52 protein-coding genes and 1 tRNA gene are annotated in these 57671 nt (G+C 64.1%); 32 read left to right on the plus strand and 21 right to left on the minus strand.

Features of this window, described 5'->3' with window-relative positions; translation table 11 throughout:
- Positions 1–121 precede the first annotated feature (121 nt).
- Entirely contained in the window at positions 122–1123 is a 1002-nt protein-coding gene (locus tag K8I04_13895) for a zinc-dependent alcohol dehydrogenase family protein (protein MBZ0072805.1), read from the plus strand.
- Positions 1124–1448: 325 nt separating this feature from the next.
- Here the strand turns inward: K8I04_13895 and K8I04_13900 are convergent, their stop codons facing one another.
- Complete coding sequence (locus K8I04_13900; protein MBZ0072806.1) at positions 1449–4079, minus strand: glycosyltransferase; 2631 nt, start codon at positions 4077–4079, stop codon at positions 1449–1451.
- A gap of 184 nt (positions 4080–4263) precedes the next feature.
- Positions 4264–5091 (minus strand): zinc-dependent peptidase, encoded by an 828-nt coding sequence (locus K8I04_13905; GenBank protein ID MBZ0072807.1) that lies wholly within the window; start codon positions 5089–5091, stop codon positions 4264–4266.
- A 106-nt stretch (positions 5092–5197) separates the two neighbouring features.
- On the opposite strand from K8I04_13905, the gene K8I04_13910 reads away from it, so the two are divergent.
- Positions 5198–5899: a rhomboid family intramembrane serine protease gene (locus K8I04_13910; protein MBZ0072808.1), complete on the plus strand. Its 702-nt coding sequence runs from the start codon at positions 5198–5200 to the stop codon at positions 5897–5899.
- 226 nt (positions 5900–6125) lie between these two features.
- On the opposite strand, the gene K8I04_13915 is transcribed toward K8I04_13910, so the two are convergent.
- The 5 genes from K8I04_13915 to K8I04_13935 form a co-directional block, all read right to left on the minus strand.
- A complete protein-coding gene (locus K8I04_13915; GenBank protein ID MBZ0072809.1) occupies positions 6126–6614 on the minus strand; it encodes a CDP-archaeol synthase in 489 nt (162 codons plus the stop codon).
- Between the two features lie 89 nt (positions 6615–6703).
- Positions 6704–7468 (minus strand): DUF4197 domain-containing protein, encoded by a 765-nt coding sequence (locus tag K8I04_13920; protein ID MBZ0072810.1) that lies wholly within the window; start codon positions 7466–7468, stop codon positions 6704–6706.
- A 64-nt stretch (positions 7469–7532) separates the two neighbouring features.
- Positions 7533–8753, minus strand: a complete 1221-nt coding sequence (locus K8I04_13925) for an NnrS family protein (protein ID MBZ0072811.1) — start codon at positions 8751–8753, stop codon at positions 7533–7535.
- Positions 8754–8873: 120 nt separating this feature from the next.
- A complete protein-coding gene (locus K8I04_13930; protein MBZ0072812.1) occupies positions 8874–10706 on the minus strand; it encodes a VWA domain-containing protein in 1833 nt (610 codons plus the stop codon).
- A gap of 1 nt (position 10707) precedes the next feature.
- The gene (locus K8I04_13935; protein ID MBZ0072813.1) at positions 10708–11724 is read right to left on the minus strand and encodes a 4Fe-4S binding protein; all 1017 of its coding nucleotides are present in this window, start codon (positions 11722–11724) and stop codon (positions 10708–10710) included.
- Between the two features lie 322 nt (positions 11725–12046).
- Here K8I04_13935 and K8I04_13940 point away from each other — a divergent pair, with 322 nt between their 5' ends.
- From K8I04_13940 to relA, 8 genes are all read left to right on the plus strand, one after another.
- The gene (locus K8I04_13940; GenBank protein ID MBZ0072814.1) at positions 12047–13747 is read left to right on the plus strand and encodes an HDOD domain-containing protein; all 1701 of its coding nucleotides are present in this window, start codon (positions 12047–12049) and stop codon (positions 13745–13747) included.
- Positions 13737–14168, plus strand: coding sequence for an ATP-binding protein (locus K8I04_13945; protein MBZ0072815.1), 432 nt, complete (start codon positions 13737–13739; stop codon positions 14166–14168). Before K8I04_13940 ends, K8I04_13945 begins: the two co-directional genes overlap by 11 nt.
- Positions 14165–14506 carry an STAS domain-containing protein gene (locus K8I04_13950; protein MBZ0072816.1) on the plus strand — a complete coding sequence of 114 codons (342 nt, stop codon included), beginning with the start codon at positions 14165–14167 and terminating at the stop codon, positions 14504–14506. Before K8I04_13945 ends, K8I04_13950 begins: the two co-directional genes overlap by 4 nt.
- 53 nt (positions 14507–14559) lie before the next feature.
- Positions 14560–15351 carry an ABC transporter permease gene (locus tag K8I04_13955; protein ID MBZ0072817.1) on the plus strand — a complete coding sequence of 264 codons (792 nt, stop codon included), beginning with the start codon at positions 14560–14562 and terminating at the stop codon, positions 15349–15351.
- A gap of 15 nt (positions 15352–15366) precedes the next feature.
- A complete protein-coding gene (locus K8I04_13960; GenBank protein MBZ0072818.1) occupies positions 15367–16185 on the plus strand; it encodes an ABC transporter ATP-binding protein in 819 nt (272 codons plus the stop codon).
- Positions 16186–16190: 5 nt separating this feature from the next.
- The gene (locus K8I04_13965; protein MBZ0072819.1) at positions 16191–17138 is read left to right on the plus strand and encodes an MlaD family protein; all 948 of its coding nucleotides are present in this window, start codon (positions 16191–16193) and stop codon (positions 17136–17138) included.
- A 10-nt stretch (positions 17139–17148) separates the two neighbouring features.
- Positions 17149–17742, plus strand: a complete 594-nt coding sequence (locus K8I04_13970) for a PqiC family protein (protein ID MBZ0072820.1) — start codon at positions 17149–17151, stop codon at positions 17740–17742.
- A gap of 129 nt (positions 17743–17871) precedes the next feature.
- Positions 17872–20094 carry a GTP diphosphokinase gene (relA, locus tag K8I04_13975; protein MBZ0072821.1) on the plus strand — a complete coding sequence of 741 codons (2223 nt, stop codon included), beginning with the start codon at positions 17872–17874 and terminating at the stop codon, positions 20092–20094.
- Position 20095: 1 nt separating this feature from the next.
- On the opposite strand, the gene K8I04_13980 is transcribed toward relA, so the two are convergent.
- The 4 genes from K8I04_13980 to K8I04_13995 form a co-directional block, all read right to left on the minus strand.
- Positions 20096–20171, minus strand: a tRNA-Arg gene (locus tag K8I04_13980).
- Positions 20172–20443: 272 nt separating this feature from the next.
- Complete coding sequence (locus tag K8I04_13985) at positions 20444–22024, minus strand: general secretion pathway protein GspF (protein ID MBZ0072822.1); 1581 nt, start codon at positions 22022–22024, stop codon at positions 20444–20446.
- A 21-nt stretch (positions 22025–22045) separates the two neighbouring features.
- A complete protein-coding gene (locus K8I04_13990) occupies positions 22046–24544 on the minus strand; it encodes a LamG domain-containing protein (protein ID MBZ0072823.1) in 2499 nt (832 codons plus the stop codon).
- A gap of 53 nt (positions 24545–24597) precedes the next feature.
- Positions 24598–25767, minus strand: coding sequence for a hypothetical protein (locus tag K8I04_13995; protein MBZ0072824.1), 1170 nt, complete (start codon positions 25765–25767; stop codon positions 24598–24600).
- Between the two features lie 333 nt (positions 25768–26100).
- Between K8I04_13995 and K8I04_14000 the strand changes: the two genes are divergently transcribed.
- The 15 genes from K8I04_14000 (at position 26101) to K8I04_14070 (ending at position 40963) form a co-directional block, all read left to right on the plus strand.
- Positions 26101–28683: a hypothetical protein gene (locus K8I04_14000; protein MBZ0072825.1), complete on the plus strand. Its 2583-nt coding sequence runs from the start codon at positions 26101–26103 to the stop codon at positions 28681–28683.
- 30 nt (positions 28684–28713) lie between these two features.
- A complete protein-coding gene (locus tag K8I04_14005; GenBank protein MBZ0072826.1) occupies positions 28714–29451 on the plus strand; it encodes an SH3 domain-containing protein in 738 nt (245 codons plus the stop codon).
- Positions 29421–30074, plus strand: coding sequence for an outer membrane beta-barrel domain-containing protein (locus tag K8I04_14010; GenBank protein ID MBZ0072827.1), 654 nt, complete (start codon positions 29421–29423; stop codon positions 30072–30074). Before K8I04_14005 ends, K8I04_14010 begins: the two co-directional genes overlap by 31 nt.
- Before the next feature lie 13 nt (positions 30075–30087).
- Complete coding sequence (locus K8I04_14015; GenBank protein MBZ0072828.1) at positions 30088–30600, plus strand: TlpA family protein disulfide reductase; 513 nt, start codon at positions 30088–30090, stop codon at positions 30598–30600.
- 2 nt (positions 30601–30602) lie between these two features.
- A complete protein-coding gene (locus K8I04_14020; GenBank protein ID MBZ0072829.1) occupies positions 30603–30827 on the plus strand; it encodes a DUF4266 domain-containing protein in 225 nt (74 codons plus the stop codon).
- Positions 30828–30885: 58 nt separating this feature from the next.
- Positions 30886–32004 (plus strand): DUF3570 domain-containing protein, encoded by a 1119-nt coding sequence (locus K8I04_14025; protein ID MBZ0072830.1) that lies wholly within the window; start codon positions 30886–30888, stop codon positions 32002–32004.
- Between the two features lie 184 nt (positions 32005–32188).
- On the plus strand, positions 32189–32746 hold the full coding sequence (locus K8I04_14030) for an AraC family transcriptional regulator (GenBank protein ID MBZ0072831.1): 558 nt from the start codon (positions 32189–32191) through the stop codon (positions 32744–32746).
- A gap of 12 nt (positions 32747–32758) precedes the next feature.
- Complete coding sequence (locus tag K8I04_14035; protein ID MBZ0072832.1) at positions 32759–34690, plus strand: tetratricopeptide repeat protein; 1932 nt, start codon at positions 32759–32761, stop codon at positions 34688–34690.
- Complete coding sequence (locus K8I04_14040) at positions 34687–37485, plus strand: tetratricopeptide repeat protein (protein ID MBZ0072833.1); 2799 nt, start codon at positions 34687–34689, stop codon at positions 37483–37485. Before K8I04_14035 ends, K8I04_14040 begins: the two co-directional genes overlap by 4 nt.
- Positions 37466–37948: a tetratricopeptide repeat protein gene (locus tag K8I04_14045; protein ID MBZ0072834.1), complete on the plus strand. Its 483-nt coding sequence runs from the start codon at positions 37466–37468 to the stop codon at positions 37946–37948. The genes K8I04_14040 and K8I04_14045 overlap by 20 nt, the downstream gene beginning before the upstream one ends.
- An 18-nt stretch (positions 37949–37966) precedes the next feature.
- Positions 37967–38236 (plus strand): hypothetical protein, encoded by a 270-nt coding sequence (locus K8I04_14050; protein MBZ0072835.1) that lies wholly within the window; start codon positions 37967–37969, stop codon positions 38234–38236.
- A 49-nt stretch (positions 38237–38285) separates the two neighbouring features.
- Positions 38286–38939 carry a MotA/TolQ/ExbB proton channel family protein gene (locus K8I04_14055; protein MBZ0072836.1) on the plus strand — a complete coding sequence of 218 codons (654 nt, stop codon included), beginning with the start codon at positions 38286–38288 and terminating at the stop codon, positions 38937–38939.
- On the plus strand, positions 38939–39466 hold the full coding sequence (locus tag K8I04_14060) for a biopolymer transporter ExbD (GenBank protein ID MBZ0072837.1): 528 nt from the start codon (positions 38939–38941) through the stop codon (positions 39464–39466). The genes K8I04_14055 and K8I04_14060 overlap by 1 nt, the downstream gene beginning before the upstream one ends.
- A gap of 2 nt (positions 39467–39468) precedes the next feature.
- A complete protein-coding gene (locus K8I04_14065) occupies positions 39469–39975 on the plus strand; it encodes a biopolymer transporter ExbD (protein ID MBZ0072838.1) in 507 nt (168 codons plus the stop codon).
- Positions 39976–39979: 4 nt separating this feature from the next.
- On the plus strand, positions 39980–40963 hold the full coding sequence (locus K8I04_14070) for an AgmX/PglI C-terminal domain-containing protein (protein ID MBZ0072839.1): 984 nt from the start codon (positions 39980–39982) through the stop codon (positions 40961–40963).
- Positions 40964–41008: 45 nt separating this feature from the next.
- Here K8I04_14070 and K8I04_14075 read toward each other — a convergent pair whose 3' ends face one another.
- On the minus strand, positions 41009–41329 hold the full coding sequence (locus K8I04_14075; protein MBZ0072840.1) for a hypothetical protein: 321 nt from the start codon (positions 41327–41329) through the stop codon (positions 41009–41011).
- A gap of 235 nt (positions 41330–41564) precedes the next feature.
- On the opposite strand from K8I04_14075, the gene K8I04_14080 reads away from it, so the two are divergent.
- Complete coding sequence (locus K8I04_14080; protein MBZ0072841.1) at positions 41565–42218, plus strand: glutathione S-transferase family protein; 654 nt, start codon at positions 41565–41567, stop codon at positions 42216–42218.
- 68 nt (positions 42219–42286) lie between these two features.
- Here the strand turns inward: K8I04_14080 and K8I04_14085 are convergent, their stop codons facing one another.
- The 4 genes from K8I04_14085 to K8I04_14100 are packed head-to-tail and all read right to left on the minus strand — an operon-like array spanning position 42287 to position 45486.
- Positions 42287–43171, minus strand: coding sequence for a cytochrome c (locus tag K8I04_14085; GenBank protein MBZ0072842.1), 885 nt, complete (start codon positions 43169–43171; stop codon positions 42287–42289).
- 22 nt (positions 43172–43193) lie between these two features.
- A complete protein-coding gene (locus K8I04_14090; GenBank protein ID MBZ0072843.1) occupies positions 43194–43433 on the minus strand; it encodes a hypothetical protein in 240 nt (79 codons plus the stop codon).
- Positions 43430–44047 (minus strand): cbb3-type cytochrome c oxidase subunit II, encoded by a 618-nt coding sequence (locus K8I04_14095; GenBank protein ID MBZ0072844.1) that lies wholly within the window; start codon positions 44045–44047, stop codon positions 43430–43432. The genes K8I04_14090 and K8I04_14095 overlap by 4 nt, the downstream gene beginning before the upstream one ends.
- A complete protein-coding gene (locus K8I04_14100; GenBank protein MBZ0072845.1) occupies positions 44044–45486 on the minus strand; it encodes a cbb3-type cytochrome c oxidase subunit I in 1443 nt (480 codons plus the stop codon). The genes K8I04_14095 and K8I04_14100 overlap by 4 nt, the downstream gene beginning before the upstream one ends.
- Positions 45487–45811: 325 nt before the next feature.
- Here K8I04_14100 and K8I04_14105 point away from each other — a divergent pair, with 325 nt between their 5' ends.
- The 6 genes from K8I04_14105 (at position 45812) to K8I04_14130 (ending at position 52608) form a co-directional block, all read left to right on the plus strand.
- On the plus strand, positions 45812–46228 hold the full coding sequence (locus K8I04_14105) for an Hsp20/alpha crystallin family protein (GenBank protein ID MBZ0072846.1): 417 nt from the start codon (positions 45812–45814) through the stop codon (positions 46226–46228).
- 125 nt (positions 46229–46353) lie between these two features.
- Positions 46354–48696 carry an endopeptidase La gene (lon, locus tag K8I04_14110; GenBank protein ID MBZ0072847.1) on the plus strand — a complete coding sequence of 781 codons (2343 nt, stop codon included), beginning with the start codon at positions 46354–46356 and terminating at the stop codon, positions 48694–48696.
- A gap of 285 nt (positions 48697–48981) precedes the next feature.
- Positions 48982–50784: a chloride channel protein gene (locus tag K8I04_14115; protein MBZ0072848.1), complete on the plus strand. Its 1803-nt coding sequence runs from the start codon at positions 48982–48984 to the stop codon at positions 50782–50784.
- Between the two features lie 67 nt (positions 50785–50851).
- A complete protein-coding gene (locus tag K8I04_14120) occupies positions 50852–51340 on the plus strand; it encodes a DsrE family protein (GenBank protein MBZ0072849.1) in 489 nt (162 codons plus the stop codon).
- Entirely contained in the window at positions 51324–52340 is a 1017-nt protein-coding gene (locus tag K8I04_14125; protein MBZ0072850.1) for an MBL fold metallo-hydrolase, read from the plus strand. Before K8I04_14120 ends, K8I04_14125 begins: the two co-directional genes overlap by 17 nt.
- 58 nt (positions 52341–52398) lie before the next feature.
- A complete protein-coding gene (locus K8I04_14130) occupies positions 52399–52608 on the plus strand; it encodes an NAD(P)-binding protein (protein ID MBZ0072851.1) in 210 nt (69 codons plus the stop codon).
- Here the strand turns inward: K8I04_14130 and K8I04_14135 are convergent.
- From K8I04_14135 to K8I04_14155, 5 genes are all read right to left on the minus strand, one after another.
- Entirely contained in the window at positions 52566–53216 is a 651-nt protein-coding gene (locus K8I04_14135; protein MBZ0072852.1) for a class I SAM-dependent methyltransferase, read from the minus strand. The genes K8I04_14130 and K8I04_14135 overlap by 43 nt on opposite strands.
- A 98-nt stretch (positions 53217–53314) precedes the next feature.
- Entirely contained in the window at positions 53315–54994 is a 1680-nt protein-coding gene (locus K8I04_14140; protein ID MBZ0072853.1) for a GMC family oxidoreductase, read from the minus strand.
- Positions 54995–55121: 127 nt separating this feature from the next.
- Positions 55122–55730 (minus strand): gluconate 2-dehydrogenase subunit 3 family protein, encoded by a 609-nt coding sequence (locus K8I04_14145; protein MBZ0072854.1) that lies wholly within the window; start codon positions 55728–55730, stop codon positions 55122–55124.
- Positions 55731–55753: 23 nt separating this feature from the next.
- Positions 55754–57004 (minus strand): NAD(P)/FAD-dependent oxidoreductase, encoded by a 1251-nt coding sequence (locus tag K8I04_14150; protein MBZ0072855.1) that lies wholly within the window; start codon positions 57002–57004, stop codon positions 55754–55756.
- 12 nt (positions 57005–57016) lie between these two features.
- Entirely contained in the window at positions 57017–57334 is a 318-nt protein-coding gene (locus K8I04_14155) for a cytochrome C (protein ID MBZ0072856.1), read from the minus strand.
- Positions 57335–57671: the final 337 nt, after the last annotated feature.

The raw sequence follows: 57671 nt of genomic DNA on the forward strand, positions 1-57671 counted from the left end.
GGGGCAGGCCGCTATTATGGTGGGTGTAGGCGGTGATGCGCTAGAGTGAGTGAGGCGTGAGGCGTGAGGCGTGAGGCGTGAGGAACGAGGAACGAGGAACGAGGAACGAGGAGGTGAGGATATGAAGGCAATGTTGATGACGGCGGTGGGCGGGCCGGAGGTGCTGGTGTTCGCGGACGTGCCGGAGCCGGCGCTGACGGCGCCGGACCAGGTCAAGGTGCGGCTGCGGGCCGCCGGGGTCAATCCCGTCGACACCAAGCTGCGCGCACATGGCCTGCTGGTGCCCGATGCACTGCCGCACATCCTTGGCTGCGACGGTGCCGGCGAGGTGGTCGAGGTCGGCACGGAGGTGCACGGGCTGCAGGTGGGTGATGCCGTCTGGTACTGTCACGGCGGCCTCGGTCGCGAACCCGGCAGTTACGCGGAATACAGCGTCGTGCCGGCGGCGGTGGCGCGGCGCGCGCCGGCCGGTATCGACGCCTGCCACGCGGCCGCGGGGCCACTGGTGCTGATCACCGCCTGGGAGGCACTGTTCGACCGCGCCCGGCTGCAGGCGGATCAGACAGTGCTGATCCATGCCGGCGCCGGTGGCGTCGGCCATGTCGCCATCCAGTTGGCGCGCTGGACCGGTGCACGGGTGTGCACCACCGTCAGTTCCGCGGGCAATGCCGAGTTCGTCCGCGGCCTCGGCGCCGAGCGGGTGATCGATTATCGCCGGGAGGATTTCGTGGCCGCGGTGAACGACTGGACCGACGGCCGCGGCGTGGACGTGGTGCTCGACTGCGTCGGCGGCGAGACCTTCCACCGCAGCCTGGAGGCGGCCGCGTACTACGGCGATGTCGTCACACTGCTGGAACCGGGGGCCGACATCGACTGGACGGCGGCACGCAGCCGCAATCTGTGCATCGGTTTCGTACTCATGCTCACGCCGATGCTGCACGATCTGCCGCAGGCACGCGCCCACCAGGGCGAGATCCTGGACCGCTGCGCGGTACTGCTCGACAGCGGCGAGCTGAGTCTGCAGGTCGCCGCGCAGTTGCCACTGAGCGCGGCGGCCGAGGCGCATGCACGCATCCAGGAGGGACATGTCCAGGGCAAGCTGGTCCTGGATCCACAGGCCTGAGACACCCCGGGTACCCAAGACCGCAGCCAACCTGTGCCTGCGAGCCGCCCGCAACGGCGCGGCCCGGCGCTTACGTACGCCGATATCCTGGGGAAATGGCCACGGAAGCACACGGAATGACACGGAAACGGTGGAAGGGGGATCGATTTGAATTTTGCCCCGGGTGCTTATGTAAACCGTAGGAACTATCACCCGTGGTCATCAGTCGCAGCTTGGTTTCCGGACTTTATAGAACGAATTTTTTCCGTGTTTTTCCGTGTGCTTCCGTGGCCAAAAAGGGGTTTACTCATACATAAACGCCAGCAGCCGCAGACCGCGTGAACCGTCAGGTCTCCGGCTCGGCCGGGTCGAGCACGGCGCGGGCCATCTGCTGCATGCTGTGGGTCTCACCGATCCGACCGGCGGACAGCCTGGGGAAGGCGCTGATGATCGACACGAGCAGCGCGGCGGCATACGGCACCGATTGCAACAGCAGCATCACCGCCCACATCAGCAGGTCCAGCGTCTCGGTACCGAAGCGATAGATGATGGACCCGGCGGCCAGCCACAACGCGATGCACATCAGCGTCTCCTCGCGCGCCGCGCCCAGCGCCTGCAGCAGGGCCTGCTTGTGTGCCTGCTTCGGAGTGCGGAAGAAGGGTTTGCTGCGCACGAAGAAGCCGGTGAGTATGGCCAGGCCGATGGTGTGGGTGAGTGCCAGGCCCGCCAGGGCCGCGGCCAGGGTCTGCACGGTGGTGGCGCCGACGCGGGTACGGTACAGATACACCAGCTTGCCGATCTTGAACACGAACAGCGCCAGCGGCAGGATGGAGAACATCAGCAGTGGTGGATCGATATGCTCGGGGGCCGCGAGCATGGCGAACGACCAGGCCAGTGCCGCCATGTTGAAGACGAGATTGACGCCATCGGCGAGCCACGGCAGCCAGCCGGCCAGGAAGTGATAGCGCTGACCGGCGGTGAGCCGGCCCTGGCCGCGACGCAGCAGCTGGCCGGCGTGCCGGCGCAGGATCTGTACCGAGCCGAAGGCCCAGCGGAAGCGCTGCTTCTTGAAGTCTATGAAGGTATCCGGCATCAAGCCGCGACCGTAGCTCCGCGGGATGTAGGACGCCTCCAGACCATGGGCGAAGATGCGCAGTCCCAGCTCCGCGTCTTCGGTGATGCACCATTCCGCCCAGCCACCGATCGCTTCCAGCGCCGCTTTGCGCACCATGGTCATGGTGCCGTGCTGGATGATGGCGTTGCGCTCGTTGCGCGTGATCATGCCGATATAGAAGAAGCCGCGGTATTCGGCATAGCACATGGCCTTGAAGGCGTTCTCGCGGGCGTCGCGATAATCCTGAGGCGCCTGCACGATGCCGATACGCTCGTCGGTGAACCGTGGCGTGAGATCGCGCAGCCAGCGCGGATGGACGATGTAATCGCTGTCGATGACGGCGACGATCTGCGCATCGGCGACGGTGTGGCGCAGGGCGAAATTGAGGGCACCGGCCTTGAATCCGTCCAGCGGGTCCTGGTGGAAGAAGCGGAAACGCGGCCCCAGCGTCATGCAGTGGTCGCGCACCGGTTCCCAGACGGCCGGATCCCGGGTGTTGTTGTCGATGACGATGACCTCGAAATCGGGATAGTCGAGCGCCGCCAGGGCGTTCAGCGTCTCGATCATCATCTCCGGTGGTTCGTTGTAGGCCGGGACATGCACCGACACCTTCGGTAATTGCTCGTCGGGCACCGCCACGGGGCGGAACAGCCGGCGGTGTTCGCGTGTCCACAGGGCCTCGGCCCACTCATGCGCCTCGGCGAGCAGTACGGCGATGACACCGATCATGCCGACCATCAGCAGCAGCCCCACCACCACACTGGTGATGGTCAGGTACTGGTTCAGATAATCGTAGATGATCCACACGGCGGCGGTCGCGGCGACATAGGTGATCAGCGCCAGGAAGCTGCGGCCGCGGTTTGCGAGGCGCGTACTGTCGATCAGCAGCAGCGCGAAGGTCACGAAGGCCACGAACACCGAGATGCCAGCGAGGATCGGCCAATTGGGAATCCGCACGATGGGTTTGGAGAACTGGAATTTGGGCCGGCGTTCGACATCGTAGACGCCCCAGTAGGCACCGACCGCGCCCTCGGTCTCGCGCTTCCAGGTCTGGTCGAACGCCTCCATGATGTAGTAGATATATTTTTCCCGCGCGGCAACGTCCAGAAAGCGCCGCAGGAACACCGCCTCGTTGGCGGCGGAGGCCACGGCACCACCGCGGGTGCGGCCGTTACTGGGCCAGCCCACCTCACCGATGACGATCGGCTTGCCGGGATACAGCGTCTTGAGTTCGTTGATGCTGTTGATGGCGTAGGTCACGCCCTCGTTGACCGGAATGCCTTCCCAGTAGGGCAGCAGATGGACGGTGATGTAGTCGACATGTTCGACCAGCTCGGGATGGTCCTTCCAGATATAGGGCGGTTCGGCGGTACTGACCGGGATGTCGATGTTTGCGCGGGCGTAGTCCAGGTAGTTGATGAGCTCCGCCACCGGTATGTCCTTGCGCAGCAGCACCTCGTTACCGACGAGGATACGCACCACGTTGCGCGAGCGGGCCGCGATGTGCAGCATGCGGTCGAGTTCAACCCGGGTCTTCTTGGCATTGGGTCCCACCCAGGCACCGAGTGCGACATTGATGCCGTGCCGCTCCGCCAGCTTCGGTATCTCGCCCAGTGTGTTCTCCACGGTGTAGGTGCGCACCGCATAGGTCTCGCCCGACAGCAGCGCGAGATCGGCATCGATCTGCGCTTCACTCGGATACTTGCTCCAGATCGGGGCCTGATTGGCGTGATAGGGCGAGAAGGCGAAGCCCTGGATGCGCTCCGGCCACGGCGGTTCGGAATCCGGATTGTTGTAGAGCGCCCAACCCAGGATGGTCAGCGTGGCGATCGCGATGGCGATGAGGAAGCTGGACTTGTGCATGGACCTGGGGTCGTGGCCCCTTATGCCGGTAGGCAGCGGCTGGGGTTGAATATTCCACCGGTGATGGTGCTGGACCCTGTGTACGGTCGGCAGGCCGGCCCGGCGGCGAGGCTGCGGAGGACCGTCGCGGCGCTCAGTATACGGGCCGTCACGGGGAAATCCAGGGCACCGGTCCCGACCTGGATCAGGCGGCCGGCCAGCGGGCCGGATCGACCCGGTAATAGTCCTGCAGCCGGGCATAGATGGCCGGATACTCCACCCGCAGCTCACGCGGCAGTTCGAAGAAGTACTCGGTAAGCACCGCAAAGAATTCTGCAGGGCTTTCCGCGGCATAGGGGTCCAGCCAGGTGTCCTCGCCGGCTGCGACGTGGCGGCGGTGATGTTCGTAGGCCGGCAGGAAGGCGGCCGACCAGGCGGCGCGGCCCCGCCGCCCCAGGCCGGCAGGCACGCCATTGGTGCTGCCGGAGCGATGATCGAGCTGATGGGCGAATTCGTGCAGCACGACATTGTAGCCGTCGCCACTGTCCATACCGCCCATCAGGGTATCGTCCCAGGACAGTACCAGCTGGCCCTTCTCCCAGGACTCGCCGCTCAGCACCCGGCGCTCGCGGCGTTGCACCCCGGCCTCGTCCCAGACCTCGCGGTCGACGATGAAGCGCGCCGGGTACAAGACGATGCTGTGCAACTCGGGGTAATAGTCCGGCGTGCGGTTGAACAGCAGCAGGGCCGCCTGGGCGGCGACGATGACACGCATCGTATCCGTGACCTGCAGGCCGTGCGTACCGTGGAAATCCTTCTCGGCCAGCAGTACCTGGACGTGGCCGTGCAGCTGTGTGCGCAGCGCCGGCGGCAGCCGTCGATAGAGTGGCAGGTGCGTCTCCAGCACGGTGCTCCAGGCCGGCGGGAAGGCCTGCGCGCGCAGGGCCGCGCGCCGCCGTGCGCGCAGGCGCGCACGCGCCACCGGCCAGGCCAGCAGCGTCAGGGTGAGACCGAGAATGAGCAGTACGGGCAGCATGGGGCTGGTGCGATCCCGGGAGTCGTGGACCGCCGTAGTGTACCCTGTGTCCTTCCTGGTTAAATGCCGTGTGCGCGCCGGCACCGGCCGATGGCGGAGCCCTATGATTCCCCTGCGTGACGACAACCCGACTTCCATCACGCCGGTACTGACCGTCGGGTTGATCGTGGTCTGTGTCCTGGCGTTCTTCTGGCAGCTGTCCTTCGGTATGCAGCAGGAACGTGTGGTCTACGCGCTCGGGCTGATCCCGGCCGTGCTGTTCGGACACGCCCAGCTGCCGGATGGGATCGCGTGGGTCGCGCCCCAGGCCACCTTGTTCACCTCCATGTTCCTGCATGGTGGCTGGATGCACCTGATCGGCAACATGCTCTATCTGTGGATCTTCGGCGATAACGTCGAGGAGGCCATGGGGCATGCGCGCTTCCTCATGTTCTACCTCGTCTGCGGGCTGGCCGCCGCCTTGGCCCAGGCCCTGCCGGACCCGCAGTCCGTCATCCCCATGATCGGCGCCAGCGGTGCGATCTCCGGTGTACTCGGCGCCTACCTGCTGCTGTTTCCGCATGCCCGGGTGCTGGTGGTCATCCCCTTCGGCTTTTATCTGCACAGCATGTCGATCAAGGCCGGCTGGGTACTGGGCTTCTGGTTCGTGATCCAGCTGGTCAGCTCGATACCCGCCGCCGGGCAGCAGGGTGGCGTCGCCTTCGGTGCGCATATCGGCGGTTTCATCGCCGGCCTGCTGCTGGTGCCGCTGTTCAAGCGGCGCGGTGTGCGGCTGTTCCAGCCGGGGCGTTTCGGCCGACGCTGAGGATGAGGTCCGCAGGCTGCGCCTCGGCGGGTCTTATTTAAAGATCGATGGCCACGGAACCACACGGAACAACACGGAAAAAGTTCAAGAGTCGAAGGGAACAGATCTCAAATCCATCGTCATTCCACCATCGAATTCTTTCCGTGGTGTTCCGTGGCCAAGAGCGGTTTGAATTCTCTCGCCGTGCACTACAGTGCCGCCGTATCCTGCCGGGTGTGCCTCGCCGTCAATACGGTCGCCGGCGGATGTTGAGGCGATACAAGGCCTGCGACAGCAACAGCTCGATGATCAGGAAGACGGCGGTCAGTTGCAGCGCATCCGCGAACGTCAGGCCGAGGCGCGGTGCGACCACCAGCAGCGGCAGCAGCGACTCCGGCACCTGATCCAGTCCGAAGGCCATGCCGCTGGGCGCGATGCTGAGGCGGCGTTTGATGAAGCTCGACAGCAGGTCGCCGGCCATGGCGGCGGCGGCCACGGTCAAGCCGAGGGTGCAGGGCAGGGCGAGCAGGGGTGCGAGGATGGTGCCGGTCAGCAGGGCCGCGAACAGACCGCGCCAGGTCTTGGACGTGCCCAACAGTGGCTGGTCGTCGTGCAGCCGCCGATTGCCATCGATCGGTGCCGCACCATGCCGTCCGAACAGCTTGCGCGCGACGATGGGCGCGCCGTTCGCGGCCACCAGCAGCACGAGCAGCCTGGCTGCGATCCAAAGGTCCATGTCCGACGGTTCTCCGGCCTGCCTTTCTTATTGTCGGACGTATAATGCGGTATCCCTGCGCAGCGGACCACTGTGCCGACCGCAGGTCGTCAGCGACCGACGCTGCCGAAGACCTTCTTCAGCAGGTCGGTCGAGCGCGCCACCGGATTCTCGCGGATGTGCTTTTCCTCCTCGGCCATCGTCAGGAACAGGCCATCGAGCGCCTTGTCGGTGACGTAGCTGTCGAGATCGAGGCTGCGGGTGTCGACCAGGGCGCTGGCACCACCGGCCTGGTCGAGCAGGTTCTTGTACGATGCCGTTACGCCGGTGCGCGCAGTTGCGGCGCTGACGATGGGGCGGAACTTCTCCCGCAGGCTGTCGCTGCGTTGGGTGCGGAAATACTGGGTCGCGGCATCGTCCGGTCCCGTGAGGATGGTCTTGGCATCGGCCAGGGTCATGGCACGGATCGCGCCACGGAACTCATCCAGCGCCACCGGCACGGCCTGCTCCGCCGCGTGGTTCATGGTGCCTTCGAACTCATCGACCATGGCGCCCTGGCCGACGGCGCGCAGGCCCTTTTCGACCCAGCTCAGACGTTCGGGTAGCGGGATGCGTACGGCGGGGTTATTGAGATAGCCGCCGTCCTGCCCCAGTTGTTTGACAGCGATCTGTGCGGCCTGGTCCAGGGCCTCTTTGAGACCCGCGGACATCTCGCTGTCGGTGAGCGATTGGACGCCGGCAGTCGATGTGGATTTCGATGGCAACGGCAGCTTGTTCAGCAGATCCTGCCAGGCCGTGTGACCCGACAGGGGCAGGCTCGACAGGGCGATGATGGCGGCGACGAAACGGGTGGTTTTTGGGCGGATGGTTTTCATGGCGGTCCCTCCGTTGGACGAGGGGTCCATGGTAACGCGAGTCCGTACCCGCCGATAGCGGCCCTCAGCCCGGCTTGCCGTCGATGCGCGGCCGCAGATAGAGCGGTGCGAAGCGGCTCGCCCACACCAGCATGACGATGAGCCACAACACCGCCGCCCACAGCATCGTGGGTATACCGAACAGCCGGGCGGTGAACGGCAGGTCACCGGCAATACGCACTATGGCGGTGGCCTGCAGGCCCCAGCAGCACCACCAGACGAGGTTGTCGGCGACCAGTGGCCGGCCGGAATGGCCCAGGGTGACGCGGCTGGCCATGGCCAGCGTCATGCCACCCACCAACCCGATGCCGAGCGCGTGCAGCGGTGCACGGCCCAGCGACAGCCCACTGTCGGTGAGCAGCAGCAGGCTTTCGAGCGCATACAACGCCATGCCGATGCCGAACCAGGCGAAGGCCATGTGCAGGATGGCGAGCAGACGCACCTCGAAACTGCGCCGCAGACCCCAGCGCGCCGTGAGATAGAAACCGATGCCAGCCAGTGACAGGTCGAACAGGAGACGCCACCCCCACAGGCCCAACTGCTCGCTCGCGACATGTGCGGCGAACAACAGTGGCAGCGCGGCGAGGACCCACATCGGCTGCACGACCGTATAGGGTTTGAGCACGGTGCTGCTGAAAAACGGCAGCATACGATGCGCCACGGTGAGCAGTACCGGCAGCACGAAGCCCCACTGACCGAGCGTCAGGGCCCCCTGCACCCAGTGCGGGTCGTTCCACAGTACGCCGAGCCCGAAGACGACCATACCGGTCCCGCCGAGGAACAGATAGACATTCAGATAGGATTCGTGTGTCTTGTCGCGTGCCGACGCTGCGCGAAACACGCGGTACATATCGGTCAGTCCGATCGCCCAGCCGACCGCCTGCAGCAGCGCACCGACGCCCAGCAGCGCCGCGTGCGTGAACAGCCCGACATAGACCAGCGTCGTGCCCGTCGCCATCACCAGGCAGCTCGCCACATAACGCGACCGTGCGATCTCGGGGCCACTCATCCAGCGCGGATACGTGACCATGAGGAAGCCGAAAAAGAAGTAGGGAAACAGGCTGTAGAGCATGAGGTAGCCGTGTCCCCAGAACGGCGGCACCGTCATCCCCGGCAAAGACGTGCCGCCGAAATGGCGCAGCGCGAGTTCGGCGCACCAGTACAGCAGGGTCAGTACCAGCTGCAGGCTGCCCACGAACATCATTACGCGGTGGGGGGCGGCGGTGAAGATTTTCCAGTGCGACATGCGGTTCGTCTCTTGTTGTTGGCGGTTCATGCCGGGTCGGTCTGCGGCTGTGCAACACGCCGTACGATACCAGATCGTGGTTCGGCGTCGATCGAGACCCCAGTGGCTGTCAGGGTAATCTCAATGGGTGAGCTGCACGTACAGCAGCGGCAGCCTCCGCGGCAGGTCTGCCGGCTTGCGGATGACGATGTAGCCGTTGCTGCCGAACAGGTACGGCAGGTAGTCGCCGGCACGCTGGTCGATGGTGACGCAGAATGGCTGCAGGCCGGCGCGGCGTGCCTCGGCGATGGCGTGGCGGGTGTCCTCGACGCCGTAGCGGCCCTCGTAGTGGTCGAGATCGTTGGGCTTGCCGTCGGTGAGGATCAGCAGCAGCCGCCGCTTGTTGCCCTGTGTCGCCAGCAGTGTGTTGGCATGGCGGATAGCGGCACCCATGCGCGTGTAGAAGCCCGGTTTGAGTACGTCGATACGGCCGCGGATACGGCCGTCGTAGCGTTCGTCGAAACCTTTTATATGATGGAAGCGCACATGCTCGCGGCGGCGCGAGGAAAAGCCGTACATAGCGAAGCGATCACCCGTACCGGTGAGGCTCTCGGCAAACAGGTACAGGCTGTCACGGATCACGTCGATGATGCGCTGTTCGTTGCTGATCCAGGCGTCGGTGGAGAGCGACAGATCGGCGAGCAGCAGGCAGGCGAGGTCGCGGTCGCCGACGCGCAGGTCGCGATACAGGCCGGGGTCGGTCTGGCGCCCGCCGCTGTGGCGCTCCGTGGTGAAACGCAGATAGGCGTCCAGATCCAGTTCACTGCCGTCGGCCTGGGCGCGCCGCCATATCCGCGCGGGTGCCAGTGCCTGGAACTGGTTGCGCAGGCGCCGCGCCGTGGGCGCGAGGCGTGCGGGCAGTTCGGCCGGCACGGCGTCGGCGGCCAGCAGCGGTTGCAGCCGGCAGTAGTCCTGCAGCAGCGTCTGTTTGCGGTAATCCCATTCGGGCAGGGCGATACCCGGGCCGAGCGGCAGGTCATCCTGGGCCGCGGCCGGCAGGTCCAGATCGAAGCGGATGTGGGAGGCGGAGCGGTGCTGCTCGCGCGCGACGCTGAGCTCGTCCAGATCCTCGGCCTCGCGGCGGGCCTGCTCCATGTCGTCGTTGTCCTCGGTGCCGCGATCGACGTTGATGTGTTCGGCCCAGCCGAACATGGCTTCGAAGCGCAGCGCCAGCAGGCCGCGCTCACGTTTCGGCGCGGCCACGCGCCGGGCGCTGCGGCGGCGATCGTCGCCGGCATGGCTCTCGCCCCCACCCTGCTCGTCGCCGTCCTGCGCGTCGCCGGACGGTGTCGCCGCGGCGGCGTGTGGTGGAAAGGGGTGCAGCCACAGGTGTACCGGCTGCGGCGGGCGGCGCGCGTGCGGCAGTTGCGCCACGCCGCCGGGCGTCTGCAGGGCAGCGCGGATCGCGAGTTCCTGGGCGACCTCGTCCGGCGCCAGCCGCGCACTGTCGGGGCGTTGCGCGAGCTGCGCCTCGACCAGGCGCCGGTAACGCGGCCGCAGACCGGGATAGCGTTCCAGCGCAGCCAATGTCAGCGCCTGGTTGCGTGCGAGCCAGGGCAGATCGGCGGCCGCATCCTGGGCGGCGAGTGCGGCCAGCCACAGGTAGAGTTCGCGGTTCAGCCCCGCCTCGGGAAATACTGCCAGCTGCCGCGGCAGGCACAGTGCCTGTGCGTCGCGCCAGGCGAGTTCGATCTGCGCGCCGGCACCGGCGATGCGTGCCAGCAGGCCGCGTCGCGCCGCGTAGTCGGTGGCGGTGGTGGACTGGATGCGTAAGCCGCCGTCGCCGCCGAGGGCGCGGAACAACACGCCGACCGGCCGGCGCACGTCCTCGAGCGCGACGGCCGCCTGTGGAAAATCGTCGCGTGCGGCGCGCGTGATCAGGCGATGCCAGAGTTGTCCGACCTGTTCTTCCATGTCAGTGTGAGTCCCGCAGTCCCTCCGAGGTGTCGATGCGCGACCCCGGGTATTTTTCCACCTTGAACTGGAAGCAGGTGCCGCCGTCCGGCAGTGGCCGGCCGTGCTCACGGTCGGAGACCAGCCGTGCGCATTCCTCTTCGACCCACTGCAACAACGGCGGCTGACCGTGTGGCGCCTGCACCTGGGTGCAGGCGCTGATGCATTCTGTGCACTGGGTGCAGGTGAACATCTTACGCTTGATGCTGCGCGGCTTCAGCCGCATCGGGCAGGCGTTGTCGCAGGCGGCGTTGCAGTCCGCACAGGCCGCGGCGCGCGCGCCGTCGAAGCCGACCACCAGGGCACGTTTATTGGCCATCCACACCAGGCTCTGAAACAGGCCGATGGCGCAACCGAAGCGGCAGAACAGGTGGCGCGCCAACAGAAACTCGGCCATGAAGGCCAGGGTCCCGGCGAGCAGAAACACGGACTGGTTACGCGTCAGCGTGCCGGCGAACAGGTTGGCGTAGATGACGTCGGGCGGCAGCAGATAGGTCAGCAGGGCGAGCGCCCAGAGGAAGGAAAATGCCACGACGGCGAGCAGCGTCAGCGGCCACCAGCGCCGGTCGGGTCGCAGTTCGCGGCCGTCGGGGAGGCGCTCGGGCAGCGGTTTTTTCTCCCACAGCGTCGGCTTGCCGCTGGCGCGGCGCATCAGACCGTTGATGGTCTCCACCACCGAGAAGTGCGGACACAGCCAGCCGCAGTAGAGGCGGCCATAACGCCAGGATACCCAGAACAGCCCGCCGCCGACGGCGAGGATGGGCAGCAGGCCGCGCCAGAACAGGTTCCAGGCCGCGACGCCCGGGCCGACCTCGCCGCGCAGGAAGGGGTCTAGGCCCAGCGTCCAGGGCTGGCCGAAGACGATGAAATGGCCCAGGTACAGATCCAGGCGAAACACGTCGAGCGGCGGCGCCAGGAGGAACACCACGAAGAAAGCCAGTCGTGTAATCAGTCGCTTGTCTTGCAGAGAGGGCGGCATGGCAGCGCAATCCGGCAGTAGTACCTGAGCGCGACTGTAAAGTATTCACAAGCGGTCAACCTTGCCCTAAGTCAATTTTACACGGGCCGCAGTCGCTGCAGATGGACGTGCCAGGTAGCTCTAAACGATTGTTAAAATTGGAAAAGTAAAGTTTTACCGGATTTCGCCGCTGTGTTGACCGGTGTGACGCTTCAATCGTTTCAGAGGCATCACGGGGCTCGCCGAGGCGCCCCTTCTGCCGACGGTGCTGAAGCTGCGAGCAGCTGACGCCTGCGAGCACACCCACCGCGTGTTGGCGGAAGATTCACTGCAGGGATGCCCGATGCCTGACCAGAATACCTGGACCCATCTCAAGCCCACCGACCTCCCGGCGCCGCCGCAGGAGGCGATCGGCATTGTGCGCGCCTGCGCCAGGCCCGACATCACCAGTCGGCGCCTGGCCGAAATCGTCACCCACAACGCGGTGCTCACGGCGGAATTGCTGCGTATCGTCAATTCCGCGTTCTTCGGTTTCCGTGCCAAGGCCACCTCGGCCGCACATGCGGTGACGCTGCTCGGTCAACGCGCCCTGCGCAACCTCGCCTTGTGCGTGACGATGCGCGATGCACTGCGCGCGGATGCGATCCCGGGCCTCGACATGTCTGCGTACTGGGAACAGGCGCTGCGCCGCGCGGTGGCGGCACGCTGTCTGGCCGGGGTCGCACGTCTCAATGGGGAAGAGTGCTTCACGGCCGGCCTGCTCCAGGATTTCGGGCTGCTGGTGATGTTCTATGTTGCCCCGGACCGGGCCAGTGAATGGGGTGCCCTGGCCGTCGCCGACCCCGAGGTGCGGTACGTGCTGGAACAGGATCTGTTCGGCGTCACCCACGACCGCATCGGTGAGCAGTTGGCCGCGGCCTGGGAACTGCCACCGGAGTTGTGCCGCGTGATGGGGGGCCACCATGCGCCGCTGGCGGCGGGGGACGCGCAACCGGACGATCTGTGCCGGGTGGCACAGTGTGCGGACTGGATGGCCGCGGTCTTCACCGCCGCCGATAAGCGTCCCGTGGTCCATCGCTGCCGGGAACTGCTCGCCAGCTCCTTCGGGCTGGATGCGGAGCAGGTGAACGATGTGTTGGAGGCGATGGCCCAGGGCGTCGTCGCGGCGGGCAGGGCGCTGGGCATGCCCATCGGCACCCAGGTGATGCTGGCCGATGTGCTGCGCGAGGCCAATCTGCAGCTGCTCGAGGACAACCTCAGTTATCAGGAACTGACCTGGCGTCTGGAACAGGCCCTGGCCGAGCGTGACCGCTATGCCGCCGAGCTGAACCGGGAACTGGGGCTGGCACGTGAAGTGCAACGCGGTCTGATGCCGGGCGAAAACGGGGCGTGTCCGGGCTTTCACGGCATGAATACGTCAGCTCGCGAGCTGTCGGGAGATTTTTATGACTATTTCCCGACACCGGATGGTCGGATCCTGTTCTGCATCGCCGACGTGTCGGGTAAGGGCATGCACGCGGCACTGCTGATGGCCAAGGTCAGCAGCCTGTTCCGCTGCCTCGGCAAAGGGCTGGGTGACCCCGCCGCGCTGCTCACGATGCTGAACCGGGAGGTCTGTGCGACCTCGGTGCGTGGCATGTTCGTCACCATGATCGGCGGCTGCTATGACCCGCACCACGATCGGGTGCTGCTCGCCAACGCCGGGCATCCCCCGGCCCTGTATGAACCTGTCCAGGGGGCATGGCAGGACTTCACCGCGGACATGCCGCCACTGGGAGTGCTGCCGGAGATCGAGTGCGTGACGCAGGAGCTGCATTTGCAAGGGGGACGTTTGTATCTCTACACCGATGGCCTGACCGAGGCGCGCCAGCCGGACAGTGGCGAGCTCGGCCTGGAAGGTTTCAAGACGCTCATCCGCCGCTGCCGCCAGGACGACGCCGGCGCGCGCACGCGCTGGCTCGCCGCCCGTATCGGCACGACCCAGGTGCACGACGATCTGACACTGTTGCTGGTGGATGGTGCGGAGGCCGCGCATGGCAGATGAACGCAGCTGGTCCGTGTGTGTGCCCGCGGAGGCGAGCCGGCTGCAGGCGCTGCGCGCCCTGGTGCGGGAGGCCGCCACCGACCTCGGTTTTGCGGTGCCGGCCGTGGAGGATCTGGTGCTGGCGGTGAACGAGGCCTGCATGAACGTCATTCAGCATGGCTACCGTGGCGCGGCGGGGACGCTGGAACTGCAGATCCTGCCACTGGCCGCCGGCATCGAGATCCGCTTGCGCGACCACGCGTCCCCGGTATCGCTGCAGGCATGGCGCGGGCGCGATCTCCGTGAGCTGCGCCCGGGTGGACTGGGCGTGCATTTCATCCGCAGCATCATGGATGAGATCGCGTATCTGCCGGTGCCTGATGCGACCGGCAATCTGCTCTGTATGAAGAAACACTGTATTGCGAAGGCAGGCGACGCATGAGTCATACCTTTACCGCCGCGGGTGGCTATGCCGTCATCGGTCTGCAGGGCGATATCGATCTGCACAGTTCACCGGAGGCGCGCCGGCTGATCCTGGAATGTCTGCAGGATGGTCGGCCCACCCTGGTAGACCTGAGTGGTGTCGCCTACATCGACAGTTCGGGCGTCGCCAGCCTGGTGGAGGGATTCCAGCTGGCGCGCGTGCGCGGACTGGACTTCGGGCTCGTGGGTGTGAGCAGTACCGCGCTCAACGTACTCCGGCTCGCGCGACTGGATAAGGTCTTTCCCATCTATGGGAGTGTGCAGGAGCGGGTCGGGCAGGGCGCTACGTCGCCGTAAGGCAATCCTACGCGGGGCTGTTGCGCCCTGCAGCCAGGGAGACGAGAGGGACGATGGTCAGGGCATTCACCACCAATCTGGGACGGCGCGTGGTCGGCGGCGTGGAGGAGTTCGGCTACGGCGCCGCGCTGCTGGTCGAGAGCCTGTTCTGGATCACCGTCGGCTCGCTGCGACAGCAGCCGGTCCGGGTCGCGACCGTCGTGGCCGAGATGATGCGCATCGGCGTATCCGCCATCCCGGTGGTGGCCATCCTCGCCCTCGCCAACGGCATGATGATGGCCTTGCAGGGTATCTACACGCTGCGGGATTTCGGCGCCGAGTCGCAGGTGATCCCCGGGCTGGCCATGTCCATCACCCGTGAGTTCGGCGCGCTCATCGTCGGCATCGTGGTCGCCGGACGTTCTGGTTCGGCGATCGCCGCACGCATCGGTGCCATGCAGATGTCGCAGGAGATCGATGCATTGCGCGTGCTGGGTGTGAACCCGGTCCGCTATCTGGTAGCGCCGATTCTGCTGGCCATGGTGGTGATGATGCCGCTGCTGACGATCCTGGCAAACGCTGTCGCACTGTTCGGTGGCGGTCTGCTGTGCAGCCTGCAGCTGCACATGAGCCTGGCGGCGTTCACCGAACTGACGCTCGCCTCTCTGGAGGTCGCTGACGTACTGCAGGGGTTGACCAAGAGCATCGTGTTTGCCGTGCTGATCACGCTGGTGAGTTGCAGTAATGGTTTCGCCACCAGCGGTGGTTCCGAGGGCCTCGGTCAGCGGACGACGCGTTCGGTGGTGCTGTGCATCGGCGCCATCGTGGTGGCCGATATGATCTTCACCTTCTTCCTGAGCCGCTGACCCGACGTCATGCCGATGCCGAATGTCAGCACCGTCGTCGAGTCGACCACCCCGGTGATCAGGGTGACGGAGCTGACGACCTATTACGGCGAACGCCGTATCCTCGACCGCGTGTCGCTGCAGGTCGCGCCGGGCGAGGTCCGCGTCATCATGGGCGGCAGCGGTTCGGGCAAGTCGACGCTGCTGCGGCATCTGCTCGGCCTGGAACGGCCGGTGGCGGGGTGCATCGAACTGTTCGGACACGACATCAATACCCTCAGTGGGCAGGAGTTGTTCGAATTGCGCCGCCACATGGGCGTGTCCTTCCAGGGCGGGGCCCTGTTCAACTCCATGACGGTGGGCGAGAACGTGCAGTTTCCACTGCGGGAGCACACGCGTCTCGATGCCAACACCATCCGTATCATGAGCCGCATGAAGCTGGAGGTGGTGAATCTGGCGGGTTGTGAGGATCTCATGCCGGCCCAACTCTCCGGCGGCATGATCAAACGCGCGGCACTGGCGCGCGCCATCGTCATGGATCCGAAGCTGCTGTTCTTCGACGAGCCCTCGGCGGGCCTGGATCCGGTGGTGTCGGCCGAGCTGGACGAGCTGATCCTGCGGCTGCGCGACTCGATGAACATATCCATCGTGGTGGTGACCCACGAACTGGAAAGCGCCTTCAAGATCGCCGATCACATCACCGTGCTGGATCGTGGCGAGATCCTGCTGACCGACACGGTCGAAAACGTGCGGCGTTCCGACCATGCCCGGATACGCTCCCTGATCAACCGCATCCCCGACACCGGCCCGGTCGATGCCGATGCCTACCTCGAACGCCTGACCCGGACGGACTGAGCCTCATGCGACGTGATTCCATCAATTATTTTGCCGTCGGTACCTTCGTACTGGTCGCATTGGCGGTACTGCTGGTGGTGCTGTACAAGCTCACCGGCCGGGTTGGAGACAGCGATCCCTACCATGTCCATTACGCCAATATCACCGGCCTGGCCGACGGTTCGCGCGTGACCTACGAGGGCTATCAGGTGGGTTTCGTGGCCGGCGTGGAGCCACTCCAGGACACGACCGGTACGCGCTACCGGGTGAATCTGCGCATCAAGCGCGGCTGGAAGATCCCCGCCGACAGCGTGGCACGGATCTATTCCGCCGGCCTGCTGGCCGAGACCGTCATCAACATCGAGGAAGGGCACAGCCGTACTTACCTGGCGTCCGGCGCGGAGCTTCCCGGTGCGCTGGGTACCGAACTGTTCGCCGCACTCGATGCGGTGGCCGATGATATCGGTGGCCTGACGCGCGACTCTCTGCGGCCACTGCTCGACAATCTCAATCATGTAGTGTCCGACCTGGGCGGTGAATTCGGTGGACGGGTACCGAAGATCCTGGGCGACGTCGAGACGATGGTGGAGAAACTGGATCGTGGCGCCGGGCATCTGGCCGGGATGCTGGATGCGCGCACACAGCAGGGGGTGCGCAGCATCATCAGCGACGGCGAGGTCACGGCACGCAACTTCCGCGAGCTCTCGGCAGGATTACGCGTCACCCAGGCCCAGCTCGATGCGCTGCTGAGCGAGGTCCACGGTCTGGTTGCAGACAGCGGCAGTGACGGGCGCGCGGCGGTTCTGGCGCTGCGGCAGCTGCTGGAAGGCGTCTCGGGGGAGGTCGACGGCATTCTGTTCGAGCTGGAGGCGACCAGCCGCAACATGAACGAATTCAGTCGTGCGTTGCGCGGCAATCCTGGGTTGCTGCTGACTGGCAGCCCCCCTGCGGAGCGAGGAGTGAACGGTGATTGAGCGGCGACGTATGAATGGACTGCTGATCGGCCTGATTGCGATGGGGCTGACCGCCTGCAGCGGCAGTGTGCGGGTTCCCGAAGACAGTTTCTATCGGCTCGACATCCCGGCGCCCGAGGTGGTCCCGGTCACGGCCGCGATCCACGGCACCCTGACGGTCACGGTGGATGCTGCCGCACCCATCTACCGCGACCGCTCGCTGCTGTACAGTAGCGTGGATACCCCGGCCCGGCTGCAGCGTTATCACTACCACCATTGGATCGATACCCCGCCGCGTCTGCTGGAACGGCAGTTGGCGGACTATCTGCAGACCGCCGGGGTGGCGCCACAGGTAGCTGCACGCGGCGATCGCCTGGACGGGCGCTACCGTCTGCGTCTGCAGTTACACCGTTTCGAGCATGTGCGTGGCCGGGACGGTGGTCACGTCAGTCTGGCGGCACAGCTGCTGCTGGCGGATGGTACCGACAGCGAACTGTTGCTGCGCGAACACATCCAGGTCGAACAGGCGGTGGCCGGCGACACCTTCCCGGCGGTGGTCGAGGCCTACCAGCGCGGCGTGGCGGATGTCTTCGCCCAGGTACAGTCCATGTTGGAACGATTGTAAGACGGGTGCAGGGAGTGCGGTGGGGTGTATCGGCGCACGCTGCGCGGTACGGGTGAGCGTGGCGGCGGGTGGTTACCGGCGATATGGATATCGGCCAGATGTCCCTGCTATTGTGTCGCTGTGCAGTCAATGGAGGGCAGGTGGATGGATGGCGTCATCACGTCCGGTACCGCTGCCGACCGGGTCGAACCGGGGAGCGAGGCCTGGCTGGCGGCGTTGGCGGGCGGGCGGCCGGCGGCCGAGCGCGAGGTCCTGGCGCGCGCCCTGGCTACCGCGCGGCGTGCCCATCACGGACAACTGCGGCTGTCCGGTGAGCCCTACCTCTTCCACGTATTGGCGGTGGCCGAGATTCTCAATGCATTGAATCTCGATTACGAGACCCTGGCCGCCGCCCTGCTGCATGACACCGTCGAGGACTCAGCGGTTACCCTGGATGAACTCGAACGGGACTTCGGGGGGCGCATCGCCCACCTGGTGGATGGTGTCACCAAGATGGGTCGCATCGGTCGCCTGCAGGATGCCCATGCCGACGGTGCGCGCGACCATCACGACGCCGAGAGCGTGCGCAAACTCCTGCTGGCGATGGCCGAGGACGTGCGGGTGGTGCTGATCAAACTCGCCGATCGTCTGCATAACCTCCGTACCCTCAAACATCTCACGCCCGAGCGCCAGCAGCGCATCGCCCAGGAGACGCTGGAGATCTACGCGCCACTCGCCAACCGTCTCGGTATCTGGCAGATCAAGTGGGAGCTCGAGGATCTCTCGCTGCGGTACCTCGACCCCGAGGTCTACCGCGAGATCGCCACGCAGCTCGACGAGCGCCGCGTCGACCGCGAGCGCTTCATCGAACACGTCGTGCGCGAGTTGACGCGCGAACTGCAGACCGCCGGCATCCAGGCCGAGGTCAGCGGGCGGCCCAAGCATATCTACAGCATCTGGAAGAAGATGCAGCGCAAGAACCTGCCATTCAACCAGATCTTTGATGTACGCGCAGTACGTGTGATCGTCGAGCACGACGCCGATTGCTATGCCGCCCTCGGCATCGTGCATGGCCTGTGGCACCACATCCCCAAGGAGTTCGACGACTACATCGCCAATCCCAAGGAGAACGATTACCGTTCGCTGCACACCGCCGTGGTGGGGCCGAACGGCCGTACCCTGGAGGTGCAGATCCGCAGCCGTGGCATGCACGAGCATGCCGAACTCGGGGTCGCCGCGCACTGGCATTACAAGGAGGGTGGGCGTTTCGATGCGAGTGTCGAGCAGCGCGTCGCCTGGCTGCGGCAGCTGCTGGAGTGGAAGGATGAAGAATCCACGGCGACCGAATTCGTCGACCGCTTCAAGTCCGAGAACGTAACCGAGCGCGTCTATGCGTTGACGCCGCAGGGCCGGGTGGTCGATCTTGCGCAGGGGGCGACCCCGCTGGACTTCGCCTATCACATCCACACCGATCTCGGCCACCGCTGCCGCGGTGCCAAGGTCAATGGTCGCATCGTGCCGCTCACCCATGAGCTGCGCAACGGGGAACAGGTGGAGATACTCACAGCCCGCCAGGGCACGCCCAGCCGCGACTGGCTGAACACCCACCTGGGGTTTCTCAAGACGCCACGGGCACGCGCCAAGGTACGTCACTGGTTCCGCCAGCAGGATTACGAGAACAACGTCAGCGCCGGCCGGGCCACGCTGGACCGGGAGTTGAACCGCCTGGGTATCACCAATCTGAACTGGGAGCAGCTGGCGGAACGCCTCCACCAGCCCAGCGTCCCGGCGATGCTGGCGGCGATCGGCAACGGCGACCTCAATACTGCACAACTGGCGGGGGCGGCCAACGAACTCGCAGCACCGACCGTCGAGACCTTGCCGACGGTGCGTGCCCCACGATCCAGCGAGGGTATAGCGGAAGGCTTTACCATCGAGGGCGTCGGCAACCTGCTCACACACATTGCGCAATGCTGCCGGCCGGTACCGAACGATGCGATCGTCGGCTACATCACCCGTGGGCGCGGCGTCACCATCCATCGGCGGGACTGCCCGAATGCCCTGCGTCTGGCGGCTACGGAGCGCGAACGCATATTGGAGGTGGAGTGGGGCGGTGCGGGCGCCGCGAGCTATCCAGTGGATATCCAGGTCGTCGCCTACGACCGCGCCGGCCTGCTGCGCGACATCACCGCGGTGCTCGCCAACGAACGCATCAATGTCATCGGCGTGGACACCTATACCGACAAGGAAGACCACGTCGCCCACATGCAGTTGTCGTTGGAGATCCGCGACATCGCCGAGCTGAGCCGTGTGCTCAACCGCATCGGCCAGCTCCCGAACGTCTCTGAGGCACGGCGCAAATTGCCGTTGTGAATGGCGCCCCGGGCAGGAATCGAACCTGCGGCCTACCGCTTAGGAGGCGGTCGCTCTATCCACTGGGCTACCGGGGCGTTGGGGCGGGGAAAGGCCGGCGTCGAGTTCAGCCTCAGGCGGTCGGCGGACCGACGGCCAGCACCCGATCGTCTTCGGGCAGTGGCGATGCCCGCCACGGGTTGCGGTCGTTCCCGCATTTTTGTCGGGCCGTTTCTGCCGCTCGATACCGCGGCCGATTGTAGCAGTTGTGCGGAGTGGGATGCCAGCGTGCGGCCATGGCCCGCGGGATGTGCACGTCGTCGCCCTGGGTTTGTGTTTCGGGCGGAATTCCAGCTGCGGGCCGCTGACGTCAGAGAGTGCCGTTCACGATCGGCGTGAAGGCCACCAGACTGTCGCGCAGGCTCGTGTTCCCCAGACCGTGCCCGGGGAACAGGTTGGCAAAATTGCCCTGTTCCCCGTGCAGGGCCATGTAATTCAAAATCACCGTCTCGACCATCAGGTTGACATTGTTGGCGGCCGGGCTGGATGCGGTCTCCACCGAGCCATCGGCCCTGAAATAGCCCAACTGCTGATGACGGGCCTGCCCGTCGAGTGAACCACCCTGCAGGGTCGCCCGGCCACCGGGATTGTAGACCAGGAAAAATGAGGCGGCGGTTGAGGAGTTATCACCGGTCCACACGCCCTTGCCGCGGCCGTTCAGCGAATTGTCCAGCGTACCGTTGCTGGCCACCGAGCCATCGCTGAAGACATACAGCATCAGCGGCACACCCAGTCGCGCGGCGTACTCGATGCAGGCACCCATGCAGCGTCCGGCGCGCAGATCGCGCAGTTCGCCGGTGGCACGCTCACCCGTATGGTAGTCATAGCCGCCCAGGGTGACGGTGCCGGCACCGGCAAAACCATTCATCACCAGCTTCATGACGGCGGCGGTCTTGCGGAATTCGTTGTCTCCGTCATAGTCCGCCTGGCTGAAGATCGGCCCGATGATATTCGGATCGATGGATGGGTTGAGCGCGGTCGGATCGCCATAGCGATCGACCAGGTCGGCACTTTTGACATAGCCGCAGCGGAGCAGACGTTTGATCTCGGCATCCCGCGCCAGGCGGGTATCGACCCGCCCGAGCTTCATATCGCTGATGCGCTGAATGGATTCCATCACGGCCACTGCGTCGTCCTGTGAGAGCAGTCCGACCAGCTTGCCGGTATCCACCAGGCCGGTGACGTCACTGGGGCGATCGACCTTGGTCGGGCGTACCGAGACATCGATCAAGGCTGCCGGGGCCATGGAGTTGCCCCCTGAGTCGGTGCTCTGTGACCCGATCAGGGTCAGCAGCTCGCCATCGGACCCGGCGCGATGGATACCGTACATAGGGTTGTGCGGATTGTTGCCGGTGTCGTTCTCGGAACGGCCGGGGATCACCGCACCGTTCACACTCGCCGCCGTCGCCGGTGAGATCTTGTCGAGAATCCCGCGCAGAAAGGCACTGTCCTTGTGGAAGGCCAGACCTAGCGTGGTATCGATGTGGTCGCCGCCGTTCACTGTGTCCGCGACCGGTGGGATCATGTCACCCGGCAGCCCGAGTTTGCTGTAGCCCGCCGTGGAGAGGAAATCCAGCTGGCCGCCCTGCCTGCCGACCAGCACATTGGAGCCGGCGATACTCGCGCCACCGGCCAGATCGAAACAGATGAACGGGATCTTGCCCGCACCCTGCACCGCGATGCCGCAGGTATTCTTCAGGTCCTGGAGGTCCGCCGACAGTGCGGCCTGTGCCGCACGGGGATTGGCAAACAGGCTGAACAGGGTCGGTGCAGTGACCAGCCCCAGCCCGCCGAGAAAACCCTGGGCCAGGAAATCGCGCCGCGAGAGTGGTCGCTTGTGGGCGGGATGTCGCAGTGGTTCATCGGGTGCAAAGAAGCGGCGTTTACTCATGGGGATTCTCCAGGGAGTTTCTTACTGCAACAACATCGCAGCACTGCCCAGGGTTGCGGCGCAGGCGGCCTTGACCACGGTTGCGGTGCGCTCTGCGGCACAACCACCGCCGCAGGATGTCAGCCTGGCGATCAATGCGTTCAATTCAGTAGTGACCTCCGCCGGGTCCGGGTGTGTGGTCAGGCCGGTACCATACATATTCTCGAACAGCGGGGTGATGATCAGATTGCGTTCACCCTGCGTGTCGAAGGCGCTGCCCGCGGATGCACCAAAGTTGAAGCCCGGGAAATAGCTGGTGCGCAGGACGGTATCGCTGACTAGCGCATTGCAATATTCGATGGCCAGCTGGGAGATGGCGACTTGATGTGCCGACACGAATCCCTCGATATCCTCTGCGGTCGGCAGTTGCTGACGGATCGTGGTGTACGTAGCGGCCACGGCAGGCGTATGCGCATCGACACCGGTCATGACGGCCATGGAGGCGTTGATCTCATCGAAGGTACGCAATCCGATGTCCGGAACCGGGGCGTTGTCCGGCGGCGCGCCGGGTGCGATCGGTACCGGTTCGGTAACCACGTTGGTATGCATTCCGATGCGTTCGAAGCTCAGGAAGAACTCATCACTGCCGACGCCCTGCTCCAGTGCAACGATGGTACCGAGTTCGGACAGCACCTGACCGTTTGGCGTGTAGGTGGTGTTCGTCACGGTCGTATCGAGGTTGCGGTAGGCCTGGCCGACCGTTGCCTCGCGGCCGTTGATGCCGATGCGCAGGGCCTGAATGGCAAGGCCGTCCGGTTGTGCCGTCGGATCGAGACTGATGAAGGTCGGGCGGTTGAAGAGGTAGCTGTAGCTGTCGAACTGGCTGACCTCGAAAAAGACGTAGCTCTGTGGGATGTCGGTCAGATGACTGACACCGAACAGCAGATAGAACTTCTCACCCACACCGGCCTCGAAGTTCTGTACGATCTGCCCGGTGGTCAGCGCGCGGTTGTGGATGGCCAGCAGCCGCACTTTGCCCTGCCAGGGCCGATTACCGCTGACCTCGTTGCCGAGTACCAGGGCATAGGTATCGTCCCAATCCGCCAGGGTGCCACCGCTGACCGGATCCAGATCGCCGCTGTAGACGCCGTTCACATAGATGCGGCGGCCGTTGGCGGGATCGAAGGTGACGACCACATGCTGCTGGGTTGCCTGCAGGCGTTCGTCCGCATCCGCGGTCGACAGGGCGGGTTCACCGTTACCGTCGGTGGTCCCGGAACGGTGCAGGAAATCGTAATTGTAGCGGGTCTGGCCCAGGGTGAAGTTGCGGGCGGCGGTGCCGGCCGAATAGCTGATGATCCGCGCCGGTCCTTCCTGGGTGACGTTGGCGGGTACTACCCAGGCCTCGATGGAGTATTCACCGGTGGAGCGGATGAGGTTGGCGAGTTTGCGGCTGGCCGTGGTGGTGCCCTGGGCCTTGCCGGTAATGAAATCGAGTCCGTAGCCGCCGACCCAGTCGACCTGTCCGCTCAAGTTCAGGTTGATGGCGGGTTCCACGCCGCTGGTGTCGTAGGCGATATTGCCCGAGCCGGTCTTGAATTCGTACAGGGCGATGACATTGGCCTCGTGACGGTTGCCGCCCGCGGCCACCACACCGTCACCGAGATTGAGCGATCTGCTGATGACCAGTTGCGGGTCGACCTCCGTGGCCGGGACCTGGTCCGCGAAGGCGGCAATGGCGGCACGCATCTGCTCGGCATTTGCAGTGCAATCGTCCCAGCAGTTGTGAAATTCCTGACCCAGTCGCAGCACGAAGCGCGAATTGGCCGGTGTGGTCAGATCCATCTTTGACAAGGCGGCTGCGTATGCCGCGTTCACGTCATTGTCGGCGAAGAACGGTGCCTGCGGATTCGGGCTGGACGGACGATGGCAGGCGGAACAATGGCTCGTGAGCAGCGGATAGACCGTGGTGGCAAACAGCGTCGGATCGGCGGGGGCGCTCTTGCTGTCACCGGGGAACTTCTCCATTGGGGGCGTCAGTTCGATCTGGCGTCCGGCCGCGCTCATCGAACCGCCGGCCCAGGCCGAAATGTAGGCCGTGATGATGTCGCCGCAGGCCGCATGACTGGCCAGCCAGCAGTTGTGCCCGCCGGCGACCTTGGTGACCATGGACGAGTCGGCCGGCGACGTCAGGTCGACGATGGTGTTGGCCGCCGCGTAAGCGAGATTCACGTCGTCCAGACGCACGAAGCCCGGGCTCTGGCCGCCGGCGCCATGGCAGCTGCCGCAGCGGTTGTTGGCCTTGAGGTTCTCCCAGACATTGATCCGGAAAGATTGTACGTCGGCCGTTGCGGGTGCCGGCCCGCCGTAACTGGATATCTCCGTGCCGCTGGTAATGGGGGTTTCGGTCGTCTTCTCACCGCCACCGCAGGCGGTCAGTCCCAGGGTGACAAGACACACAAGCACGAACCGTTGCCAACGCTGCTGGCAGACTGACAGCAGGGCTGGGGCAGCGGTGCTGCGGGTACTATGTGGCTGCATGGAGTTTCTCCACTGACGCTGCATGGATCGATCGTTCCGTCACTGGTGCCCGTTCAATCGCCCATGCAATACACGGCCGCATCGGCGAACACACGTTGCATGTCATAGTTGCCGGCCTTGAAGGCTGTGGTCATAAACGCAACCTGGGCACGATCGCTGGCATCACCGGGCTCGCGCAGGCACACGCTCTTGAACACCTTCTTGACCTGGCACTGGGCGAAGGCCTCGGTGTTGGCGAGCTCCTGACCGAGTGATTTGGCGCCATTGCCACTGCCGGGCAGCGCGGCGTTCCAGCCCAGCAGGGAATTACGACCATTGCGCCAGTAGTTGTCCCAGCGATCGTCCGGGGTGACGAAGCCGTATTGGAAGACATCGGCATTGATCAGATATTTGGCCATTACACGGGTGCCGGTTGCCGGATCGAGTTCACCGGCACGGTTGTAGAGCAGTCGGCCCAGGTTCGCGTCGAAGTTGTAATAGGCAAAGGCCTGGGCCATGGGATCCATGCCGCTGTGACAGCCAACGCAGGAGTTCAGAAAGAGGCGGCTGTCGCCGCCCGGACTGCGGGAGATATCCTGACGGATACGGTCCGGTGAACGGGTGACGTCGCTGACCTGTTCGAGGTCGTTGCATAGATGGTTCAGCAGGGTGAAGCGGAACATGGCACGGTTGGTCCCGGCCACGAAAAATGCCTCCGCTGCCGCCCGGGTGGTCATGACACCGGCGGTCGCGTCGGCCGGCAGACTGGTCACGACCGACTGCGCCGCCGGCATCAGGGCGGTCCTCAGATCGTGTCCCTGGCTTTCGAGCGCCGCGTAGTGATTGTTGTTGGACATGGAATAGGCGGGCAGGCCCAGGTCCGAAGTCCCGACATAGACCAGATCGGCCGATAGCACGGTATTGAACGGAACCTGGTCGCGAATCATGCCGATCACGGTCGCGGTATAGTCGTTCAGGGGTGCGAATGCGGATTGATCGCGGTTGGTCCAGGGTGTGGCGAAATTCTTCAGTGTCACGTTGTAGAAGGCACTGTTGTCCATGGCGCGCTGTGCTGCGGCGAACGGGTTGCCGTCGATGATGTCCTGTTCCATGGCATCGAGCACGGCGGCACTCGGGGGCACGCCGGCAACGCGGTCATGGATACGCTTGGCCTGACGGCGTTCGAGATCACCGGCCAGCACGGTATCTCCACCGCTGACACCGAGGGCGATCACCGTCGCGATGCTCACACCGAGCAGTTTTCCGCCGAGTCTGTTGGATGGCTCTTTTGTGGTCATGCTGTCGCCTCTCCGTTCGATTGCGGCAGCACCTCCCGCTGCGCACGCGCTCGCCTCTGTACGCCGATCACGGCGGCTTCCCGTCCTTTGTCAGTAATTGTGCGCAAAACACAAAAACGTTTTGTGATCTTGGACCCAGTTTAACGATGCGACTGTGTCTGATAATACGATCGGGGCGATTCGTGTCGCTAGATGTGATGCATACAACACGAAACGAATCGAGAACGGCATGACCGATGCCGTTTACAAGGGGGTATGAGATTGTCCAGTCAGTATGCGATGGTACGCATCGGTCGGGTGGCGCTGTGCGCCGTCGTGTTGATGTCCGTGGGTTGTGGTGGAGGAGGGGATCAGGCGCCAGACCCGGTCGTCGAGGATTTCGGCATCGCCTATGTGAAACGGCCGGTTGCTGCGTTGCAGACGGTCACGGCACTGGATGCCCTGGCATTCAATCCCGGCAGTGACCTGTTCTATCGCGATCTGGCTTCGCCGAGTGCGCGTGAACGCAACGTGACGGGCCGCTTCACTGCCGGCAGGGGCGATGTCCGTGACGTGCAGATGTCCTATGACGGCAGCAAACTGCTGTTTTCCATGCGCGGTCCGGAGATCGAGGGCGCCGATCCGGAGGATCAACCGACCTGGAATATCTGGGAATACGATATCGCGAGCGACAGCCTGTATCGGGTCATCCTCTCGGATATCACTGCCGAGGACGGCCAGGACCTTACACCACATTATCTTCCCGACCGGCGCATCGTGTTCACGTCCACCCGGCAGCGACAGTTCAAGGCCACGCTGCTGGACGAGGGTAAGCCGCAATATTCCCATCTCGATGAAGACCGGCGCGAGTATGCGCCGGTGTTGCACATCATGAATGCGGATGGCAGCGAACTCCGGCAGATCTCCGCCAACCAGAGTCATGACTTCGATCCCGGGGTACTCAATGACGGCCGCATCGTGTTCAGCCGTTGGGACAACATGGGGGGTCGCAATGCCATCAATCTGTACACCATGAACCCCGACGGGACGGAACTGCAGATCCTGTACGGTGCACACAGCCACGACACCGGAACCGATGGTGCCACGATTCAATTCTTTCAACCCCGGCCGCTGCCTGACGGCCGTCTGCTGGTGCTGGTCAAGCCGGTGAGCGGCACCGATCAGGGTGGCGACCTCGTGTATGTCGATGTCGAGAACTACGGCGATAACACCGAGCCCACCTGGATCAACCGCAACAGCCTGAGCGGTCCGGCACAGACGCCTGCCACCGACGGTACGGTGCGTACCGATACCCTGCCATCGCCCGGTGGTCGTTTCGGCGACTTCTTTCCATTGTGGGACGGCACCCGTCGGGCGTTGGTGTCCTGGAATCAGTGCCGGCTATTGGAGCGCGACCGCATCGTACCGTGCACCGACGAGCGACTGGCAGCGCCGGACGCCCAGCCCGCAGCGCCCCTGTATGGCATCTATATCTACGATATGGACCGCAACACCCAGGTTCCGGTGGTGCGTCCGGTCGAGGGTATCGCCTATACCGACATCGTCGCTGCCCAGCCGCGTCAGCTGCCGGCGATCCGCTTCGATCAGCAGATCGGTGCCGGACTGGATGCCGATGCCGCGGCCGAAGCCGCCGGGATCCTCCACATCCGCAGTGTCTATGACGTGGACGGCATGGATACCGCCAGCCCGAACATCGCCACACTCGCAGACCCCGCGCAGACACCGGCAGACATGCGTCCCGCACGGTTTCTCCGGGTGGTCAAGGCCGTCGGTATCCCGGATCGCGATGTGCAGGTCGTGCCGGGCACGGCCTATGGGCGTAGCGCACAGCAACTGATGCGCGAGATCGTCGCCTATGCGCCGATCGAGCCGGATGGCTCGGTCAAGCTCAAGGTGCCCGCCAATGTCCCGTTGACGATCAGCGTTCTCGATAAGGACGGTCGCCGTATCGGCGCACGGCATCAGAACTGGCTGCAACTGCGCCCGGGAGAGACCGTGACCTGCAACGGCTGTCACAACCATACGAGCGGACGTCCACACGGTCGCCGGGATGGAACCCCAGCGGTGAATCCGGGTGCGCCGGCGACCGGGTTGCCGTTCCCGAATACCCAGGCGGCGCTGTTCGCCGACTTTGGCGATACCATGGCCGAGACCCGTGCCCGCATCGATGCGGCGACCCTCACACCCAGTGTCGATCTGATCTACGCGGACGTGTGGACCGATCCGGTCGCTGCGGGACGCCCTGCCGATACGGCCTTCGCTTACCGCTACATGGATCTCCTGACGCCGGCCCCGGTGTCCGCGGATTGTCAGGCGGCCTGGTCCGCCGGCTGTCGTATCGTCATCAATTACGAGACCCACATCCACCCGCTGTGGAATCGGGACCGGGCTGCCGCTACCTGCACCGCATGCCATACATCGACAGATGCCATGGGGGCTCTCAAAGTGCCAGATGCACAACTGGATCTGACCGACGGTCCCTCGACTGACCAGGCCGCACAGTTCAAGTCCTACCGCGAACTGCTGTTCAATGACAACGAACAGACCATCGACATGGGCGTGCTCCAGGACCGCCTCATCCAGGCCACCGACGCCGGTGGCGCTCCGTTATTCGAGACCGATGCCGACGGCAATCTCATTCTGGATGGCGCCGGTGATCCGATCCCGGTCATGCTGACCATCACCGTACCCGCCAGCATGTCGGCCAGCGGTGCGCGTGCCAGCAGTCGCTTCTTCAGCCGTTTCGATGCGGGCGGCACCCATGCCGGTCGCCTGCAGCCCGAGGAGCTGCGGTTGATCGCCGAATGGTTGGATATCGGTGCGCAGTACTACAACAATCCCTTCGATGTCCCGGTCAACTGACAGCGCATGCCGGTGCAGGGACCCCGCTCAATGCCGATCTCCACAGCCATCGTCGCGATCGTGTGCCTGCTGCTCAGCACAGTGGCGGCCGCCGACGGTTATTTCCAGGCCGAGATCGCCGCGCCCTACATCGAATTACGCACCGGGCCGGGACGCGGGTATCCGATTTATTACGTCATCGATCGTGGTGCGCGCATCGAGGTGCTCAAGCGCCGTACGGACTGGTTCAAGGTACGTGGCCCGGGCGGCCAGGAGGGGTGGGTGAGCCACGAACAGCTCGAGCAGACCCTTACGCTCGCCGGCGAACCGACCCGCCTGCACGAACCCGGCATCGGCGATTTCTCCGCACGACGCTGGGAGTTGGGCGTACTGGGCGGAGATTTCGACGGCGCCGATGTGCTCAGTGTCCATGGTGGCTATGCCCTGACCGAAAACCTGTCGCTGGAATTGTCCTTCTCCCAGGCGCTCGGCAACTACTCCGAGAACCGGATGGTGAACGCCAATATCCTCGCTCAGCCGTTTCCGACATGGCGTGTGTCACCCTTCTTCACCCTCGGAACCGGTGTGATCGAGACCGATCCGCGGGTGACCCTGGTGCAGGGTGAGGACCGCCGGGATCAGATCGGTCATGTGGGTGTCGGGGTCCGGGCCTATCTGACCCGACGCTTTGTACTGCGGGCGGAATACAAGAGCTACGTGGTGTTCACCAATCGCAGCGAAAACGAGGAAATACAGGAATGGAAAGCAGGCTTCTCAGTATTCTTCTGAGCACGGCAGCCGTGCTCGTGCCGACGGTGGCGGTGCATGCCGCCGACCCGGTACCGCCAGTACCGCAGGAGCAGGTCATCGAGCCGGAACTGGAGCGGCGCGTCTACACCGAGGCGGATATCGATACCGAGGACTTCGAGATCGGTGTCTTCGCCGGCGTATTGAGTGTCGAGGATTTCGGCAGCGAGGCCGTCTACGGCATTCGTGCCGCCTACCATGTCACCGAGGACTTCTTCGTCGAGGCCGCCTATGGCCGCAGCAAACTCGGCAAGACCAGTTACGAGAACCTGAGCGGTGCCGTGCAGTTGCTCACCGATGATCAGCGCGACTACAGCTATTACAGTCTGTCGCTCGCCTACAATGTGTTGCCGGGCGAGGCCTTCGTCGGCCGCAATCACGCCTTCAACACGGCCTTGTACCTCGTCGGCGGCGTCGGCAGCACGGACTTCGCCGGTGACAGTCTGTTTACCGTCAATGTCGGGATCGGCTACCGCTTCCTCGTGACCGATTTTCTCGCCTTGCGTGTCGAAGTGCGCGATTACATCTTCGACACCGATCTGCTGGGCGAGGACAAGACCACTCACAATCTCGAGGCCCAGGCCGGCCTGAGTATGTTCTTCTGAAGAGGAGACCGTCATGCACAGACAACCATCCCGATTTCCCCTGCGTTGCGCGGCCGTGACCCTCGCGGTGTTGTTGAGCGGCGCGTTGCCCGCTGCCGGGACCGGTCAGGGCCCGGCACCGGATTTCACGCTCAAGAGCCATGCCGGCCCCAACCTCAAACTCAGCGAGCTGCGCGGCACCGTGGTGATGATCAATTTCTGGGCCTCCTGGTGCGGGCCCTGCCGTCAGGAGATGCCGGTGCTGGATGAGCTCTACACACGCTATCAGCCGCTGGGCTTCACGGTGCTCGGCGTGAATATCGAGGAGGACCCGGGTAAGGCCAGGGCACTGATCGAGGAGCTGCAGGTAAGCTTCCCGGTGCTGTTCGATACCGACAACGAAGTCAGTCGTCTGTATCAGGTCGCCGCCATGCCGAGCACGGTGCTGGTCGATCGGGATGGAAACATGCGTTACCTGCACAAGGGTTATCAGCCCGGTCTCGAACAGCAGTATCAGGAACAGATCCGGACCCTGATCAAGGAATGACCATGTCACTGACCAAGGGGTTCGCCCTGTCGATCCTGCTCACACTCGCGGGGTGCTCCGGGATCGAGCCGTGGGTGAAGCCCTACGAGCGTGCGCATCTTGCCGATCCGATCATGAGCTTCGACCGTGATCCGATCGCAGCGTCCTACACGAATCACGTCTATCAGGCGCGCGAGGGCGCGCGCGGTGCGGAAGGCGGGCAGGGGGGCGGTTGTGGCTGCAACTGATGGCAGGGAATCCTGGCGTGGCAGGCCCGGCGACTGTGGCGGTCAGGTCCGGGGCGGGGTGACGCTGTTCACCGCACTGGCCGCCGGCATCGCACTGCCGTTACTGGCCGCGGTCCTGCCCGATGACCGGGCCGATGCGCTCTATCATGCCTACGATGGTGGCGGTGTCAAAGTCACCGGGCCTTCCTTGCAGATCCTGAAACGCATCGGTCAGAGCCTGGCCCTGTCGGGCAACTACTACGTCGATGCGATCAGCAGCGCCTCCATCGATGTGATCACGACTGCCAGCCCCTACAGCGAACGGCGTACCGAGACCTCGGCGGGTCTGCAGTACCTGGCTGGTAAGTCGATCATGAGCCTGGGATACACCCACAGCGACGAGAGCGATTTCGACGCCAACTCTGCCTATTTCAATATCAGCCAGAGCATGTTCGGTGATCTGACCACGGTCACGCTCGGCTACTCGCTGGGCTGGGATACGGTGGGCAAGACCGGGCAGCCGGATTTCTCCGAGGACGTCGACCGGCAACAGTATCGCGTCGGCCTGTCGCAGATCCTGAGCCGCGACTGGATTGTGGATCTTGCCTACGAGGGCATCACCGACGAAGGCTTCCTGAACAATCCCTATCGCTCGGTCCGCTATCTGGACCCCACCACGCCGGTCGGCTACAGCTACGAACCGGAACAGTACCCGCATACGCGCACCAGCAATGCCTTCGCGGTGCGCAGCAAATATTTCCTGCCGTATCGCGCCGCGCTGCACGGGGAATATCGCTTCTATGACGATACCTGGGGTATCCGGGCGCACATGGCGGAAGTCGGCTATACGCATCCCTGGAAGGAACGCTGGATATTCGATGTGAAATATCGTTACTACACCCAGGGACATGCCGACTTCTACAGTGATCTGTTCCCGCGTGCCCAGGCGCAGAACTTCCTGGCCCGCGACAAGGAACTCAGCAGCTTCGATTCGCATACCCTGGGCGTCGGTGCGAGCTACGAATTCCTGCGTGACCGGAGTGGTATCGAGCGTGGGACGCTCAATCTTTCCTACGATCACATCCTGTTCGCGTACGACGATTTCCGTGATCTGACCGTCGCGATGACCCCGGGCGAGGAGCCGCAGTACGATTTCACTGCCGGTGTCCTCAGGTTATATCTTTCGGTCTGGTATTGAAGATGCCGAATCAGGACTGTTAACGGGTTCTCCGAATCATCACTCGAATCACCGTCAGCCGGGGATCTGTGACCGTTATCACTCAGGGACCATGAGACAGGACGCTATAAAGGTGTGCGACCCGTCGCCACCGACGACCTGTGACTGTACATAAGAAACATCCATGCAGCACACAAGAAACTCTATGAACAGAATATTTGAGTCGAAGCACTGGTCGATACGGGGATTCGTTCTGGCCGCCCTTGTGGGCCTGTCCCTGTCTCAGCCGGGTCTGGCCGCCGACCCATCGGACTCACCACCGGCGCTCGACGGGCAGATCCAGGACCTCAAGCAGGAAGTACTCAAACTCAACCGGGAGCTGTTCGCCCTGGAAGAGGAGTTGCTGTATCCCGCCAGTACCCAGGTCTCCGTGTTCCTGTCGCTGGATGTCGGCGGCACGTTTGCACTGGATTCGGTGCAGCTCAAGATCGACGACAAGATCGTCACCAACTACCTCTATACCGAGCGTGAACTGGAGGCGTTCCGGCGCGGCGGTGTGCAGCGCCTGTACATGGGCAATCTCAAGGCCGGCAGGCATGAGGTGGTCGCCCTGTTCGTCGGTCAGGGACCGGCAGGACGTGACTACCGGCGGGGTGCGAACCTGGCACTCGACAAGGGTGTCGGCCCGGCCTATCTGGAATTGAAGATCACCGACAAGACCAGCAAACAGCAACCGGAGTTCGTGATCAAGGAATGGGAATAGGGCCCCGGAGCAATGCCTGTCCTGTCGCACCATCCCACCCCCGTCATACCGCCAGTGCGTACCTTCTCGCGCCACGCGCTGTGGCTGGCGCTGTGTCTGGCCCTGTCCGGTTACGGCAGCCACGTTGGTGCAGGCACGGGCAAACCCAGCGAAGTCCAGGACCTGGCCTATGGCGAGGTGCTGTTCGAGTTCCATCAGGAACGGTATTTCGACGCCATCAGTCGACTGCAGCAGGCGCAGGAGCGCCACGAGCTCGATTACCATGCCGGCGAGGCGGAGCTGTTGCTCGGTGGCATGAGCCTCTCCTACGGCCTGGATCGCGCAGCCAGCCGGTTGTTCCATCGTCTTCTGAATGATGACGTGAGACCCGAGGTGCGCGACCGCGCCTGGTATTACCTCGGCCGCATCGCCTTCCAGAAGGGTCGCCCGGCGGACGCGGCGGCGGCGCTGGCGCATATCGACGGCCTCGACGATGCAAGCCGGACTCCGCGCACGCAGCGAATGGTGCGTGCCGAGCAGCGCATGCTGCTGGGGCATGTGCGCCTGGCCCGGGGTGATGCGGCCGCCGCGGTTCGTGCCTTCAGTGACTGGGATGGTGCGGCCGGGGATCGCGTCTACGCCGACTACAACCTCGGCATCGCACTGCTGGCGCAGGGCGAGACGGGCACGGCCGTGCAGCTGCTGGACCGGCTCGGCACGCAAGCGGCGCATGGCAGCGAGGCCCATGCCCTGCGCGACAAGACCAACCTGGCCCTGGGTTATCGTCTGCTGCAGGCGGGACAGCCCGCCCGGGCGCGTCCCTATTTCGACCGGGTGCGCCTGCAGGGCCCATTGTCCGGACGCGCCTTGCTCGGCGCCGGCTGGGCAGATGCCGAACAGCAGCGCTATCGTGAAGCGCTGCTCCCGTGGCTGGAATTGCACGGCCGCGATGGTCGCGATCTCGCCGTGCAGGAGGCCTGGCTGGCCGTGCCCTACGCCTATGCGCAGCTCGGCGCACAGGGTCGCGCCGTCGAACTCTATCAGGAGGCCATCGAGGCCTTCGCGGCCGAGGGCCGCTCTCTGGATACGGCCATCGCCGCGCTCGATGAAGGACGTCTGATCGACACACTGCTGGCCGCGGAGGGTACGGGCCGGAGCTGGTTCTGGCAGATCGCGCAGGTGCCTGCCGCAACGCATACCCGCTACCTGGTCGATCTGCTCGCCACCCATCGCTTCCAGGAAGCGGTCAAGAACCTGCGCGATCTCAAGGATCTCGGCGACCGCCTCGACGCCTGGGCCGGTTCGGTAGAGACCTTCGAGCACATGATCGAGGCACGCCGGCTGCGCCATACACAACATGCCCCGCGGTTGCGCGGGCGTCTCGATGACCTGGATATCGATGCGACCCGGACGCGGCATGCGCAGCTGGCAGAGGAACTCGCGCACATCGAGCGCAGCAATGACGCCCTGGGATTGATGACGGCGCAGGAGCGCACGACCTGGGACCGACTGGCGGCCATCGAGGCACGGCTGGCGGCGCTGCCTGACGACGCACGTGCACAGGCACTGCGTGACAAGCAGGCGCGCTTGCGTGGTGTGCTGCTGTGGCAGGTGCACAACGACTACAAGGCCCGCCTGCACAGCGCCCGCAAGGAACTCGCCGCCACCGTCGAGCCGCTGGCCACGGCGGCAGAACTGGCCGCTCGGGCGCAGGTCGCCTACGCGACGGCACCGGCCGCGTTCGAGGGTTTCGATGGCCGCATCGCCGGGCTGCGGGAGCGGGTGCGGGCGACCCGCAGCGAGACCGACCGCCTGCTGGCGGCGCAGGCGCAGTGGGTCACGCGCCTGGCCCAGAGTGAACTGCTGCTGCGCAAACGCCGCGTCGACGCCTACCTGGTGCAGGCGCGCTTCGCACTGGCACAGACCTATGATCAGGCGGGCGCTCCGCGGGCCGGTGCCCCATGATGTACCGCCATGCCGTCTGGCTGTGTGTGGTGCCGCTGGTGAGCGGCTGCGGCGCGCTCGGCTGGCGCGATCAGCCCGCAACCCTGGCCGATCTGCAGGGACGGCACATCGAGATCGTACCGGCCCCGATGCCGGACGATACGCGCGACCGGGCCATGGCGAACTACCGTGCGTACCTCGGTACTGATGGAGACGACGCGCTCCGTCCCGAGGCCATGCGCCGGCTGGCCGATCTGCAGCTGGAGGAAAACGAACGGCGGCAGGCCGAACTACCCAATGGCACGGCGGCAGAGCCCGTGGCACCCGATCCGGCCGAATCAGTGGCACTGTACGAGACGGTACTGCGCGAGTATCCGCAATACGCGCATCGCGACAAGGCCCTGTACCAGCTCGCGCGGGCCCATGACGATGCCGGACACAGCGAGGTCGTGCTGGCGACGCTGGAACGTCTGGTGCGCGAACACCCCGACACGCCACTGCGCAGCGAGGCCGAATTCCGTCGCGGTGAGATCCTGTTCGTGCACGGGCGCTACGGCGCGGCGGAGGTCGCCTACCAGGCTGTACTCGAGCGTGGCGATGACTCTGATTTCTACGAGCGCGCGCTGTACAAGCTGGGCTGGGCACGCTTCAAACAGAGTTTCTATGATACGGCCATGGATGCCTTCATCGCGCTGCTGGATCGGCGCCTGGCCACTGGCACTGCCGCCGTCGCCGGCATGGGTCGTGCGGAGCGCGAACTGCTCGATGATACGCTGCGGGTCGTCAGTCTGAGCGTGTCCTATCAGGAGGGTGCAGCCTCCCTGGACGCGTATTTCCAACGTCGTGGCGAACGCGCCTACGAAGACCTGATCTATGCCAACCTGGGTGAGCTGTATCTGAACCAGGAGCGCTATTCGGATGCCGCCGCGGTGTTCCATGCCTATGTCGAACGGCATCCATTGGCACGCCCCGCGCCGGTATTCCAGGCGCGGGTCATCGCTGCCTACGAGCGTGGTGGCTTTCCCACGCTGGTGTTGAGCTCCAAGCGCGACTTCGTCGAGCGCTACGCACTCACCGGCCCCTACTGGCAGGTGCATGTGCAGGCCGAGGTACCGGAGGTGGTGGCTGCGCTGAAGCGCAATCTGCAGGACCTCGCCCGTCATTACCACGCCGTCGCGCAGCAATCCCGACAGGCACCGGACTACGCCGAGGCCGCGCGCTGGTATCGCGCCTTCATCGTCTCGTTTCCACACGGTGACGCAACCCCACGCATGAATTTTCTGCTCGCGGAGACGCTGTTCGAGAGCCAGGCCTATGCAGAGGCCGCCGCGGAGTATGCCAGGACCGCCTACGACTATCCGCGTCACCCCCAGTCGGCGGAGGCCGGCTACGCTGCCTTGCTCGCCTACGACCGGCACGGGGCGACATTGCCTGCCGGGCAACAAGCGGCCTGGCAGCGCCGCGCGATCGCCAGCGCGTTGCAGTTCGCCGCTACCTATACGGAACACCCGCAGGCCATGGCCGTGCAGACCAAGGCCGCCGGGGACCTGTTCAAGCTCGGTGATTTCGCCGCCGCCGTGCAGGCCGCCCAGCAGGTGGTCGAGCGTGCGGACGGTCCGCGTGAGCTGCACCGTACCGCCTGGGCCGTGGTGGCGCACGCCAGCTTCGATCTGGGCGACTACGAGCGTGCCGAGGCGGCGTACCAGCAGACCCTGGCCCTGGTCCCGGCGCAGGAGAGCGGTCGTCAGGCACTGGTCGAGCGCCTCGCCGCGGCCATCTATCGTCAGGGTGAACAGGCACGCACCCGCGGTGATCTGGCGGCTGCGGCCGCGCATTTCGCGCGTGTGCGCAGCAACGCACCCGGTGCGGAGATCGTGGCGACGGCGGATTACGATGCCGCCGCGGCGTTACTGGAACTGCGTGACTGGCCGAACGCGACTGCGCAACTGGAGGCATTCCGTCGTCATCATCCCGATCACACGTTGCAGCCGGAGGTGACCCGCAAGCTCGCAGTCGCCTACCTGGAAGGCGGACGCACCGGGCAGGCGGCGGCTGAATTCGTGCGCGTCGCCGACGCCAGTCAGGATCCACACCTGCAGCGCGAGGCCCTGTGGCAGGCGGCCGAGCTCTATCAGCAGTCGCACCAGACCGTGCCGGCCCTCCAGACCTGGGGCGACTACGTCAAGCGCTTCCCGCAGCCGCTGGAACCGGCTACCGAGGCGCGCCAGCAGCTGGCGGATCTGCACACCGCAGCGGGCGCACCGGCCGCGCGGCTGGCCGTGCTCACCGAGCTGGTGCAACACGAAGCCGCGGCGCCCTCCACCGAACGCAGCGAACGCACGCGCTATCTGGCGGCCAGGGCCGCCCTGGAGATCGCCATGCCGGCAGTCGAGTCGTATCGGCACATCGTGCTCAAGGCACCGCTGAAGAAACACCTCGACAGCAAGCAGCACCACCTCAAACTTGCGGTCGCGGCCTGCACCCGCGCCGCCGAATACGGCGTCGCCGAGGTGACCACCGCGGCGACCTATCACATCGCCGAGATCTACCGCCATTTCGGTCAGGCCCTGCTCGACTCCGAACGTCCCGGCAATCTGTCGGCGGAAGAGGCCGAGCAGTATGTCCTGTTGCTGGAGGAGCAGGCATTCCCCTTCGAGGAACAGGCCATCGAGATCCACGAGACCAATGTCGCGCGTATCCCGCAGGGGATCTACGACGACTGGGTACGGCAGAGTCTGCAACAGCTCGCGCAGCTGCTGCCGGTCCGCTATGCCAAACAGGAACGGGGGGAGGACGATGTCGCGGAAATCCGCTGAGACACGGTCCGCCGTACTGCTGCTGTGCCTGCTGACGGCCGGCTGCGCATCGAACCGGACCGTCGACGATCCCGCCGTCGTGCGCGCCCAGGCGGTCGCGTCGAACGAGTACCGACAGGCGTTGCAGCTCGCCCGGGACGGCCAGCGCGCAGACGCCATCGCCGCCCTGGAGCAGGCGGTCATGGTGCGTCCGGCCAATGCCGCGGCGCACAACCGGCTGGGCATGCTGTACCGCGAGGCCGGCCGGTTCGCGGATGCCCGCAAGGCCTACGAGACCGCCTTGGACATCGATCCTGAGTACGCACTGGCGCACCGCAATATCGGTATCTTGCTCGACATCTATCTGCAGCAGCCGGTGCAGGCCCTGGAGCACTACCGCGCCTATGCGCGGCTGGCCGGGGAAGGTGATGCCGAGGCCGGACTGTGGGTCGCCGAGCTGCAGCGGCGTCTGGGCACACAATGACACGAGGCTCTGATCAGTATGCATAGACGTCTTGCCCTGTCGCTGTTGCTCGCCGCACTGGGCGCGACCGGCCAGGCTGCCGAGGACATGGACCTCGAGGGGATGGCCGTAACCGGCAACCAGGAACTGCCGAAGTCTCTGACCATCGTGCCGTGGAAGGCCTCGGGGCTGGGCGATATCGCCGGCCTGCCGACCGGAAGCCTGCTCAACGAACACCTGGGGCCAGTGCAGCGCGAGGTTTTTCAGCGCGAGTTGCGATATTACGATTCAGTTCACGGAACCGAGTAAATCCGGTTCATATGGTGTTATCAGCACATCGTTTTGGGGGGAAGTGACTATGGATATCTACCGTTCGATCGTCGGGTTTTTTCAGTCTGGTGGCCTGTTCATGTATCCGATCGTCGTCGTGTTGGCACTCGGCATGGCCATTGCGATAGAGCGCTACGTGTATCTGACGCTGGCGCGTGCGACCAACCGGCGCGTCTGGGGCCGGATCATGCCACTGCTGGCGGCGGGTGATTATCAGCAGGCCATTGTGGTGAGCCGCGAGTCGAAATCGGCGATCAGCCGTGTTCTCGGCTACGGCCTGGGCCGCCTGGCCTCGGCACGGCGTCGCGACGACATCGAGGTGGCCATGCAGGAAGGCCTGATGGAAACCGTGCCACGGCTGGAGAAGCGCACCCACTACATCGCGACCTTCGCCAATATCGCGACCCTGCTCGGTCTGCTCGGCACCATCATCGGCCTGATCCAGGCATTCACCGCCGTGGCCACCGCCAATCCGGCAGACAAGGCCGACATGTTGTCCGCCAGCATCTCGGTGGCGATGAACACCACCGCCTTCGGTCTGATGGTCGCCATCCCGCTGCTGCTGATCTATACGGTGTTGCAGACCAAGACTACTGAACTGGTCGACAGCCTGGAAATGGCTGCGGTCAAATTTCTCAATGTACTGACCGAGAAGGCCAGCGTCGGTGGTGGCGCGGCATGATGACCCGCCGCTGGCGCCGCCGCACCACCACGCGTGACCCCGGTGATATCAATGTCACCGCGTTCATGAATCTGATGGTGATCCTGGTGCCGTTCCTGCTGATCACGGCGGTGTTCTCGCGGATCGCCATCCTGGAGCTGACGCTGCCGGCCGGGGCTGCTGCCGGGGCCACGTCGCCACCACAGGGTTTCGACCTCGAAGTGGTGCTGCGCAAGGACGGCGTCGAGGTGGGCGATCGCAACGGCGGTCTGATCCGGCATATCGCTGCGCTGGACAGTGGCTACGACTACGTGCAGCTGGCGGAGCTGCTGCAGTCGATCAAGGCGCGCTACCCCGAGGAGCGGGACGTAACCCTGCTGCTCGAACCCGAGATCGAATACGACGCGCTGGTGCAGATCATGGATGCGGTGCGCATCGCCACGACCGTGGTGGCCGGCAGTGCGGTCAAGGTCGAGCTGTTTCCCGAGATTTCGATCGGTGATGCCCCGCCCGCGAGGGCGCGGGTCGCTGCCGCCGGAGGTCGTTGAACATGAAGATGTCGAGCCGTGCTGAACGCATGGAGCGTCACCATAAGCGCTGGGGGCGCGGTGGCGCACTCAATCTGGTGTCGCTGATGGATATCTTCACCATCCTGGTGTTCTTCCTGCTGGTGAACTCCTCGGATGGTGAAATCCTGCCGAGTACGCGCGCGGTGCAGTTGCCGGAGTCGGTTGCCGAAGACAAGCCGCGCGAGACCGTCGTGGTGATGGTGACCGAGTCCGACATCCTGGTGCAGGGGCACAAAGTCGCCAGCGTCACCGCGGCGCTGGCCGGCGAGGACCACGTAGTGCCCGCGCTCAAGGCGGCACTGGCCGAACAGGAGGCGCGTATCCTGCGCGCCGATGCATCGGTCACGCCTGACCGGCGCGAGATCACCATCATGGGCAACAAGGAGATCCCCTATGCGCTGCTGAAACGGGTGATGGCGACCTGCGCCGACGCCGGTTTCGGGCAGGTTTCGCTGGCCGTACTGCAGCGCCCGGCTGGGAAGGGCTGAACCCATGAGTGCCGCCCTGCATACGCTCAATCTACCCTGGATGGCCACCGCCGAGGAGGAGCGCCGTTTCCGCCGCATCCTGATCGGCGTATGCGGTGTCTTGCTGTGCCTGAGCGTGATTGCACCCTACCTGCCCCTGCCGGAGCCGGAACCGGAGGCCGTCGAGGTATTGCCCCCACGCCTGGCGAGACTCATTCTGGAACGGCCGGCGCCCGCCAAACCGAAGGTCGTCCCCCCGCCGCAACCGGTCGTCGAGGTACAGCCCCAGCCCAAGCCCGAACCGAAACCGGATCGCCAGGTGGAACCCACACCCAAGCCCAAGGTCGACAGCCCAAAGACTACGACCAAAAGCGTGCCGGCCCCGAAACCCGATCCCGATGCCGCGCGCAAGAAGGCGGCACAGAGCGGACTACTGGCGTTCAGCGACAGTCTGGCGGACCTGCGCGACAATCCCAGGCTCGACAAACTGCGCGACAACGCGCGTGTCTCGGAGGCCGGTAAGACGGCGACGCGCACCGAGCGTGCGCTGCTGACCTCCAAGGTCGCTGCGGCCTCGGCCGGGATCGACACCAGCCGGCTCAGTCGCGACACCGGGGATGTCGGGCTGGCCCAGCGCGGCACCACCCGCGTCGCCAGCCCGGTCGCAACCGATGCCGCACGCTCGAACGCGGCGCCCTCGGCAGGCAAGTCGCGTCAGGCCGCACGTAGTATCGAAGAGATCCAGATGGTGTTCGATCGCAACAAGGGTGCGATCTACAGCATGTACAACCGCGCCCTGCGCAGCAACCCGACCCTGCAGGGCAAGCTCGTGCTGCGTCTGACTATCTCGCCTGACGGCCGGGTGACCGAGTGCGCCGTGGTCAGCAGCGAACTTGCCGATGCGGAGCTGGGTGGCCGGGTGGTGGCGCGGGTGAAGATGTTCGACTTCGGGGCCAAGGACGTCGACGTGGTGACGATCACCTATCCGATCGACTTTCTGCCGGCCTAGACCGGTTGCCGTTGGGATGCGGGCGGTGCGCCACGCTGCAATGGTCTAATCCGGTGCGCGTGCGATCGGCCGGTCGCCGGCCCCGGACGGTTCCCCGCGCAGCACTTCGCGCGCCACGGCCGCATCACGCTGCAAGCTGCCGAGATACCCCAGCACATCGATGATTTCACGCAGCATGACCAGCAGCACGACCAACAGACCCAGGACGGCGAGCACCAGGGCCTCCAGAAAATACCCCAGCGCATAGCCTGCGATCAGCACGGCCAGGACCGGCAGCGATACCTGCCAGTAAAGTCGGCGGTGCCGATGCAGGCGCCTTTCGTAGTGGCGCGCGCTGCGGGGGCTATCGGAATGTTCGTTGGGCATGGTTGTGCATCCGTCCGATCAGACACAATAAAGTATTGGCATCTCTACTGTTCTATACTTGATCTCATCCCTGCCGGGCAGGGTAGCATCATTTCCGATACGCTCACTGAACAAAAGTCAGTATCGTCTCGATAAAGATTCCACTATCGAGGGTTCACAGGCAGTGTTCTTTGGCTTCGCGATGGAAGCCACCTGATCAATTGCTGGGAGCCACTCGCCATACCGGAGGTTTGTCATGAGTCTGGAGCTGGTTAGTTTCGTCATCTGTCCGTTTGTACAGCGTGCGGTGATCACTCTGAAAGAGAAGCGTATCGCGTTCGACATCACGTATATCGATCTGGAAAATCCCCCCGAATGGTTCAAGGATATTTCACCGCTCGGCAAGGTGCCACTGCTTAAGGTGGACCATGAGGTGCTGTTTGAATCGGCCATCATCAATGAGTATCTGGATGAAGTGTATCCGCCGGCCCTGCATCCGGGAGATCCGCTGGCGCGCGCCAAACACCGGGGCTGGATCGAGTATGGATCCAATCTGCTGGTGGAGCAGTATAAGACCATCATGGCGAAGGATGAAGACGGTTTTCGGCAGCAGTGTGACGCCCTGGGTGGGGTGCTGGCCCGTCTTGAGCCGGTAATCGGGGATGGCCCCTATTTCATGGGAGACCATTTCTCCCTGGTCGATACGGCCTATGCCCCGTTTTTCATGCGCTTTGAAATCCTCCGCAGGCATCATGAGGCACTGGCAGGCCTGATGCCGGCTCGCGTGCATCGCTGGGGTCAGGCACTGCTGACCAGGGATTCTGTCACGGCGTCTGTGGTGGATGATTTTGAACAGCGCTTTGTGGCTGCCGGTAAGAATAAAGGCTCATTCCTCCTGGCGGACGCATAGGGCCGTAGCGTCTGCATTTTTCCACCAGAGTAGCGGATATGCGCAGCACTGAAATGCATCACTGGCGATCAGTGCGCCGCGCGTAGCGTTGCCACGTCCGCTGCCGTGACCTTCGGCGCGTTGTTTCCCCAACTGCTGCGTTCGTGATTGATCACTGCCGCGATCTGCGCATCGCTCAGTTGGTCGGCCCACGGTGGCATCGGCGCGGCGTACTGTACCCCGTCGATCACCGTTCCCTGCAGGCCGTTCAGCACCACGTCGATGTGGGTGGTCGGATCCGTGTCGATGACCGCAGGGTTTCCCACCAACGACGGAAAGACACCGGGCAGGCCTAAGCCCGTCGCCTGATGACAGGAGGCGCAGTTGTTGCTGTACACCGACGCGCCCAGGGCGGCATCGCCATCGGTGGCACCGGTGGGCTGTGCCGCGCCCGTCGCGGCATTGCCAGCGGCGGTCGACACACCGGCCGACTGGGAGTGGTTCAGCGCCACGGGGCCATAGGTCGGGGTGGTCGCGAAGTCGGGTGGCGGTCTCCACAGTTGTACCCCGTAAAATACGCCAAAGGCGACAATGACGATGAACAGCACCCAGGCCCAGGAGGGAATGGGTGCCGGTGTCTCCGCCCGCGAGGGCTCCCATTGCGTCTCGCCGGCGCCCCCATAGGAGTTGATGAGAATGGGGATCTTGCCTTCGAGCACGTCGTTGTCGCGCACGCCGTTGATGGCAATGCCCGGGCCGTTGCGGACGGTAAAGTGGATGATCCGCACCCCCTTCCGGCCGCTGGAATCGTAGGCCTCCACCCGCAGCCGGTGGGCCCCGTCCTCGAGCCGGGAGGTATCGAGCTCAAAGCGCACCGGTGGGCGATGGCTCAGCAACGGTTCGGTTTCGTCATCCAGATAGACGAGCGTGCGAACCTCGTGGCGGACCTCTTTTTCCCGTTTGCCTTCGGCCATGGTGACTCCTCGGGACGTGGCGTCAGAAGTCGTCCCGCAAAATCTGGCGTTTGATATGGTTGGGGTCGTCTTCCTGCGGCCTGATCAGAAATCTGACGGTAAAGACACAGACCAGCAAGACAATGATGACGCCTGCTGCGACCAGGGCGATATCGAACGGACCGTCCGGTCCGTCGGCGGCCATGGGGTGGCCCTGCACCGAAGTGGAAAAATCGACGTCCGTCTGCGTCTGCAGACCGGTCTGTGCGGGCAGCCCGGTCATTTCCCGTCTCCGCCTGCCGCCCCCAACGGTACCTGTTTCAATGACAGCAAATAGGCGACCAGGGCCTTCGCGTCGGCGGTCGCCACGACCGTGCCCGATGGCGGGGCATAGGCGGGCGGTAGCGGCACGACCACCGCGTCCGCGGCCGGTGTGGCGACGACTTCGAATAACCAGGGGTGGGCCGGCATGATCGACTCCGGGCTCACCGCACGTGGGTTATACAGGTGGATGTACTGCCAGACCTCACTCGGCTGACGGGCGCCGATGCTGGTGAGATCCGGACCGGTACGTTCACTGCCGAGAACGGCGGGGGCGTAGGGGTGCCAGACATCCAGCGGTTTCACATAGGCGTAGTCGCCGGGCGCCGAGGGGCGTCCCCAGACCGCGTCCATCTGCAGCGGTCGGACCTGTTGCGTATGGCAGGCGACGCAGCCCTCGGCGATATACACGTGGAGCCCGTGCCGCTGCAGCGGCGACATCGGTTCGGCGCCCGGTAGCGGGTGGGTATGATTCTGTACCCAGATCGCCGGGCCGATGCCGGCGATCCAGGACAGTGCGATGTAGCCGAAGAAGATGACGGAAAAAAGCAACCAGTGGTTTTTGTGGAAGCTCATGCCAGCGCCTCCGCTTGTGGCGCAGGTACCTCACGCTCCCGATGAGACGGCCGCATCCGCCAGAGGTTATAGGCAAAAATCAGGTGCGACAGAAACATCATCGTACCCCCCACCGCGCGCCACAGCCAGAACGGTTCCATCAGGTGCACCGATTCGATGAACGGCGCATTGAGGATCCAGCTCACCCCCTGCAGGGTGCCACCCACCATCAGCGCGATGGTGTAGATGAGATAGCCCAGCAGGGCGAACCAGAAATGTACCCCGGCCAGCAGATGCGAGGGTTCACGCCCGGTCATGCGTGGCATCAGGCCGTAGATGCAGCCCCAGATCAGAAAGACGACAAAGCCATACATGGTCAGGTGCGAGTGGGCGACCGTGTAGTTGGTGAAATGCCAGACGAGGTTCAGTGAACGCAGCGCTTCCAAGGTCCCCTGTGCCGACCACAGGAAGTACCCGATCACACCTGCCAGGATAAAGGGCAGACTGTAGCTGCGCGCGATGGTGCGACTGCTGCCCTTCATGGTCAGCAGGAAATTACCGGTACCCGCGGCCAGCGTCACGAGCATCCCGACGCTGAAGATGATAGCCAGCGTTTGTAACGACCACGGTGTCGGTGAGAAAACGAAGTGGTGCCCCCCGATCAGGGTGTAGAACACCATCTGGGTCCAGAACGCCAGGACGCCGAGTGAGTACGAATAAATCGGCTTATTCAGCAGCTTGGGCAGGAAGTAGTAGATCAGGCCCAGCACGATCGGTGTGAACCACATGCCGACGGCATTGTGCATGTAGTAGCCCTGGATGACCGTCTCGCTGATGCCGTTCTGCTGATAGAACGGCAGGTAGGCGATGGTCACCAGCACACTGGTCCACAGGAAGCCACCCATGATGTACCAGTTGGAGATGTAGATTTCCTCAACCCCGCGAGCGGCGATGGTGCGAATCAGGTTGTAGGCAGTCAGCACGACGCCAGCGGCGAATAGCGCCATGACCGGCCAGATGTATTCGCGATATTCCTGACCACCGTTGTTGATGCCGCCCATGAGGCAGAGATCGCCAATGATGACGGCGAGGTTGATCAGGATCAGGCTGGTCCAGGCCAGTGGAAAGCTGTAGAGCCGCCGTTGACTGGTCTTTGGCACCACGTAGAGCACCAGCGCGATCATCGCCAGCGATGTCCAGCCCCAGAAGACGGTATTGGTATGCACCGGCCGCAAGCGCCCGAACGACAACCAGTGTATATGGTCCACGTCCGGCGCCGTGAACTTGATGCTCAGATAGGCACCGACCAACGTCCCGACGAGCAGCCATAGCGTGGAGAACGCCAGGTACACGTAGATGAGCCGCGTCCAGGCGGTGTCGCTTTCGATCGTCGATTCGATGCGTGCCTTACCGACGACGAGCGGTCGATCGACGGAGAGTAGCGAGGATGGTTCAGCCATTGTCTGCTCCCGATGAGCACACCAGTGCGCACTTATTCAGCTACCCGAACGGTCCGTTGGGCAACACCGACCGGGTACGCGCCGGATATACCGCGTCGTGGGTGCCGGATAGTGCATGGCGAGTGCGAATGTCTAGAAGTGTAGTCACTGGCGTCTCAAAATCGACCGACCGGGTTGCTCCGGTTGGGGGGCCGCGAGGACATATCTGCTCAGAACAGTCTATTCTCCTGATGGTAGGCAAGCCGCGAGGTGCGGTGGGTTGCCGATTGAAATGTCTCTATCCTGCCCCCATGTCAGGGGATACCCGTAGACCATAGGCCAGCCGATGACTTCCCGTGACGCTTACAACTGGATGTGGCACGAAGCGCTTGATCTGATGGATCAGGCCGAGCGCCTGCACCGACAATTCTTTGGCCCGTCCGTGACCCGTACGGCGATCCCCTCCTGGGAACCGCCGATGGATGTGATCGAAGCCGAAGATGCGCTGGTGGTCAGCGTCGCGCTGCCGGGCGCCGCCCCTGAGAACGTGGTCGTCACGCTCGAGGCCGGCGTGTTGACCGTTTCGGCGCTACGCACGTTCCCGGCGTGTTCCCGGTCGGTGCGCATTCACCGCCTCGAGATCCCCTATGGGCATTTCGAGCGACGTATCGCGCTGCCGCTGCGCGCGCTGGAACTGACCGGTAAGACGCTGGCAAATGGCTGCCTCACCCTGACCTTCACTAAACGGAAGGAAACGCGATGACTTTCAGCTCCAGATTGCACCTGCTTTCCGGCCAGGATAAGGACGGTAGCGCAACGCCGCGGGCCGACGCGACGGTGCCGCAAGCCGCTACGCCGGCGACTCAGCCGGGTGGTGACGACACGACCATGAAGCCGCTGCCGACAGACGCACTGATCCTGATCCCGACCCGCAACATGGTCCTTTTCCCGGACGTGATCACACCGATCGCCATCGGTCGGGCGGTCTCGGTCGCCGCGGCGCAGGAGGCGGTTCGCAGCGAGAGTCGCATAGGGTTTCTGCTCCAGCGTGATCCAAAGACGGATGACGTCGGTCCCGATGACCTTTACTGGGTCGGTACCGCCGGCCAGGTCGTGCGCTACATCACCGGCCAGGACGGGTCACATCATCTCGTTGTGCAGGGAATCACGCGCTTTCGCGTGCTCGAATTCCTGGACGGCTGGCCGTTTCTCGTCGCGCGCGTGGCCATGATCGATACGGTCGACGACAGCGGACCCGAGATCGAGGCACGCCTGCTGCAACTCCGGGAACAGGCGGTCGAAGCGGTCCGGCTGCTGCCCGACGCACCCGACGAACTCGCTGGCGTGCTGGGCGGTATGACGTCACCGGCCCTGCTGACCGACATGGTGGCGAATTTCCTCGACGTGAAGCCGCAGGATAAGCAGGATCTGCTGGAAACCTTCGACCTGCAACAGCGCATGGACAAGGTGCTCGAACGCCTGGGCGAGCGCGTGGGTGTGCTCAAGCTGTCGAAGAAGATCGGCGACCAGACCCGCGCGGAATTCGATCAGCGGCAGCGCGAACATGTGCTGCGCGAGCAGATGCGACAGATTCAGAAGGAACTCGGCGAGGATGACGATACCAGCGCCGAGATCGAAGAACTCAAACAGGCGATCGAAACCGCCGGCATGCCGGAGGAGACGCTCAAGCACGCGCGCAAGGAACTGAAGCGCCTGGAGCGTATGCCGGAGGGTGGCGGTGAGAATTCGATGCTGCGCACCTATCTCGAATGGCTGACCGAACTGCCATGGAAGGAAGAAGACGCCCCGCCGATCGATATCGGTACGGCGCGACAGGTACTGGATGAGGATCACTACGGCCTGGAGAAGATCAAGCGTCGTATTCTCGAATACCTCGCGGTGCGCAAGCTCAATCCGCAGGGCAAGAGCCCGATCCTGTGCTTCGCCGGACCACCCGGGGTCGGCAAGACCTCGCTCGGCCAGTCGATCGCGCGCGCTACCGGGCGCAAGTTCCAGCGTGTATCGCTCGGTGGCGTGCACGATGAGGCCGAGATCCGCGGTCACCGCCGCACCTATATTGGTGCACTACCGGGCAACATCATCCAGGCGATGCGTCGCGCCGGCACCCGCAATACGGTGCTGATGCTCGACGAGATCGACAAACTCGGTGCCGGCGGCTTTCACGGCGACCCGGGATCGGCGCTGCTCGAAGTACTCGATCCGGAACAGAATTCGAAGTTCCGCGACAACTACCTGGGTGTCGACTTCGATCTGTCGCAGATCCTGTTCATCGCGACCGCCAATATGCTCGACGCCATCCCCGGCCCGCTGCGCGACCGGATGGAAATTATCTCGCTCCCGGGCTACACCGAGGAGGAGAAGATCGAGATCGCGAAACGCTACCTGGTGAAACGTCAGCTCGATGCCAACGGCCTCACGCCAGAACAGGCCGATATCACCGATGCGGCGCTGGCGGCAATCGTCGGTGATTACACCCGCGAGGCCGGTGTGCGCAACCTCGAACGCGAAATCGGCGCTACATTCAGAAGCGCGGCGATGCGTATCGCCGAGGGCAAAGCCACACAGGTCACGATCGACGTGCCCGACCTGCACGCGATACTCGGCGCGCAGCGGTTCGAGAACGAAGTGGCGCTGCGTACCGCGACACCGGGCGTGGCTACCGGGCTCGCCTGGACACCGGTGGGCGGCGACATCCTGTTCATCGAGGCAAGCCAGGTACCAGGTGCAGGGAAACTCATTCTCACCGGCCAGCTCGGCGATGTGATGAAGGAATCGGCACAGGCCGCGCTGACGCTCGCCAAGACCTGGACCGGCAACGCGCTCGGCAAGACCGATATTCATGTGCACGTGCCGGCCGGCGCAACACCGAAGGATGGCCCCAGCGCCGGTGTCGCGATGTTCATCGCGCTGATCTCGCTGCTCACCGAGAAACCGATACGCAGCGACGTGGCGATGACCGGCGAGGTATCGCTGCGGGGACTGGTGCTGCCGGTCGGCGGCATAAAGGAAAAGGTGCTCGCCGCACTGCGTGCCGGCATCACGACCGTGATGCTGCCGAAACGCAACGAAAAGGATCTCGAGGACGTGCCGGCGGAGGCCCGTGACAAACTCGAGTTCGTGCTGCTGGAACACGTCGAGGACGCGGTGGCGGGTGCGATCGGGGCGGATGTGCGGCCGCAGCATTCACCACCGGAGTCCGAGGTCGTCTGACCGCGGCATTGCCCCTGTCCACCGCCGTGCCGGACGCTACGCCCGTGTGAGCTGTACGGCCCGGCCGGATTACCCATCGATGTCCAACCGGAGCGCCCGCGGCCAGCGGCGTGACAGCGGCCACGGCTGGCCCGAGCGTCGGATCGACCGTCGCGCAGAGCGTCGGCAGGAGTGGAGGCGGGGTGCTGTCGGGCGAAAAGGCGGTTTATACTGCAGCTACGCCAGCATCCGCACCGCGGCGAGGGATCGATCTTGACTGACCGTGTATCTGCCGACTCACCCCCTGTGGCGCCGCCTGCCACACGCCGTTTCATCGGATACACGAGTCCACACATCGCACTCGAGGCGTTGCGCAGCGCCCTGGCACGCACCGATGCGCTGTTTCCACTGTCGGTTATGGGGTTGCTCGCCGGGCTCGTGACCGGTGTGGTGATCGTGGCATTCCGCCTGCTGACAGAACACGCGCTGGTGAGCGTGGGCTGGATGGATGACGCCGAGAACTTCGAGGCGCTGACCTGGCAGTGGATACTCGCATTGCCGATCGTCGGTGGTCTGGTGATCGGCCTGCTGTTCCAGTGGGTGTCCGTCTCTTCACGGCAGGTCGGTCCGGGCCACGTGATGGCGCAGCTCGCGCAGCATGCCGGCTGGCTGCCATGGCGCAATGCGGTGCTGCAGTTTTTCGGTGGTGCCGCATCGATCATCAGCGGTCATTCGGTCGGACGCGAGGGGCCGGTCATCCACGTCGGCGCGGCCAGCGCAAGCCTGCTCGGACAATGGTTGCGCCTGCCGAACAACAGTATCCGTACGCTGGTCGGGTGCGGGGTCGCCGGTTCGATCGCCGCCTCGTTCAATACACCGATCGCCGGTGTCGTCTTCGCGATGGAAGTGGTGCTGCTCGAATACACACTGGTCGGCTTCGCGCCGGTGATCCTCGCCGCGATGGGCGCGGCCGCGGTAAGCCGCCTCGTCTACGGCCCCGCGCCGGCCTTCGCCGTGCCGAACCTGCAGTTGGGGTCGCTGCTCGAACTGCCATATATCGTACTGCTCGGTGTCGTCATCGGCTGCCTTGCCGCGGCTTACGTATACGGTACGAAAACCCTCGATAGGCGCTCGCGCCACCTGCCGTTGTGGCTGCGCACGACGGCCGCCGGCGTCTTCACCGGGCTGTGCGCGCTGGTCGCACCCGAGGTCATGGGGCTGGGTTACGACACCGTGCAACTCGCACTGCTGGGTGACCTCGGTCTGCTCGCGCTGGTGACGATCGTAGTGTTCAAGCTCGCCGCCACCGTCGCGTGCGGCGGGCTGGGCCTGCCGGGCGGACTCATCGGGCCGATGGTGGTGATGGGCGCCACCGCAGGGGGCGCACTGGGTATCGTCGGCGGCTGGCTGATGCCGCAAAGCGGCGCCTCCGCGGCCTTTTACGCCACGCTCGGTGTCGCCGCCATGATGGGCGCAAGCCTGCATGCGCCACTCGCGGCGCTGATGGCGATCCTCGAACTCACGGCGAACGCGAATACGCTGCTCCCCGGCATGGCGGCGGTGATCCCGGCACTGCTCGTGGCGCGCAGCCTGTGCGGACAGGACTCGATCTTCGTTGCGATTCTGCGCGGACGTGGCCTGGAGTATCGGTTCGATCCGGTGGCACTGTCGCTCGAACGCACCGGTGTGAGCGCGGTGATGAACACGCGCTTCGCCGTCGTCGATGCCGATGCGGGTGCCGAGGCACTCACCCAGGTGCTGGCAACGCAGCCCGAGTGGCTGCTGATCACGCGTGAGCACAACGTGCAGGCACTCGTGCAGGCACCGTCGCTACCTGCACCCGATGAGCCTGCGGAAGCATTGGATGGCGCCGATGAAGCACATACCATCATCGACTCGATCGTCGCGCATGCCACGCCCTTCGCGCGCGTGTCGACCTACGCAACCTTGCGCGAGGCGTTGCAGCGGCTCAACGAGGCCGACGCCAATGTCGTGCTGGCCTTCAACGGCAGCAGCGACCGCGCCGACCTGGTACGCGGGGTGATCGAGCGGGTGCAACTCACGGGCTCGAAGATCGGTGCACGCGGTCCGACCGCAGAAACGCTATAGTGTACCTAATCGTACGTCAGTGACCGCTGAGTGTGCAGCGCCGCGCAGCAGACCGGGGAGATGGACAATGACAAATTTCATCCGCAAGACTTTGCTCACACTGCTGATGTTTTCCTGGGCAGTGGTCTGCCAGGCGGGGGATGCCGCCGCGCCCTGGGGCAGGGCACAACTGGAATCGATCGATTACCGGCCGCAGAAGGTCGTCTACGATGTTGCCGTCGGCAGTGTTGACGCGTTCACAGGCGTACTCGACCGGGTCAGTTACCTGAACAATCTCTATGCGGCCGATCCGTTCGAGCAGTCGATCGTGCTGGTACTCCACGGCGATGAGATCGCGTTCTTTGCCATCAAACATCTCGACCGGTACCGTGAGCTGATGCAGCGCGCGCAAAGTCTCACGCTGGCCGGCCCCATCGAGTTCCGGATGTGCCAGGTGGCCGCAAGAGGTCACGGCCTGGAACCGGGTGATATCCACGGTTTTGTCAAAGTGGTACCGATGGCGGACGCCGAGATCGTGCGGCTGCAACAGGAGCAAGGCTATGTGTACATGCGCTAGGCAAACCGTGCCGGCGTTACTGCTGGTACTGGCACAATCCGTCGTTATGGCGGCACAACCGGTGCAGACACCGTACGGTGCCGTCAGTCTGCCGTTCGAACTGCACCAGGCCCCTGGTGTGCCGGTCTACTACGTCATCGGCGAGTCGGGCGTACCCGACGCGGTCAACGAGGGGCATACCTCGAATGCCGGGTTCGTGGTCACGGATGGCGGGGTGGTGGTGTTCGATGCCTTGGGCACGCCGGCACTCGGCTACCGCCTGCTGCAGCGCATCCGCGAGGTCACCGACCAGCCGATCGACCGGATCGTCATCAGCCATTACCACGCCGACCATATCTACGGGCTGCAGGCGTTCAAGGACTACGCCGGCAATCCACCAGTGTGGGCACAACGGCTGACGCAGAACTATGCGGGCGGCACTGCCTCGACCCAGGGTGAGGATGCGGAGCGTCGCCTCGCCCAGCGCCGCGAGGCCCTGTTCCCCTGGGTGGACGAACATACCCGGGTCGTGCCGCCCGACCATACCTTTGATGACAGTGCCACCTTCAAGGTGGGTGGCGTGACGTTCGAACTCAAGCACCTGGGTCCGGCACATGCACCCGGTGACAGCATCATGCTGGTCAAGGAGTATGGCGTACTGTTCAGTGGTGATGTCATCTACAAGGGGCGTGTGCCGTTCCTCGACAGCCCCGAGACCGATATCAATCACTGGCTGCAAGGGTTGGATTACCTGTTGAAGCTCGATCCGCCGCCTGACTTCATCATACCGGGGCACGGGGTGGCATCCACGGATATCCGCGAGGCGATCACCGAAACCCAGGAGTACATCGACTACGTACGCGATGCCATGCGCAAGGCAGTGGCCGATTTCACCTCGTTCGATCAGGCCTATGCGGAAACCGACTGGTCAAAATACCGGGATCTGCCGGCGTTCGATGCCAGCAACCGTGGTAATGCCTACCGTATCTATCTGGAAATGGAGGCCGAGCAGTTTCACTAGGCCTGACCGTCCACTTTGAAGCGGCCCCGACAGTACCAACAAGCACCAGCTATAGGTTATGACCAAGCGTGACTCGACGATTGTCGGTGGAGGCGCCGGTGGGTTGGTGGTGGCCAGTGTGGCCATGCAGCCGGGTCTGAAGGTCACGCTGATCGAAAAGAAAAATAAACTGGGTGGTGATTGCCTTCCTCATGGCGGCGTACCTTGCCGCCACGTCTTGTGGCACTACGCATCCGCCCGGCGTGCAGTCATCAGAAAAACGGGATAGTCCCGTGTGCCGGACTCGTGTTCCTTGGTAATACTGAACAGGGTTTGAAACTGAATGTCGACAAACCCTGCCTGTGCGGCGTGCCGGCTCAGCTCGGCATGGTCGAAGCCGTGGTGTACATCGACCTCCGGGCCGTGAAATGACCCATCTTCGTTGTCCAGGTCGACAATGCACAGGTAACCAACCGGATCGAGCAGGTCGTGAAAGACGCGCAGGATATGGCCGGTGTCGGGGACATGGTGCAGCGTCATCGAAGTGACGATCAGGTCGAAGCGTTGTGCCGGTGGTGGATCGGTCAGCAGGTCCAGCTTCATCGGTGTCATATTCGTCACACCTTGTGCAGCGATTTTCCTGGCCACCACATCGAGCATGCCGCTCGAGCTGTCCGCCAGCACCATCGCGCCGAGTTCGTCCTTGAGCGGAAACGAAAGCAGGCCGGTGCCGCAGCCGTAATCGAGCGTGCGCATGTCCCGACGCAAGGGCACGGTCTGGCGGATGGCCTGCGCAATCTTCAGACCGCGTTCCCGGAAGATGGGGTTGTCGTCCCATTGCTGGGCGATGTCATCGAAGTGGGCGGCGTCGAGTTTTACAGAGTCGTCGGTCGTCATGGCGGATATCCAGTAATCAGTTCAAAGACATTCAGGTCGTCGGCCGGTCGCCCGGGGCCGTGTTCATCGCCACGATCCGGGACAAGCCCGACAGGCTCCTAGAGCCGGGCCTTGATCCGGTCCGCCACCCGAAAGGCGTTGGCATAGATCGTCCAGGTATACGGCACACTGCCGCCGGTGGGCATGAAGCTGCCATCGGTGACATAGAGGTTGTCGACATCATGGGCCCGGCAGTCCGCGTCCAGGACGGATGTGGTGGGGTCGGTGCCGAAGCGGCAACCGCCAGCCACCAGGTTCTGTGGCGGAGAACCGCTGATACTGGAACGGATGTTCTGCGCGCCCAGCGCCGCCAGCACCGGCTGGACCCGTGCATTGATATAGCGACCCACTTTCAGATCATGCTCGTGGTAACCGATGCGCACCTTGGCCACCGGCGTCCCCCACTTGTCGGTCACTCGGCCGTCGAGCGTGACGAAACAATCATCGGTCGGCAGCCAGTCACAGAAAATCTCGTAGCGCAGGTACTGCGCCTCGGTGAACACCGCTTTCAGCCGCTGCTGCAGGCGGTGGCCCCACACCAGCTGACCATCAGCGTCCCACTTTTCCGCCAGCGCCCTGCCGATGGGGTTGGGATGGCTTAACAGAAAGTCGACCGTACCGCCCTTGGCGCGGCCGCCGAAGGCCTGGTCATCGATGGTATACCAGTCCTGCAGGCCGCGGTTCACGAAGGGGCCGCGCGTTTTCAATGCCGCCGCGACCGTATCGTCCACATCGGCATAGACCAGATCACCCGTGCCGGAACCACCGGCCGAGAACAACAGATTACGGCCGACCTGCCCGTGGCGGTTCGCCAGACCATGCGGATGTCTCAGCCCGACAGAACTCAGCAGCAGCCGGCTGGTTTCGATCGCCTGACAGGCGACGACGAAAATCTTTGCCGTCACCTGCTGCGGCTTGTCATCGGCGTCGAAATACTCCGCGGCAACCACCTTGCCGGTGGCATCGCTGCTGAGCTTGTAGACCTTGGCGTGCGGCTGGATCTGACAATTTCCCGTCCGTAGCGCACGCGCCAGCAGCGCTGCACGGGAACTGCCCTTGGCGCCCGACGAGCAGCCATAGCTGCCGCAATACCCGGAATATTCGCAACTGCGGCGCTCATCCCGGGGCTGGGTCAGAATCGCGCGCGGTGTCGGTAGCGGGTGCAGACCGAGCGTCTTGCAGGCTGCATCGATGTGGCTGGACACCGGGTGCTCCTGTGTGGGCGGGTACGGGAACCCGGCCGTGGAACGCCGCTCGGCGAAGGGATGATCGACCACCCGTCCGGAGACCCCGACCTGCGTTTCCACCTGCGTGTAATATGGCTCCAGGTCGTCGTAACTGATCGGCCAGTCAACGACGTTCGCGCCTGCGATCGGCCCGAACTCCGAGCGCAGACGAAAGTCCTCGGGCTTGAGCCGGTAGAAGAACCCGCTCATGAAGTTCGACGAGCCACCGACGCAGTTACCGTTCCAGAAATCCCAACCCGAGACGGAGGTCGCTTCACCGACCCAGTCGCCGTAGCCATCGAGATCCTCGATCACGTGCTGCTCATCGGCGAGCTTCGGTGTGTACACGCTGCGCTGACAACAGGCCAGGTCATCCTTGAAGAAATCCTGCTCCGTCAGCCACGGGCCTTTCTCCAACACCAGCACCGAGTGACCCGCGGCAGCCAGCGTCCAGGCCACCGGGCCACCCCCCGCGCCGCTGCCGATCACACACACATCAAAATCTTTTGCCATCGTCTCTTCAACTTCCTGTCGCGTAGGTTGAATTGCAACCGTAGTTCCGGCTGAGCGCAGCGACGCGTATCACCCGACCCTCGATCCATCCCCGGTTTGATTCTGCCTCGCCCAGCCCAGTTGACACCTAGGTCGCCTTGCGCTGAAAAGTCACCCGCTCACCGACCTGGTACCACAGCTTGTCCCGGGTCGGCCGGGGATAGCCGGGCTGGTGTTCCAGCCACCGCCAGCCAATGCCGTCCGGATTACCGCCGTATACGGGATCGGCGAGCAATGCCTCCAGCAGATACGTCAACAGCAACGACAGCCAGTTGCGTCCGGCCCCGCTCTGCTCGATCTGGTGCAAGGAGGCCTCCTGCTGTTGTTCATCGAGCGCTGCGAAGGGCTGCTGGTAGGTTTCCTGCGTGAGTTCGTTCAGCCAGCCGACACCGTTGAAGATGAAGGTGGCGTCGTCACCGTCCGCATGCGGATTTTCAATCGCAGCGTGCAGATACTGCAGCGCGCCGATATCGACCGCGCCCGGCGCGGTCGCAGTGGCGGGAAACAGCTGCAGCTGGACAGCGTTCAGTGTCTTCCAGGGGTCTTCTGCCGACCAGTCACCCATGGCCGGTGCCGCCGCCACCTGTTCGCGCAACGCCGCCAGTGCAGAAGCCGGATACGTCGTCACCAGCGCGCCCAGAACCGTCATCCGGTGCAGGAAGGTGCGGCGGCTGACGGTATAGTCACGATCGCTCATGGTGGATACCCTGGTCCATCGCCTCAGGCAAAGGTGTCCGCCATGATCGCATCGAACCACTTGTTCATCTGCTTGAAGTTTTTAGGCGTCCACCCGTTCGATGCGACCGACGCCTTGGCCACCGGTTTCATGCTGCGGGCCGCGGGATCATATTGAAACACCGCCGTCATCCAGCCCGCCTCGCTGCGTGTGATGGTGGAGTAGCAGGCCGAATTGGTCACGGGGGCGGGATCGGGCTCATGGCCTGCGAAGATGCGCGTCAGTGCATCGGCGCAGACTTTGGCCTGCTGATTGGCCATCTGGCCGGCCAGGGGTTGTGTGGTCTTGCAGGAATCACCGATCACATGCACCTTCGGTGCGATGGAACTGGCGTAGCTGAGCACGTCGACCGGTGCGAACCGTACTTGCCCCTCAGCCGCCAGCCCGGCGTTTACCACCAGTGCCGCTGCCCGCTGATGCGGGATCAGATTGACGACGTCGGCACGCACCGAACCGCTGCTGGTCGCCAGCGTCAGCTGCCTTGGATCGACCGAGGTGATATCGACACCCTTGCGATACTCGATGATGTCGCCATAGAGTTCGCTGAAGGCCCTCTGGAAATTCTCTTTCTCCACCGCGATGTCCGGATTGGCATCGATCAGAATCAGCTTGGCACCCGGTTTATTCGCCCGCAACCAGTCCGCGACCAGACAGGCGCGTTCGTACGGCCCCGGTGGACAGCGATAGGGCATTTTCGGCACCGTGATGGCGACCACGCCGCCGGCCGGCAACGCCGCCAGTTGCTCTGCGAGCAGCGTCGTTTGCGGCCCCGCCTGCCAGGCGTGTGGCATCCGGCTGACATCGTCCAGGCCGGGCACGGGGTCGAAGTCGATACCGGGCGCCAGAATGATGCGATCTGCCGTGAGCCGCTGGCCCGACGCCAGCCTGACCGAGGTGGCGACTGGATCGACTTCGACCACGTCATCGATGATCAGATTCACACCGTAGCGCCCTTGCAAGGCATCGTATCCGAAGGCCAGGCTGGATAGCGTCCGTTGCCCGGTGAGCACCAGGTTGCTCATGATGCTGGAGGTGTAGGTCGCCTGGCGTTCGATCAGCGTGACGTCGATCGCATCGCCCCACAGGCGCAGGTACTTCGCTACGCTGGCCCCCGCCATCCCGCCGCCAACGACCAGCACACGGGCCTTCGCTGAGCGGGGGGCCGCGGTGGCCATGCCGCTGGAAAGAAGTACGGCCAGACCCGCCGCGCTCCGGAGAAACGAGCGTCTATCCATGATTCAAGCCTTTCAGCGTGGTTGTTGCGAAAACCATTGGCTGAGTTCGTGTAACTGAGCATCGCTATAGCCCATGGCATGGGGCGCCATGATGCCTCCATCTTCTTCGCCGGACTGATATTTTTTCATCTTTTTGAACAGCTTGCGTTCTGACTCACCAGCCAGCTTGTCGAACCCGGGTCCGTTGCCGTTGGTACCGTGGCACTGAAAACAGTTGGACGCAAGCAACCGGCCGGGCGGGCTGACCGCTGTCTGCGCGAGGGTGGCCTGGCTCGCGGCGAACGCCGCCGCTGCGGTCAACACGAGCAGGGTCAGGTGTGACGAAGCCATGGTGTATGTCCTGTGCATCCCGATGTGACGGTCAGGCCGTCGGAGGAGCCTCCGCTTACTGAGCCGGAAGACCGTTCATCCATATCATAGACCAGAACCCAGGCCTGATCTGCACGCTGCCACGCGTTGCATACCTGAGTCGTGTGGACCTTCAGGCGCCAGGCGTCATCGCGCAAGATCCGCAGCTTGGCCTCGACGATACGCGACGGCCGACTGGGCAAACCACAGGCCGGGGCAATTGCACTTTTGTTACAGACTGTCACAGGGATGTGTGAACCGATTTGAACCCATTGATTTATGAAGATAGCGGGTACGTAGAGGGCACAATTTCCAAGCT

Source organism: Gammaproteobacteria bacterium, assembly GCA_019911805.1.
Lineage (GTDB): Bacteria > Pseudomonadota > Gammaproteobacteria > Thiohalobacterales > Thiohalobacteraceae > JAHJQQ01.

What these genes read in the sequence shown, in the direction of transcription:
- K8I04_14035 (MBZ0072832.1), top strand. Translation starts at nt 32,759, where the DNA reads ATGCCTGTCCTGTCGCACCATCCCACCCCCGTCATACCGCCAGTGCGT.
- K8I04_13990 (MBZ0072823.1), bottom strand. Translation starts at nt 24,544, where the DNA reads ATGCAGCCACATAGTACCCGCAGCACCGCTGCCCCAGCCCTGCTGTCA.
- K8I04_13945 (MBZ0072815.1), top strand. Translation starts at nt 13,737, where the DNA reads ATGGCAGATGAACGCAGCTGGTCCGTGTGTGTGCCCGCGGAGGCGAGC.
- relA (MBZ0072821.1), top strand. Translation starts at nt 17,872, where the DNA reads ATGGAGGGCAGGTGGATGGATGGCGTCATCACGTCCGGTACCGCTGCC.
- K8I04_14040 (MBZ0072833.1), top strand. Translation starts at nt 34,687, where the DNA reads ATGATGTACCGCCATGCCGTCTGGCTGTGTGTGGTGCCGCTGGTGAGC.
- K8I04_14005 (MBZ0072826.1), top strand. Translation starts at nt 28,714, where the DNA reads ATGCCGATCTCCACAGCCATCGTCGCGATCGTGTGCCTGCTGCTCAGC.
- K8I04_14020 (MBZ0072829.1), top strand. Translation starts at nt 30,603, where the DNA reads ATGTCACTGACCAAGGGGTTCGCCCTGTCGATCCTGCTCACACTCGCG.
- K8I04_14105 (MBZ0072846.1), top strand. Translation starts at nt 45,812, where the DNA reads ATGACTTCCCGTGACGCTTACAACTGGATGTGGCACGAAGCGCTTGAT.
- K8I04_13925 (MBZ0072811.1), bottom strand. Translation starts at nt 8,753, where the DNA reads ATGTCGCACTGGAAAATCTTCACCGCCGCCCCCCACCGCGTAATGATG.
- K8I04_14155 (MBZ0072856.1), bottom strand. Translation starts at nt 57,334, where the DNA reads ATGGCTTCGTCACACCTGACCCTGCTCGTGTTGACCGCAGCGGCGGCG.
- K8I04_14070 (MBZ0072839.1), top strand. Translation starts at nt 39,980, where the DNA reads ATGAGTGCCGCCCTGCATACGCTCAATCTACCCTGGATGGCCACCGCC.
- K8I04_14075 (MBZ0072840.1), bottom strand. Translation starts at nt 41,329, where the DNA reads ATGCCCAACGAACATTCCGATAGCCCCCGCAGCGCGCGCCACTACGAA.
- K8I04_14095 (MBZ0072844.1), bottom strand. Translation starts at nt 44,047, where the DNA reads ATGAGCTTCCACAAAAACCACTGGTTGCTTTTTTCCGTCATCTTCTTC.
- K8I04_14045 (MBZ0072834.1), top strand. Translation starts at nt 37,466, where the DNA reads ATGTCGCGGAAATCCGCTGAGACACGGTCCGCCGTACTGCTGCTGTGC.
- K8I04_14120 (MBZ0072849.1), top strand. Translation starts at nt 50,852, where the DNA reads ATGACAAATTTCATCCGCAAGACTTTGCTCACACTGCTGATGTTTTCC.
- K8I04_13940 (MBZ0072814.1), top strand. Translation starts at nt 12,047, where the DNA reads ATGCCTGACCAGAATACCTGGACCCATCTCAAGCCCACCGACCTCCCG.
- K8I04_14080 (MBZ0072841.1), top strand. Translation starts at nt 41,565, where the DNA reads ATGAGTCTGGAGCTGGTTAGTTTCGTCATCTGTCCGTTTGTACAGCGT.
- K8I04_13920 (MBZ0072810.1), bottom strand. Translation starts at nt 7,468, where the DNA reads ATGAAAACCATCCGCCCAAAAACCACCCGTTTCGTCGCCGCCATCATC.
- K8I04_13955 (MBZ0072817.1), top strand. Translation starts at nt 14,560, where the DNA reads ATGGTCAGGGCATTCACCACCAATCTGGGACGGCGCGTGGTCGGCGGC.
- K8I04_14055 (MBZ0072836.1), top strand. Translation starts at nt 38,286, where the DNA reads ATGGATATCTACCGTTCGATCGTCGGGTTTTTTCAGTCTGGTGGCCTG.
- K8I04_14050 (MBZ0072835.1), top strand. Translation starts at nt 37,967, where the DNA reads ATGCATAGACGTCTTGCCCTGTCGCTGTTGCTCGCCGCACTGGGCGCG.
- K8I04_14060 (MBZ0072837.1), top strand. Translation starts at nt 38,939, where the DNA reads ATGACCCGCCGCTGGCGCCGCCGCACCACCACGCGTGACCCCGGTGAT.
- K8I04_14100 (MBZ0072845.1), bottom strand. Translation starts at nt 45,486, where the DNA reads ATGGCTGAACCATCCTCGCTACTCTCCGTCGATCGACCGCTCGTCGTC.
- K8I04_13930 (MBZ0072812.1), bottom strand. Translation starts at nt 10,706, where the DNA reads ATGGAAGAACAGGTCGGACAACTCTGGCATCGCCTGATCACGCGCGCC.
- K8I04_13910 (MBZ0072808.1), top strand. Translation starts at nt 5,198, where the DNA reads ATGATTCCCCTGCGTGACGACAACCCGACTTCCATCACGCCGGTACTG.
- lon (MBZ0072847.1), top strand. Translation starts at nt 46,354, where the DNA reads ATGAAGCCGCTGCCGACAGACGCACTGATCCTGATCCCGACCCGCAAC.
- K8I04_14125 (MBZ0072850.1), top strand. Translation starts at nt 51,324, where the DNA reads ATGTGTACATGCGCTAGGCAAACCGTGCCGGCGTTACTGCTGGTACTG.
- K8I04_14090 (MBZ0072843.1), bottom strand. Translation starts at nt 43,433, where the DNA reads ATGACCGGGCTGCCCGCACAGACCGGTCTGCAGACGCAGACGGACGTC.
- K8I04_13915 (MBZ0072809.1), bottom strand. Translation starts at nt 6,614, where the DNA reads ATGGACCTTTGGATCGCAGCCAGGCTGCTCGTGCTGCTGGTGGCCGCG.
- K8I04_14135 (MBZ0072852.1), bottom strand. Translation starts at nt 53,216, where the DNA reads ATGACGACCGACGACTCTGTAAAACTCGACGCCGCCCACTTCGATGAC.
- K8I04_14140 (MBZ0072853.1), bottom strand. Translation starts at nt 54,994, where the DNA reads ATGGCAAAAGATTTTGATGTGTGTGTGATCGGCAGCGGCGCGGGGGGT.
- K8I04_14085 (MBZ0072842.1), bottom strand. Translation starts at nt 43,171, where the DNA reads ATGGCCGAAGGCAAACGGGAAAAAGAGGTCCGCCACGAGGTTCGCACG.
- K8I04_13970 (MBZ0072820.1), top strand. Translation starts at nt 17,149, where the DNA reads ATGAATGGACTGCTGATCGGCCTGATTGCGATGGGGCTGACCGCCTGC.
- K8I04_14030 (MBZ0072831.1), top strand. Translation starts at nt 32,189, where the DNA reads ATGAACAGAATATTTGAGTCGAAGCACTGGTCGATACGGGGATTCGTT.
- K8I04_14000 (MBZ0072825.1), top strand. Translation starts at nt 26,101, where the DNA reads ATGGTACGCATCGGTCGGGTGGCGCTGTGCGCCGTCGTGTTGATGTCC.
- K8I04_13900 (MBZ0072806.1), bottom strand. Translation starts at nt 4,079, where the DNA reads ATGCACAAGTCCAGCTTCCTCATCGCCATCGCGATCGCCACGCTGACC.
- K8I04_14015 (MBZ0072828.1), top strand. Translation starts at nt 30,088, where the DNA reads ATGCACAGACAACCATCCCGATTTCCCCTGCGTTGCGCGGCCGTGACC.
- K8I04_13935 (MBZ0072813.1), bottom strand. Translation starts at nt 11,724, where the DNA reads ATGCCGCCCTCTCTGCAAGACAAGCGACTGATTACACGACTGGCTTTC.
- K8I04_13985 (MBZ0072822.1), bottom strand. Translation starts at nt 22,024, where the DNA reads ATGAGTAAACGCCGCTTCTTTGCACCCGATGAACCACTGCGACATCCC.
- K8I04_13960 (MBZ0072818.1), top strand. Translation starts at nt 15,367, where the DNA reads ATGCCGAATGTCAGCACCGTCGTCGAGTCGACCACCCCGGTGATCAGG.
- K8I04_14065 (MBZ0072838.1), top strand. Translation starts at nt 39,469, where the DNA reads ATGAAGATGTCGAGCCGTGCTGAACGCATGGAGCGTCACCATAAGCGC.
- K8I04_14145 (MBZ0072854.1), bottom strand. Translation starts at nt 55,730, where the DNA reads ATGAGCGATCGTGACTATACCGTCAGCCGCCGCACCTTCCTGCACCGG.
- K8I04_14150 (MBZ0072855.1), bottom strand. Translation starts at nt 57,004, where the DNA reads ATGGATAGACGCTCGTTTCTCCGGAGCGCGGCGGGTCTGGCCGTACTT.
- K8I04_13950 (MBZ0072816.1), top strand. Translation starts at nt 14,165, where the DNA reads ATGAGTCATACCTTTACCGCCGCGGGTGGCTATGCCGTCATCGGTCTG.
- K8I04_13895 (MBZ0072805.1), top strand. Translation starts at nt 122, where the DNA reads ATGAAGGCAATGTTGATGACGGCGGTGGGCGGGCCGGAGGTGCTGGTG.
- K8I04_14130 (MBZ0072851.1), top strand. Translation starts at nt 52,399, where the DNA reads ATGACCAAGCGTGACTCGACGATTGTCGGTGGAGGCGCCGGTGGGTTG.
- K8I04_13965 (MBZ0072819.1), top strand. Translation starts at nt 16,191, where the DNA reads ATGCGACGTGATTCCATCAATTATTTTGCCGTCGGTACCTTCGTACTG.
- K8I04_14010 (MBZ0072827.1), top strand. Translation starts at nt 29,421, where the DNA reads ATGGAAAGCAGGCTTCTCAGTATTCTTCTGAGCACGGCAGCCGTGCTC.